Below are 52,325 nucleotides of genomic sequence, written 5' to 3'. Positions count from 1 at the left end.
ATGCCGCGGCCACCGCCGCCGCTGAGCGCCTTGATCATGATGCCGCGGGAGTTGCGCTCGAAGAATTCACGCACCTCGTCGAGATCGGCGTTCGCCGATGTCGACGGCAGGACCGGTACGCCGGAGTCGACCGCCGCAGTGCGGGCGCTGGCCTTGTCGCCGAAAGTCCGGAGAACCTGGGCGTCCGGGCCGACGAAGACGATGCCCGCCTCGGTACACGCCTGCGCGAATTCGGCGTTCTCACTGAGGAACCCGTAACCCGGGTGCACGTGCGTGGCGCCTGTTTCGGCCGCGATCTTCAGCAAAGCCCCCTGATCGAGATACGCGGATGCGCCCGACGCTCCGAGCGGCACCGACTCCGTGGCCGCCGCGACGTGCGGACTGGACGCGTCGTCCTCGGCGTACACCGACACCGTCTCGATCCCGAGTTCACGGGCAGTTCGAATGATCCGCAGCGCAATTTCGCCGCGGTTCGCAATCAGCAGTCTCACTTGTCCCCCTGAGTGCGCTCGAACAGATCGCCCTTGCGCACCTTTCCTGTCGCTGTCATCGGAAGCGCCTCGAGCACTTCCACTTCGGGCACCTTGTACGTGGCCATGTTCTCCTTCGCCCACGAGACGATCTCGTCGGCCACAGTGTCGGAACCCTCGACCATTTGGACAAACGCAAAAGCCACCTGCCCCTTGTCCGGGTCCGGTTTCGGCACCACCGCAGCCTTTTCGATCGCCGGGTGCAGCATGAGCAGCGCTTCCACCTCGGAGGGAAAGACACTCATGCCGTTGGTCTTGATCATTTCCTTGTTCCGCGCCAAATAGTGCAAACCGCCACGCTCACTGAACTTTCCGACGTCACCGGTCTGCAGCCAGCCGTCACGGATGGCGTCGGCGGTGGCCGCCTCGTTGCGGTAGTACGCGGAAAGGATGGATGGGCTGCGCACGATGATCTGCCCGTGCTCGCCGACGGGAACCGGCCTGCCGTCGTGATCGACGATCAGAACGTCGGTGCCGGGCACCGGAATTCCGCAGAACACCGGCTCGCTTTTCAGGTCGTAGTCGCCGTCCTGGAAGCCGAGGGTGATCGTGTCCGCGGTGTGGGTTTCGGTCATGCCGTAGCTCGCTTCGCGCAGAACGCCGCCTGTAGCCTCGCGCCACCGCTGGCGCGTGGCCGGATCGAGTTTGAGAACGAACGAAACTGCCATGACGTTCTGGAGTGTCGAGAGATTTCGCTCCGCGAATCCGGGCGTGTCCATCAGTTCGACGTAATTGTCGACAGTTCCGACCAGCGAGGTCACGCCGTACGCCTCGACAGCGTCGAGCGTGGTCTCCGCATCCCAACGATTCAGCAGGACCACGGTTCCGCCGTTGACGAGCGGAACCAGGATGCCGAAGTCCTCACCTGCGATCCAGAAGATCGGCAGAAACACCAGGGACACCGGCGGATTGGCACCCACCTGGGCACCGCCCGCAAGCGTCGCGGTGGCCGCGGTGTAAACCATGTGGCGCTGAGTGTGCTCACAGCCCTTGGGCATTCCCGTCGTTCCGCCCGTGTAGTTCAGGGCGGCGAGGGAATCGAGTTCGGTGGCGACAGGAGTCGCCCGCTCACTGGTGATGATCGACTGCCAGTCGCTCAGGCGCGGATCGTCGACCTCGAAGGGCAGTTCGACGGTCGGGATCGCCGTCAGCATGTCCGACACTGCAGTCTTCGCGACGTGTTCGAGTGGAGTCTGTGAGCGAACCTTCTTCACCAACTTCGAGAAGGTGTTCTGCGTCAGTAGGACCTTGACGCCGGCATCGTTGAGTTCGTGAATCAATTCATGTTCACGGAAGAGTGGATTGATCGGCACGTGAACCGCACCGACCTTGAGAATGCCGAGCATCGCGATATGGAACTGAGGGCAATTGACCAGGTGAACGCCGACGCGATCGCCGCGTTCGACTCCGAGTGAAAGCAGCCATCCGGCAAAACGATCCGAAAGCTCGTCGTATTCGGAATACGTGATGACCCGGCCGTAGAAGACGATGGCAGGAGTATCCGGCCGCTCGACCGCCCAATGCCGCAAGTAATCGACAAGTCCCCCACCTTCGAGCGGATACTCGACGGCGCGGGGAATGCCGGCGGGCCAATGCGCTTGTTGCAGCGCAGAGATCTCCGCCAGAGCCGCTTCGAGCATGTCTTGTTCTGCCACCGATCACTCCATTCGTAAAAGAAATCTATTTCGACTCTTCGAACCCGATCAACCGCTCGGACATCGTCGTCATATCTGCAATGAACTGGTTCTGCTCTTCGACACTCGCCTTACTCAGACGTGCTCCACCGGCCATCTGTGCGTCCGAGATCATCTGAACGAGCACCGGGGGCGAAACACAGGGATCTACGTCGTGAACCTGTCGAATCCGTTCGACAAAGCGGACGTAGCGGCTCACGAGCTTTTCGCGAACCGCCGACCAACTGCGCTCGACCTCGGAATCCACCCGCGCCCGATGCTCGATCACCGCGAGCAGGTCACCGTAGGTGTACACGGCCGTGATGAACGCCGACGTGGTCGTTCGGAGAACTTCGCGTAGGTCCTCGGCCGCCGGGCCCTCCATGTGCTGAGCGTCGAGGAAGCGTCGGCACATCATCTCGGCGACGGCGCGGAAGACCTCGTCCTTCGACGAGAAGTACGCGTAGAAGGTCGCCCGGGACACATCAGCCCTGGTCGTGATCGTCTCGACCGTCACGGCGTCGTATCCGAGTTCGCCGAAGCAGAGGGCAGCGGTGCTGAGCAGTCCGGCACGGCGTGGACCGTCGCCGAGTTTGCGGGCTGTCCGCGCTCGCTCCTGCGTTTCGCTGGTGGTCACCGTCACAGTGTGTGTTGACGTTGACGTCAATGTCAAGAATCGCGGGCCCGACGCCCCACTTCGGCTTTTTGTTCGGGTCACCCTTTCACACCCCGCATATCGGGTGTAAGACTCTGCCTCTAATGTTTTTCGCCTTTCCCAGAAGGAGTCAATTCCGTGCCGGAAGAATCCGCCTCGCCCTCCTATTCCACAATCAAGGAAACAGTTGCAGCTTTGATGCCGGCACTGGAGTCGGAACTCGTCGAACTTGTTCGTATTCCGTCGATAGCAACAGAAGGTTTCCCCAGCGAGCCCCTGTTCGAGGCTCACGACCTGATCGTTTCTCTATTGGAGAAGTCCGGAGTCACGAAGATAGAGAAACTCGAAATAACAGGTAAAACTGCGCCGGTCATCATTGCAACAGTTCCCGGTCCAGAGGGAGCCCCGACCGTATTGATGTATTCGCATTACGACGTCGTTCCCGCCGACGACGTCGAACTCTGGGATTCACCGCCTTTCGAACCGAGCAAGCGTGACGGCGCGATTTACGGCCGCGGTACGGCAGATTCGAAGGCAAACGTCATCGGCATGATCGGCGCGCTTCGCGTCTTCGACGGAAAGCCGCCGGTGACGGTCAAGCTCGTCATCGAAGGCCAGGAAGAATTCGGCAGCCCCTTCGACAACTATCCGCCGGAAGCCCCCGAATTGTTTGCGGCCGACGCAATGGTCATCGCCGACGTCGGGAGCGTTCGACCCGGATCACCGACCCTGACCGTCGCACTGCGCGGATCGGCCCAGGTGATCGTCGAACTCACCACTCTCGGAGCCGACAAGCACAACGGCCTCTACGGCGGCGCCGCACCGGACGCCCGCCTCGCGCTCATCCGCGCACTGGCGTCGCTGCACGACGACAACGGTGACGTGGCGATCGACGGCCTCCTGCGCGAACCGTGGACCGGCAGTTCATACACCGAGGACGAGTTCCGCACCCTCGCCGAGATCCAAGACGGGCTTCCGCTGCTCGGAACCGGCGGCATCGGCGAACGCATCTGGTCGGGCCCGGCCATCACCGTGACGGGAATCGACGCTCCCCCTGTGGACGGTGCGGTCAACGCCGTCGCAAGCACTGCCCGCGCCGTGATCAATCTGCGCGTACACCCGCGCCAACCTGCCATCGAGGCGCAGGCTGCTCTGGTCCGACACCTGGAAGCCCTGCGCCCCTTCGGTTTACAACTGACTGTCACCGCGGGAGAAACCGGCGACGGGTTTGCGGCAGCCGAAGGTGGACCGGCCTTCGACGCGGCATTGTCTGCATTATCGCAGTCGTGGGGTGAGCCGGCCGGGCTGATGGCAGGCGGCGGCTCGATCCCCCTCGTGATGGCCTTGGATACAGCAGTGCCCACCGCCGAGAAGCTGTTGTTCGGCGCCACCGACGGTTACGCGAACATCCACGGCCCCAACGAACGCGTCCTGCTCGACGAGCTCGAGAAGGCCGTCGTCGCCAAAGCACTGTTCTTCCAGGAGTACGCACACACCTTCGAGGGGAAGAAATGAGCACCGAGACCGACACGGGGTCCGCACCTACTCCGGCCAAGAAGAAGTTCGAGTTCCCCGGCGCGGTCACGATGCTCGCGATCGTCACCATTCTGGTCTGGGTTGCGGCACTGTTCATTCCGGCCGGACGCTTCGGCGTCGACGTGGACGGCTCACCCGTTCCCGGCAGCTTCGAGACCGTCACGTCTCCGCTCTCGTTCTGGGAACGAATCCAGCAACTGATCCTCTCCCCCGTGAACGGCCTCTACGGCGTCCAGGATTCGATCACCGGGTTCGTCGACACCGACAACATCGGACGGCTCTTCGGTTCGGTCGGCGTAGTCCTCTTCATCATGGCGCTCGGTGCGTTCATCTCGGTCAGCTTTGCCACCCGCAGCCTGGAAACCGCTGTCTCCCAACTCGCTACCAAGCTCAGCGACAAGGGCTGGTTGCTCATCACCGTCATCATGGTGCTGTTCTCGCTGCTCGGTTCGACAATGGGCTTCTCGGTCGAGACGTTCGGCTTCTACGCCCTGCTCATACCGCTGATGACGGCACTGGGTTACGACCGCATGGTCGCGGCCACCATGATCATCCTCGGCGCTCTGGTCGGAAACATGGCGTCGACCGTCAATCCGTTCTCGATCGGCGTCGCCTCCGGTGAGGCAGGCGTCTCCATCGGTGACGGCATCGTGCTGCGCGTGATCCTGTGGATCGTATTGACCGCTGTGGCAGTGGCATTCGTTCTCCGCTACGCCGCAAAGGTGAAGAAGGATCCGTCCAAGTCGCTTGTCGGTTTCGACATCGCGGACGACGAAGACGAAGAGCCGGCCGAGCCGGTGGACATCGACGGCAAGCTCACCGGAACTCAGAAGCTGGTACTGCTCATCACCGGACTCACCTTCGGACTGATGATCTTCTCCGTCATCCCGTGGTCGAGCATCTTCGGCGCCACCACCGGTCCGGCCGAGTACGACGCGTACCACGTCACGGCAACCGAGCCCTACTGGTTCGAGTTGAACTGGTGGTTCCCGCAATTGGCGATGCTGTTCATCCTCGCCGCCGTTCTCGTCGGCATAGTCGCGAAGATGGGTGAGAAGAAGATCGTCTCCCTGATCACGCGTGGAGCCGGCGACATGGTCGGACCGGCGATCGTCATCCTGCTCGCTCGCGGCGTCTCGGTGATCATGACCAACACCGAAACCCTCGACACCATCCTCAACGCGATGGAGCAATTGGTCAGCGGCGCTTCGGCGGGGGTCTTCGCGATCCTGGTGATGCTCGTCAACATCCCGCTGGCGTTCCTGATCCCGTCCAGTTCCGGTCACGCCACCCTGGCGATGCCGCTGCTCGCGCCGCTGGGCGACTTTGCCGGAGTCAGCCGAGCACTCGTCATCACCGCCTTCCAGATGGGCCACGGCCTGATGCTGATGGTTGCCCCGACCAACGTCGTCGTTGTCGGCGGGTTGGCCATGGCGAAGGTCGGCTACGACAAGTTCCTGCGCTTCGTCTGGCCACTGCTACTGATCAACTTCGTGATCGTTGTCGTGGTGATCGGCGCAGCAGCGGTATTCGAGTAGTTCAGGCGTGGTGGGCCTCGCGTGCCGCCGTCTCCAGACGGTCGGTGTACTCGGCCCACCACGCCTCATCACCGGGAGCCAGATTGTTGTCGCCCGCCTTCATCCCAGCGGCGCCGTCGATCAGCTCCCGCACGATGTCCGCGTGGCCGGCGTGCCGATGGATCTCGGTGACAACGTGAACGAGTATCCGGTGCAGTGTGACGTCGCGACGATCCTCCGGCCAGTGCTTCACGAAGCCGGGGGCGTCCAGATCGTGCTCCTCTATCGTGGCGTCGGCGAAAGCCCAGGTGCGGCGATAGGTTTCGACGATGTCGGCAGTGGACTCGTCGGCGCGGGCCCACATGTCGACGTTGAGTTCCTCCGAACGCAACCACGCGGGGAGATCGGGAACCCTACGGCCGAACGTCGGACCGAAATACCCGAGCTCGACGCCGATCATGTGTTTGACCAGTCCCAACAAGTTGGTCCCTGTCCGGGTCATCGGACGCCGAATGTCATACTCCGACAGCCCGTCGAGCTTCCAGACGAGCGCATCACGTGCTGCCTGCAGGTACCGCTGGAGATCTTCCTTTTCCGAGTTGGTGGTCATGAAACCAACCTAAACCGAGTGGAGCAGACATTGACAGCGGTCGAGGATCTGACCGAGGTTGCCTCCCGGGCCGTCGCCGCCGAGCGTGACGCCCGGTCGGTGCGCTGGCACAACCCGGCAGCCGTCCGCACGACGCCGTCGCCGCGGTGACCACCGCACGGATAGCCTTGCGCGCCGCCCACCTTGCGGTTCTCGAAGCACGCGTCGCCGCGCTCGATGCCGGTGACACCGATACCGTCGCCGCCGCGATCCGTGGTTACGTCCCGCTGAACTCGGGCAACCCCGTCGTCCGGCACGTGCAGGATCTCGGCTCCCGGATCCGTGAGGAAGCCCGGCACGTGGTGAGTGGTAAGCCTCGGTCGATCGCTTTTCGGCTGGGGCTGAGCCTCGGAATGGGCTTGGCGTACCTGGCATTCATTCGCCTCTTCCAGTGGGACACCAAGGAAGATCGACTGCCTTACCTTGCGCTGTATGCACTCTCGGGTGTGGTCGGAAGCGTCGTGTGCACCAATGCGCTCAGCTTCGACGCCGGCCGCGTGCGCGCTGCGTTGTCCGGTGGAACGAGGCTCTGGCACGTGCTCGTCGCGAAAAACGCGGTGATGCTGCTCCTCGTCGGCAGCGCCGGGTTCCTGCTCAGCGCCGTCCTCGCGTGGCGCTCCGGAAGCAGTGCTGACCTGGTGAAGGCGTGCGGCCAGGTGCTGACCATGATCCTGCTCTGGTTGGGGGTCGCGAACGTGATGTCGGTGAGCTTGCCGCTGCGGGCAGAACCGATGACGGCGCGGCGCCACGACGGCACGTGGAAGCAGTTCCTGCTGTCCTTCGTCATCTCGTACGGTGTCGGACTGATCGTCAATCTGATGCTCTACTGGCGCGTCTGGGCAAAGACGACGCTGCTCGAGCAGATGGGCGGTCCGTGGATTCCGGTCCTGCTGCTCCTCGCGAGCGCGGCCGCGACGTGGCTGTTGCTGACCGTGCTGGCCGTACTCCTGGCCGAGCAACCGCGCTTCCGTCGCGCCTTGCACCGGGAGATGGTGGTCTACCGCGAAGAAACCAACCACTTGCAGGCGACCATTCAGCACAATTCCGGCTAATGTAGCCGTGCGTGGCTGATCCGGGCACGTCGCGAGTACACGCAGTGTCGAGGAAGGCGTGACCCATCATGTCCGTAAAGCCTGGCGCGGCCGCCACAACGGCCGCCGTGAGCACCGCCTCCTGGCTACCACTCATCGTGGTGGTCCTCACCCAGATTCAGGCGTCGTTCGCCGTCAACGCCCTGACCGTCTCGATGGCCGGCATCACCACCGATCTCGACACGCCCGCAACAAGTGTCGGCACCGCGATCACCGCGGGCACCTTCGCCATGGCTGCCTTCATTCTGTTGGGGGCCAAGATCGGCGCCCGTTACGGAACGCGTCTGGTCTTCCAGATTGCCGTCGCGATTCACGGCCTAGCAATGGCCGCGGTCGCCCTGAGTCAGAGCCCGGCAATGCTGTTCGTGGCGCAAGCTGCATCCGGCGCCGTGATCGCCCTCATCGCTCCCGCATTGACGGTCTTCATCGCCACGAACTTCAGTGGCGATCAGCAGGCAAAGGCCATCGGTTACCTGGCAGCAGCAATCCCGGCGGCCGGTGTGCTGGCGCTGCTCATCGCCGGTTCCTTCGCGACGACGATCGGGTGGCGATACTCGTTCGCCCTCGTCGTGGCTCTCGCGGTGGTCAACCTGATCCTGAGCTTCCGGGTCAAACCTGTTCCCCCGCAGAAGGACATCACCATCGACTGGGCCGGCGCCGCCATTGCTGCCGTTGCCGTCATCCTGCTCAGCTTCGGTTTCAGCGGCCTGAACTCGTGGGGCGTCATCCTGGCCACCGACGCTGCGCCGTTCTCGGTCATCGGTGTTTCACCCGCGGCCATCCTGATCGTCCTCGGCACCATCTGCGCGCAGGGATTCTTCCAGTGGACGCGAAGCCGCAAGGCGCAGAACAAGCCTCAGCTCTTCAACCTCGACGTCCTCAAGACCGGCGCCGAGCGCGCCACCACGATTTGCATGGCGACGATGATGTTCGTGGGAACCGCGGCCAACTTCCTCATTCCGCTGTACATGCAGATCATCCAGGGCCGCAGCAGCTTGCAGACGTCGTTCTCGATCATCCCGTACACACTTTCGATCTTCATCGCGAGCACCGTCGTCGCGCGTCTGTACAAGACGTACTCCCCGCGTCTGATCGCACGAGCCGGGTTCGTCGTCGTTGCCGCTGGACTCATCTTGTTGGCCTTCACCATTCGTGGCGACTGGCATCAGATCTTTGTCGTCATCGGACTGATCACCCTCGGCCTCGGGCAGGGCGCCATCGTTGCGCTGGTGTTCAACACCCTCCTCACCGCAGCCCCCAAGGAACTGGCCGGCGACGTCGGTGCCTGGCGGGGACTGGTACACAACATGTCCGGCAGCGTCGGCATCGCGGTGGCCAGCGTCTTCGCCGTCGGAATCCTCGGTTCCCTCGTCAGCTCGCAGCTGATCGACAACCCCACCATCCCGGCATCACTCAAGGTCGAGTCCGGGATCAATCTCGACCAGGTCAACTTCGTCCCCAACGATCAACTCGTCGTGACGCTCGAAAACACCTCGGCGACACAAGCACAGATCGACGAAGCCATCCGGATCAACACCGAAGCGCGCTTGCGCGCCCTGCGAACCTCGCTACTCGTCCTCGCCGGACTCTCCCTGCTCGCCATCATTCCGGCCGGCCGCATGCCCAACGAAGTACCTGCTCTGGAAGAACCGCAACCCACGAAGGGCAAGAAGTAACCGATGTCCAACCAAGACCAATTCGGTCCGATCGAATACGTAGCCGTCGAGTTTCCCGGCGGTGCACCGACCTCCGCGGGATTCGAGCAGCTGCTCGCTCTCGTCGACTCCGGAGTGATCCGCATCCTCGACCTCGAGTTCGTCACCAAAGCCGCCGACGGAACGGTATCCGTCGTACCCGCGTCCACCTTCGAACTCGCAGATTTCGATTTGGCGCAGTTCGACGGCGCTGCCTCCGGACTGCTCGACGCCGGCGACATCGCCGCCGTTGGTGACGAGTTGGCCACCGGTAGTGTTGCCGCCGTGCTCGTTTACGAGGAACTGGCCATACTGCCGGTGATCGACGCGTGGACCCGCAGCGGCGCAAAGATTGTCACCGAAGGCCACCTGAGCTTGGACGAACTTGCCACCGCACTCGACAACACCGCACCAGGCAATACGGAGAAGGACGCATGAGTTTCTTGAGGCGAGCCGGCCGAGTAGCCGTCGCAAGCTCCATTCACGGCAATGTTCAGCGCCGTCAGCGGACCCGTTGGGCCGCCGAAGATCAGGCTCGCGCAGCGCAGTCCCAGCCGGTGCCGCCGATTCCCGATCTACCACCCCTGCCACCGCAGGCAGCTCCGGCAGCATCGATGGACTTGAAGCTCGAACAGCTCACCAAGCTGGGCGAACTCAAGAATGCGGGAGTATTGACCGAGGCCGAGTTCGAGACCCAGAAGGCACGTATTCTCGCCTGACCTAGCTGCGCCTCCCGAGTGCAAAAGCCATGACGGGAAGCTGCGTAGTCGCGAGATTCAACAAAGATGCCACTCGCGCATCCGTGAATCCTGCGATGGCGCAGCCCGCAAGTCCCATCGCCTCGGTCACGAGGTACAGATTCTGAACCAGCACACCGGCATCCACGTGCATCGTGCGGTAGTGCCGCATCGCGTACTTCTCGAGCGGCGCTTCCACGTCGGCGACCACAAACAAAAGAACCGGGAACACGTCGACGAACTCGGGTTGGAGCAGGCTCGCTCGAAGGTGCTCTCGCACGTCGCCTGGCCGGACAGCTTCGGCACGGCCTCGGGCATATCGGTATACCCCGGCTCCGAGCTCGTCTCCGGGTCGGCTGAGAACAAACGACAGCGTCAGTTCGCGCATCCCGCCCGCCGTCGGGCTGCTGACAAGGCTGTGGTGCAACACGTTTGACAGCTCGCCTGCTCGGAGTGCCGTCTGTGCGGGGTCGTAGCGGCTCCGTCGTGCCTGCAAGACGTCCGCGAACCCGCAGGCCGGCAGTGGCGTCGCGGCCGGCAGTTCCACGGATTCACACGTCACCGGCGGCAGTGCGTGCTCGTCGAACGGTAGCTCCGACGGACTCACCGTCCGGTCCAACACTGCATGCAGCGATACGACGGCCTCGATTCGCTCGAGTGCGGTCACGAACCCGGGTGCAGCAGGCGAGACACCTCGCCGGCCCCGTCGATCGAGACCAACTCGCCGGCGAACCACGCCTCCGGAACGGCAAAGATCGCATTCGATGTCGCGGCGGGGGTTCCGGCAAATGCCGTCCGCGCAGCATCCAGGGTGGATTCCCGAGCCGACTCGGTGGAGTAGACGACGAGGACAGCCTTCGGCGACTTCGCGAGCACCGATTCCGTGGCTACCTGGCCGAAGTACTTTCCGTCGGGAAGGTCGTTCTCGAAAAGATTGCTTCCCCCGGCGGCCTCGAGCACACTGCTGTAGAGGCCCCTGGCCAGAGCATAGGACTGTCCCTCCGAAACCTGAACCATCACAGTGGGAACCGGCTCCTGCCCGGCGACAGATGCCTCGGTTGCTGCGAGGGACTTCTTGCCGTCGGCCAGGAGGGTTGCTGCCGCGTCACTAGTTCCGGTCAAGGCGCCGAGACCGTCGAGGTCGGACCAGACGTCGTCGATCCGCCCCTCGGTGACAGCCTTGTGGCAGTAGCCGCTGTTCACGAAGATCGGGATGCCGAGGTCACGCAATTCGTCCATGGTCTGCAATCGGTCACCGTCGAACCAGTATTCCCCGTCGGAGACGATCAGATCCGGACGGGCGTCGAGCAATGCTTCTTTCGCGGGAACTCCGGTGCTCAGTACCGGCACGGCCGCGAACTGATCAGCGAGTTCGGGGCTGGGAGGAGAGAGGTCGGTATTCGATTGTCCGACAATGCGGTCGGCGGCGCCGAGCTGAATGAGAAGTTCCGTCATCGACGGATACAGCGAGACAATCCGCTCCGCCGTCTTGGGCACCGTGACCTCGCGATCACAATTGGTGACGGTGATCTTCTCGGACGACGACGCCGCCGAATCCGCCGTGGAGTTTCCGCATGCGGTCAGTACTGCGGTGGCGGTAACGGCCGAGCACAACAGCGCGGCAGTACGTATCGAGGATTTCAAGACACTGCTTCTTTCGTGTGTAGGAGCGGAGGGGCGAACGAGAGCAGGGGGCGCCCGGTCAACGGATGAGTGCCGAGATGCACCTGAACCCCGAATACTTCGGACAGCAGGTCCTCAGTGAGGACCTCGGCCGTTGGTCCTGTCGCGACAACTACCCCGCCGGAGAGCAGACAGACGTAGTCGCAATACGCTGCGGCCAAGGCGAGTTCATGGATCGCGACAATCGTCGTGGTACCGAGTTCGGCGACCAATTCCATCAATTCGAGTTGAGCGCGGATGTCGAGGTGGTTGGTGGGCTCGTCCAGGACCAGCACCGACGGTTGTTGAGCGATCGCCCGGGCCAACATCACACGCTGCTTTTCTCCGCCGGACAGTTCGGCGAAGAGACGTGATCCAAAGCCCTGCATGCCGGTTCGCACCAGTGCTGCGCTGACGATGTCTCGGTCGATCTCACCGAGTCGAGAGAACGCGCTGTGATGCGGCGTCCGACCCGTTGCAACCACCTCGCGGACGCTGAACGAGAAATCGGATGAATGCTCTTGCCCCACAACACTGATGATGCGTGCTGCCGATCGAGGCGAGAGATCGTCCCAAACATTCACCTCGTCCACCTTCACGATTCCGCTTCGCGGCTTCATCGAGCGATACAACGCGCGAAGGAGGGAGGACTTTCCACTGCCGTTCGGTCCGACGAGTCCGACCACGCTTCCCTCGGGCGCTTCGAGGTCTACACCCGAAACCACGAGGCGTCCGCCCCGAACGACGTGAATTCCGCTGGCCGACAATCTCATGACTGCGCACCGCCGTCCCGTCGAAGCAACCAGAGAAAGAACGGGGCACCCAATCCGGCGGTGATGATCCCGAGTGGTAATTCGTTGGGCGCATCCAACATCCGAGCCGCAAGATCGACGATCACCAGGAAGGTGGCACCAACCAACGCGGTCGCGGGGAGCAGCTTGCCGTGATCGGAACCGACCAGAAGTCGTACGGCGTGCGGCACGAGCAGCCCCACGAAACCGATTCCCCCGGCAACGGATACAACAACCGCGGTCAGCAACGACGCGATCACCAGTAGTAGCAACCTGGTACGGTGCACGTCCACGCCGACCGATTGCGCGCTCTCGTCTCCCATGGCCAACGCGTTGAGTTGGCGCGATTGTGTCAACAGAATTGCCGCACAGACGGTGATCACCGCGGCGGGCACACCGAGATCCGACCAACTGGCCCCGCTCACCGAGCCCAGCAACCAGAAGAGCACTCCCGAAAGCTGACTCGGATCGGCGCGCAACTGCACAAAACTTGTTGCAGCCGAGAGCAGATAGCCGATGGCAACTCCGGCCAGGACCATGCGCAGCGGGACGAGCATTCCCTCTCGCCGACCCAGTACGAGAACCGCGATCAGGGAGACCATGGCCCCCAGGAAGGCTGCCACCGGAACACCGATCGACAGGCTGGTTCCGATGCCGGTCGTCATGATCAGTACTGCACCGAAGGATGCTCCGGAACCCACGCCCAGAATGTACGGATCGGCAATCGGGTTGCGCACCAACGCTTGCAGCACGGCGCCGGCCAACGACAATCCGGCGCCCGCCAATGCCGCAATCAGAATGCGCGGTACCCGCAATCCCCACACGATCCGATCGAGCAACGGGTCGACCGGCGGACCGCCGACGTGTGCGTACAACACCGCGAACACGTCGGCAAAGGACACCGACGCGGCACCCGACCACACCGCGACGGTGGAGACCGCGACAAGCACAACCGCCGTGGCCAACAGAAACGGGACGTACCCGCGCTCGCCGACGGGATGTGGACGCGACGGCACTCGTGGTGCTGCCTCGCTGGTCAGCGTCATCGCACTCCTGAGTCGGTGGGGTTCGCAGTCATGAACAGGTGGATCTAACCATAACGACAGTCGTTTTCATTAATAGTCACATGCTCATTTGTGCGGATAAGGGTCGGTCCGCAGCGCGCTCGCCCACGCGAAGAGCGCCCCGACCAGCGCAAAGATGCACGCAACGAGGTAGGCGGTGCCGATGTCCCAGCGTCCTGCGATTGCCCCGGCAATCAAGGCGCCGACCGGCGAACCACCCCAGGCGACCATCCTCGCCGTGGTGTTCACGCGCCCCTGCAGACGATCCGGAGTCAGGCGCTGACGTGCACCGATGCCATTGAGGATGGTGACGGTCGCACAGCCGGAGTAGACGACGAGCGCCGTGATCGCGGCGCCGGCGTTGCCGGTTGTCGCAACGACGAACAGCACCACCGGGGCGATGGTCAGCGCCCCGACAGTGATCGCCCCGACCGGCCACTGCGCCGGTAGGCGTGGAAGCACGAGCGCCCCGACCACTCCACCCACGGAGACGGCCGTCCACACGGCGCCGATCATCGCACTCGACGTCGAAATCCCAAGCCTCTCGGATGCGTACACCACCAGGAGCGCCGTAACCGCACCCTGCGTCAGGGAATTGACGAATCCGACGCCGGTCAAGGCTCGCAGAAGCGGCGACCGCCAGAGGAAGCTGAGGCCCTCGCGTATGTCACGCGCAATTCCGGTTCCCGACTTCTTCGGCGCCGCAGGAGTAATCGAAAACGAGGCTCCGATCGAGGCCATGGCCAGCCCGGCCAGTACGTAAGCCAGTGCATCAGCACCCAATGCGTAGGCCGGGCCGATCGAGGCCACAAGCACGCCGGCTATCGCTGGAAAGACAACATCGATCAGCGTGCTGGACGTCCACAGCGCGCTGTTGGCCGCCGGTATCCTCTGCCGACCGACCAGAGCAGGCAGCGCTCCGAAAGCAGCGGCGTCGAACCACACGAAACACGTTCCGATGCACATCGATACGCCGACCGCATGCCACGCCGTCAATACGCCTAGTGCCTGCGCTGCCGGAATACTCGCCAAAGCAAGTGCAGCAACGGCCTGCGCACACAGGATGACCGTCCGCCGGTTGACTCGGTCTGCCACGGCGCCGGCGAACAAGCCGAACACGAGATACGGCAGAACCGTCCCCGCAGCCGCGAGCGAGGTGAGAAACGGAGACCGGCTGATGTCGAACACCAGGATCGGCATGGCCACTCCGGTGACCGCCGCACCGGCTACGGCAATCGTACGAGCCGTGAAGAACAATCGAAACGATCTGTCCCGAAAGACATGTGGTTGCGCTTCGACGGATCCCGTCGTCGGGGTCTCGCTCATGTATGCACTCTCTTGTACCTGTTGCTCTCCGTGGCGATCTTTCGTACGGTGGCATCGTAATGGAAATGGTTTCCATTACGGAAGGGATGACAATGAGCAACATTTCGTTCGACAGCGTCTCCAACTCGGCTCCGGCCAATGCACTCCAGGGCGTCGGCACCAACGCTCTCGTCGACAACCCGTTCACCTTCGAGCCGGTTGCCGAGGCAACGTCCGCACACGCCCTGCAGGGTGTGGGCACCAACGCCCTCGTCGACAACCCGTTCAGCTTCCAGAGCTGAAACCTCCCCTGATCCAGACTGTTTCGACAGTCTGATCTGCCGATGACCCCGCCCGCATCCGACTCGTCGGGTGCGGGCACCGACAAGGAGATCCGTGTACGCCCTCGCCGACGGACACCAGCTGTATCCGACCCCGGACGGCACTTGGCATTACCTGACACCGGACGAGAACGCGGTCACGATCGGCGCGCCGGCCGAAGACCTCGCGGAACTCGACAACTTTCTCAGGCGCTCTGGTTCGGTGCTCGGCCCGGGAGCTATCGAGATCGCCGACGCCCTCGTCTCTCGCGGCGTGCTGGTTGTTCCGGGTCAAGCGCCGGAGATTCCGCGCCCACAGCGTGTGCTGATGGACGGGATCGGGCCCGTTGCCGATGCTTGCATCGCCCTGCTCTCCAAGGCTCTTCCGCATCTCGAGGTCGTATCCACTACTGCGCCAATCGAAGACGACGTTGCGTCGTCGGACCTCGTACTGTCGGTTGCCGGGGCTCCTCCTCACGACGAGTGGTCGGAACTCGATACCTGGTGCCCACGAAACCAAACACCGTGGCAAACCGTCCACGCGGAGCTGGGTGAGATCTGCATCGGACCCTTCTTCGACGGTATCGGCAGCGCAAGCTACCGGGACGTCTGCGGTCGACGGCTTGCCGCGTCGCGCGTCCCGGATCATCTGCAGGCACTGTGGAATCACCTCGCCGGCAGCGAACCTCGCCCGCTCGAACTTGAACCCACCGCAGCCGCAATGGCCAGTGCGCTTGCATGTTCGGACGTCGTGGCTGGTGTACATGGCGCACCGCCATCACACCTTCACCACCAGATCCGGATGAATCCGCGAACCCTCATGATGACTCGCCATCCCGTGCTACCACTGCCCGGCGGCGTTCTCGAACCCGCGCCGACGCTCCGGTGATCTCACTCGGCGTGAAGATCCCGGCAGCAGACGGTTCTTCGTTGGCTACGGATGTGCTTCTCCCACCGGATTCTTCACCGCGGGGACTGATCGTGATCCGCACCCCGTACGGGCGTGGATGGCATCTGGCGGAGGGGATCGAATGGCGATTGCGAGGAATTGCATTCATCTCGCAGGACGTACGCGGACGGCACGATTCCACCGGATCTTGGGAACCCTACGTCCACGAGCGCGAGGACAGCGCCGCCCTGGCCGAGTGGCTGCAGGATCAGCCGTGGACACCGGAGTGCGTCATCGCAAGCGGGGCTTCGTATGCGGCCGGAACCGCCTGGGCATTTGCTGCCGAGACCAACAGCGCCGATCGGTCATTTCGTGTGGACGGCGTCGTCTCCAAGGTGCCGACCATCGGAAGCGACCGCGTCAAACGTGATCCCTCGGGGATACTTCTCCTCGCCGAGCATCTGGCGTGGTGGGGCGAGCACGGAGATTCGTCTTCCTCTCGTGAGGGTTTCATCCCTGCCCTGATGCGCTCGGATTCGTCTTTGCTGGAACATCTCCCGGTGCAGTCGATGATCGAGGAGGTTGGTCTGACCTCCGATTCACCGGGCTGGTTGACGGCGATCCTTCGCGCTCGTAAACGCGAAGACTTCGGTGGCGATGATCTGGTGTCCGCGGACGAACTCTCCGAACTCGACATCGCCGGGCTGCACATCGGCGGTTGGGACGATGCGATGATTCGGGAGACACTGCGGCACTTCACGTCCGTTGGGCGCGGGCCGCAGAGTTTGATCGTGGGCCCCTGGGCGCACGACCTCCGCCCTGGAATGGTCGGCGAGACAAGTTTCGGCCGCCTTCAGGTCGAGTGGATGGAATCGATATTCTCGGCGCGGCCCGTGACCATCAATCGGGTATTCGACCGGGGTGCAGGCGATTGGTCGAGCGAACCGTATGTCACGGGTGCGAATCGCGTTCGTCTCGAACCAGATCGGAAGGATGCGGCCTACACCTTCCTGTATGACGCCTCAAGGGCCCGAAACGACTGTGTTTTCTGGACTTTCGATATCAAGCACGACTCCGTACTCTCCGGAACACCATCGGTGGAGCTGAAAGTGCACTCGCCCGAGGGCGAAGCCGATTGGATCGTCGAGCTGAGCGTCGTAGATGCCGCTGGAGTCACCAGGTCGATCGCACGGGGCGCGGGCGTCAGCGTGCAGCCGACGATGGTGACAATCGATCTGGATCCCGTGTTGCACACTGTGCGCGCGGGTGATGTCTTGACGCTGCGGATCGCCGGCTCGGACTTCCCACGACTCGCACGCAATCTCGGAGACGGTGATCGCTATCGAGGAACACGCAGTACCGCACTGCACCAATCATTTTCCGGGTCGTTGACCCTGCCGATACTCGGAGGAACTGACGGTGGATGACTTGCTGGTCGACGCCCGGAGCGGCGTGCTGACCTCACTGGAACCACACATTCGCTCGGACATGCCGACAGGCTGGGTCGGTTGGGCCGCGAGGGTGGCCGACACCAGAAACTTCGGCGGCAGCGGTTCACTGTTTCGCGCGGACCCTTACGGATTCGGGGCTTCGATACGCGACGATGCAGCAGCTCGCGGGGCGGCGACCGGTGAGGCCGTCGAAAGATATTGCGGCAACGTGGTCCCCGAAGATCTGGTCCGCAGCAGTGCATCAGCGCTGGAACTGGCCGGCTCACGGGTCGTCGATCCCGCTGAATTTGCGTTGTACAGCGAGGATCAGTACCGCCTTCCCGGATTCCCCTTTGTTCCCTTCACCTCTGATCTGAACATTCGCTGGGCATTGGGTCACACCATGGACGAAAAGGTGCCCACCTACGTGCCTGCGGCCCTGACTTATCTCGGGTACTACACAGGCACCCGTCGCTGCGAGCCACCGATCGCGTCGTTGCAGTACGCCGGAATCGCAGCGGGACGCTCACGCGACGAGGCCGAGATGTCAGCTCTGCTGGAACTTCTCGAACGCGATGCCACCGCGCTGTGGTGGTGCGGGGACCGGTCACAGCCGGCGATCGAGCTTTCCGACTGGGAGCGGTTGCCTGCGCACCGCCAACTCGGGGATCTGGAGAGCCAGACCCGGAGCGTTCGAGTGCTGCTGCTTCCCTCCCCCTTCGGCATTCCCGTCGCCGCAGCGTGGATCCGCGATGACCGACGTGGACTGGTCGCGCTGGGCACAGCTTGTCGACCGACGGTGGAGGCGGCAGTCTCGAAGGCGCTTGTCGAGGCGTATGCCGTACTTGCCATCACGATCGACCTCGCCGACCCCGACGGGCCGACCTGGCGCAGCGTGGCGGACGGAACGCTGCCGGCGCACCTGTACAAACCCTTTCGGGCCGACCGTCGTTACCGGGACGAGTTCGATCCGCAATGGAAAGACATCGTCGATCTGCCGACCGTCGCCCAACTTTATCTCGATCCCGTGATGGCCCTGGCCGCAGAGGAACATCTCTTCGACTACACCGAAACACTCTCGGTATCAGAGATTCCCGACGAAGCGCCGTTGGATCTGGCTTCTCTCGTAGCGCTTCTGATGTCACGGGGACACCAGCCGATTTCCGTCGATCTCACCACCGGCGACATCTCGATTGCCGGGTTGCACGTCGTCCGCATCCTGACTCCGGGCCTGTACAACAACGCCCCGGCAGCCTTTCCCCTTCTTGGAGGTAGCAGATTGACCAGCGCATCGACCACCCATCTGCATCTGCCGGTCCCCCTCGCATGACATCTTCGCTCGTCGACCGCCGAACTGGGATCATTCGAGAGCTGGTCGACGCCGTTGTTCCCCAGCACTTTCCGCCCGAGTTCAAGCTGATTCACTCGTATGTCAGTGATTCAGCACGCTTTTCACCCTGGTCCAGTGACTCGGCCGGCGCCGGATATTGCTTCGATCTGGGTGACCGTGCGCGGCCTACCGCAGCTGCGATAGGCGAAGCGGTGGAACGATATTGCGGCAACATCGTCGCCAAACCGATCGTCCGCGGGTCGGCCGATGCCTTGATCGGAGCAAGCATCGACCTGTCACAACTCGCGCGTTTCGACGCCGCCCAGTGCGCGCGGCCACAGTTCCCGTTCGTCGAACCAACCGACGATCTGGAGATGGACTGGACTCGCGGAGCCGACCTGATCATGGGTTCGGATATCTGGGTACCGGCCGAACTCGTCTGGGGTTCGTATCCTCATTTCGTCGCCCGGACGGGTCCGGCGATCTCTCCGGTAGCTCAGGCGGGTCTCGCCGCCGGACCCTCGGTGAAGTTCGCAATCGACAATGCCTTGCGCGAGATAGTCGAACGAGACGCGATGACGCTGTCCTGGACCGGGCGGCGTGGTGTTCGGGTCGTCACCGGCATTCCCGAGGTGCTTCGGCGACTGGGGAATCACGGCACCCTCTCGACCAGGTGGTTGTCATTCGACAGCGATTTCGGGATCCCGGTGCTCGGCGCCCTCATCCACGACGGACTCACCGGATACTCGACCATCGGTACCGCCTGCCACGAAGACGCCCAGACCGCTGCGTTCAAGTCACTCGGCGAAGCGCTTCAGCTGCAGCTGCTTTCCGCCGACTACGACAACCCGCAGAGCGGCATCGGTCGAGCCGCGGCCTCCCCGACCAGTCCGCTTGCGCCTTGGCGAGCTGACCGAAGCTATGCAGGCGCCTACCGATCGGATTTTGCCGACGTCATGGACTACGGATGCCACTTGCAACTTCACCTGGACCCGGAGATCCAAGCACGATTCGAGAGTGAGCTGGTCGGTGCCGTCGTCGGCGAGGTGGGACTCGACTCTCTGACATCAGCCGCCGGCACCGAAAGCGCTCTGACGGCAGCCGGTTTCCGGCCGGCATGGGTCGATCTCACCACAACTGATGTTCTCCACGCCGGCCTGCACGTCGTCCGCGTCGTCGTACCCGGTTGTCTCACCAATGCGGCCGCCGGATTGCCGTTTCTCGGCTCGCCCCGACTAGTGGACAGTCTTGCCGGACGATCGGCTCGCACCATCCCATTGCCGCACTGACAGTTCGGGAACCGCCGCTTGCAACGACTCGGTGGTTTCCACCGCGTGGAACCACGTCGGCTTCGAGATTGCGGCATCCCGAATCACCTGCACGGCGCGCGCGGCGATAGCTGCCGTCGCGACCGACTGGCTACGCCCCGAAACCCACAGCGCCGGGCCGGTATCCGCTCGGGCCATCGCTACCCAACGATCCGAGCCCCACAGCTTCTTCGGCACGACCTTCTGTAGCGCGGGTGCCCACGTCATGGCCGCAAGTCCGAGCGTCGCGGTGGACGTGTCCAATCGCAGGTACGTCCTGACCGGAACACCGAGGTCTCGCGTCAACGCATGCTGGTCCGAAAAGTCGGCCCGCACAGCAGGACCGGTGCGGTAGCCGGTCACATCGGCCGGTATTCGAAACGTCTTCATCCCGGTGTAGTTGCGGACCGATCGTCCGTCGGGATCAGGAAACCTCGTGCCCAACATCCCGTACGTCCACGCCGTTGCGGCCGGCCCGTGTAGTTCTCCACCGCCGAGGCCGATCAGGATGTCGACGGGTCCGTCGCCGAGTCGATGCGCCTCGGTTGCAAGGACACTGGTCAATCCCGGCGCTAACCCGACGCCCATCAGAACGGGTCCGTCGACCGCTTCCAATTCTTCGCAGTAGTTCGAGGTTGCCGTGACGTCGACGAATGCCGCCCCACCGCGTACCGCTTCGTCGGCCAGGCGAACATCCTCGAAACCCGACGCATTCACCACGACATCGAAGTCTCGAACCACAGTCGAATACGCGCCTGGTTCTTTAAGATCAACGACGACGTCCGCGCGGGCAGGGTCACGGCCGGCGGAGTACGCGGAGATTTCGGGGACCTTCGCGAGTTGTTTCATCAGGGGAATCCCGACGGCACCGTAGCCACCGAGTACAAGAACCTTCGTCATTACTTCGCCTCCCGAGTCGCTAGAGTTCGACTCTAGAGTTAGACTCTAATCATGACTGAGGTTCTTCGGGAAGACACGTCGGCGCGGCGCAAGATCATCGAGGCAGCGCGTGAGGTTTTTGTCGATCCCGGCTACGCGGCCGCCACGATCAAGCAGCTTGCCGCGGCGGCGGGCGTGTCGGTGCAGAGTGTCTATTTCGTGTTCGGCAACAAGCCGAGCGTGCTGTCAGCACTACTCGACGTGGCCGTTGCGGGCGACGAGGAAAGGACGGCAACTCTCGACCGTCCGTGGGTGGCGGCAGCACTCGGCGCCCCACATCCACTCGGGCAACTCCGGATTCAGGTTCACCACGGACGGCTCATTCTGGAACGCACCGCAGACATCCTGCTGGCACTGCGGGCCGCCGCTTCCGCCGACGAGGACGCCGCCCGTCTGTGGCAAATCAACCGCACTCAGAGACGCACGGTGCAGGAACATCTGATGGTCGGCATCGTCGAAAAAGCGCCAACCGTCGACCTCGAAACAGCCGTGAACGTCGCACTCACGCTGCTCAGTCCCGAGACCTACACAGACCTCGTGGTCGGCGCGGGTTGGACCGGCCAACAGTACGAAGAATGGGTGGTCAACACCCTTGCCGCCACCCTCGGCCTGGACCGAACCGTCAAATCCCGGAAGTAGCTGGGATTACTTGGTGGGCTTGTCGTCGATGTGCCGTGGGTTGTTCCACAGACGCTCCGTCAGATCGTGGAGGACGGCAAGGGTGATCGTGTCGTCGTCCCGTCGGAGCAGAGACTGGCTGACCGTCGCGCGCACCAACGTGGAGTCGGAGTGCACGAACTCCTTGACCGAGCCCGGCTCGGAACTCAGTTCACGATGGGCCTGCTCTGCACTGACGTCGTCGGCATCCTTGTCGTAGAGGATGTCCTGCAAACGCAACGCCGAGACGGCCTTCTTGGGATATCCCAGCATGTCAGCGAAAGACGGGTTGGCAAAAACGATGCTGCCATCGCGGTGAACGGCCATGACCGGCACCGGAAGCCTGTCGAGGAGAATCAGGGCAGGCATCTGCTCCAGATCCGCAATCGGCGATTGTGGCGGCTGCGCAACGTTGCGGCGGCGTTCCATAACACGTCCTCTCAAGTTGCCCGAGTCGACAACAGTCTAACTGCCCAGCAAATCGCGGGTTGACTTCCCGCCCGGATGCAGTGACGAATGCCCGAATCGTGCCCGCCTGAGTCACGCCGCGAGCGCCTCCTGATCCTCCGCCAAGGAACCGTCAACAACACGATAGACAGTATCCATCCGAGACAGGTGACTTCGGTCGTGTGTCACGAGAAGGGTTGCCGCCTCGCGTTCCCGCACCACCCCGATGATCAGATCCATGACAGCGGCACCGCGCTCCTGATCGAGCGCACTCGTGGGCTCGTCGACCACGAGAAGCTGCGGATCGTTCATCAATGCTCGCGCGAGATTGACGCGCTGTCGCTGCCCGCCCGACAGCTGGGACGGCCGTTTTCCGCTCTGATCCGCGAGCCCGACAGCGTCCAGCAAATCCATCGCTTTTGATTTCACGGCCTTGCGACGGGCCCGTGACGTGAACACGGACTGCCCCAGATGCGCCATCACCTCGAGCTGCTCCAGTGCAGTCAGCGAAGACACCAGGTTCGACTGTTGGAAGACGATGCCGATCGACGAGCGTCGCAGCTCCGACGCCGCCCGCCGACTCAGCGCAGCGATGTCGGTGCTGCCTTCCGGCGTCCGGAGATAGACGTGCCCGGAATCCGGACGGATCAGCGTCGACGCCACCGCCAACAGGCTGGACTTGCCCGAACCCGAGGGCCCGGTGATCGCGGCGATCTCGCCGCGGTGCAGTCGCAGAGACACGTCGTCCAGCGCCGTCACCCGCGATTGCCCATCGGGAAACGTCAGATCGACGTTCTGGATGTCGAGAACTGTGGTGCCGGTTGTCATGGTCATCGTGCGCTCCCCAATGCTGTGAGTGGATCGGTGGTCGAGAGGAATCGAAGTGCAAAGGCCGCGCCGAGCAGACCGAGCCCGATCAATGCCACGGCAGGTACGACGGTGGTGGATGCGTCCAGGACAAACGGCATGGCGTCACCGATCAGCGATCCGGCCACGGCCGTCAGCCCGATTCCGACGGTGACACCGGCAATCAGAACGATGAGCGCCTGACCCAGTGCGTCGCGCACCAGCGAACCGGTAGTCGCACCGAGCGCTTTCAGCGTCGCGATGTCCGGAGTTCGCTGGATCGTCCACACCGTGAAGAACGCACCGATCACCAAGGCTGAGATCGCGAACAACATGAGCGTCATCAACGTCAACGACCCGTTCTCCGACTTGTACGAACCGATCGCGTCGAGCGAACCGCTGACCGTCGTCGACGTCGTCGCAGCCGCCTTGTCCGTTGCGGAAGCGTCGGAGGCTCCGGTGACAGCCAGTACTGTCGCAACTCCGCCGCGTGGATTGGCCGCCTGCCAGTCGTCGAGCGTCATCCAGACGACGGGCGAATGGCTGTACCAGTCGTCACCGCGAACGGCGCTGACGGTGAACTGCTTCGTACCGACACTCACCTGATCGCCGGCGCCCGCCCCCAGATCGCGGGCGGCACCTTCGCTCAACACCACCGTGCCTGACGCCGACGGCGTCACGTCACCGAAACCGCCATCAGCGCCGAACAGGGCCACCGACTTCTGATTTCCGTCGGCCAATCCCGCTTTCCCGCGACCGATTCCGATGGGATCGACGTCCTTTGACGTGGAGGTCCAAGCGTTGACCTGGTCCTGCGTGAGCGCCGACTCGTCGAACGACGCCCCGGCTCCGGTGTCGGCGAACACCACCGTGTCGGCATTCATGGCCTCGATGGCCGACACGTTCTGATGGCGAAGTCCTGCAGTCAACCCGCTGAGAAAACTGACCAGAAGTGCAACCAACAGAACCACGACGGAGATCAGCGCGAAACGACCTCGCGCTGCCCGTAAGTCCCTCATTGCGACAAACACTGTGAATTCCTTTCCTGTGCTTGCCTCTACGCTCTCGCGGATGCAGACTCTTTCCATCGCACCTCGGATCGACATTCCAGCGCTCGAAAGAACCATCCCGGTTTACAACTTTTGATGGATGAACCAGGCCCGAACCTCGCTAAGCTGGGCGAGATGCACCGATCTCCGCTCACGCCTGTCTTCGCCGGCCTACAACTGGGCCTGCATGTCCTTGTCATGGCGCTGGCCGGTGTGGTGTTTCTTCGAGCGCTGATCGACGAATCCGACCTGACCGCAACAATCATCGCGTTGGCCGTGATCTTTGTTGCCGTCTATCTTTTCGGGGTCGCCAAAAGGCTGCGCGGCAACGCTGCCCGCTGGTGGCTGGCCGTGCTGACCCTCGTCTGGATCGCGACGATGGCGGTATCCGCCGACGCCGCCTACCTCGCGTTCGGACTCTTCTTCCTCTATCTCCATATTCTGCGACGCCCCTGGAGTCTTCTCGCCGTCACCGCGGCAACGGCTGTCGCCGTGGTCGGCACCGGCCTGCATCGTGGATGGACGATTGCCGGCGCCGTCGGCCCGATCATCGGCGCTGCCGTAGCGGTTGCAATCGGCCTCGGATATCAAGCGCTGTACCGCGAGGCAGCCGAGCGCGGTCGTCTCATCGACGAGTTGATGAATACTCGTGAAGAATTGGCGTCGACGTCTCGCGATGCCGGAAAATTCGCGGAACGTGAAAGACTCGCCGCCGAGATTCACGACACCGTGGCCCAGGGACTTTCGAGCATCCAGATGCTCCTTCACGCTGCCGAACGCGCCGATCCGGACAGCCCGGCCATCCGTCAGATCAGCCTCGCACGGGAAACTGCCGCGGACAGTCTTGCCGAAACCCGCCAACTCATAGCCGAATTGACGCCCGCGGCCTTGGACGGTCAGTCGCTCGCCGACGCGCTTCGTCGAATCTGCGAACGCGCGAGCAGTCCTGAACTGGAAGCGCGCTCCGTCGTCGAAGGCGAGGCAGTGCGGCTGCCGATGCCCCTCGAAGCAACATTGGTGCGCATCGCTCAGGGCGCGGTGTCCAATGTTCTCCGCCATGCCGATGCAACCAGAATGGCTGTGACACTGACCTATTCCGACGACACCGTCAGCCTCGACGTGGTCGACAACGGTCGCGGCTTCGACGTGGCAGTTCTCGAACGTGGCCCGGCGGAATCTTTCGGCCTCAATGCAATTCGCCGGCGCGTCGAACTGCAGGGCGGGATCTTCTCCATCGAGTCCGAGCCGGGACACACGGCCGTCGCAGTGACGTTTCCTCTCGAAGTCGGCGAACCGTGATCCGCCTGCTGCTCGCCGACGATCACGCGATCGTGCGCGCCGGGCTACGAGCGCTGCTCGAAAGCGAAGCCGACATCGAGGTAGTCGGCGAAGCGGGCACCGCCGAGGAAGCCATAGCCTTCTGCGCCACCACGCCGGTCGACCTCGTGCTCATGGACCTGCGATTCGGCCCCGGGAAGACGGGCGTCGACGCCACCCGCGCGGTGTGCGCGCTTCCGAATCCGCCGCACGTACTCGTCGTGACCAACTACGACACGGATGCAGACATCTTGAGCGCTGTCGAGGCCGGGGCCAGCGGGTACCTACTCAAGGACACACCACCGGTCGAGTTGCTGTCAGCCGTCCGCGCCGCTGCGAGCGGGGACAGCGTTCTCTCCCCCGCCATCGCGTCGAAGCTCATGACTCGGGTACGCAAACCCGAAACCAGCCTCAGCCCAAGGGAAATCGAAGTTCTGAAGTTGGTGGCGGCGGGTCGCTCCAACCGAGAGATCGGCAAAGAACTGTTCCTGAGCGAGACCACGGTCAAATCGCACCTGGTCCACATCTTCGGCAAGTTGGGAGTGAAGTCGCGGACGTCGGCGGTAGCTCGTGCGCGTGAGTTGGGTTCAATCTGACATTTGCCCGAATTGTCGAAAGTAGCTGGACAGCAGCAATTTTCGCCTGCGATTCTCTTGTGTTCGAAATTTTGTTCGATTAAACTTTGAGCATGGACAGTCGGGATGCGTGGCAGTTGGATGGTGAGGGCCTCAAGGGGGAGGTTCTGGATCTGGTGCGTGTCCGGCACGAGTTGCAGTCGCGGATGGTGTTGTTGATCGTGGAGATGTTTTCCCGTGAGGTTTTCGGGGGGAAGGGTTTTCGGGTGATCGCGCAGTGGTTGCATGGTTCGACGAATCTGGAGATCGGTGAGTGCAGTCTGCTGGTCGGGTTGGCGCGGTTGCTTCTGCTCGAGCCTGTTGTGGGCGATGCGTTTCACCGCGGGGATGTTGATGCGTTGAAAGCCCGTCAGGTGGCGTCGTTTTGTCAGCATCCGCCGAAGAACATGACGCCGGCGGATGTGGACAAGGCCCGCGGGATTCTGCTTGGCCTGGCGTCGAAGAACATTGCCGATTGTGATGCGGTGCGGGCGGCGATCCGGCGGATCGAGAAGCAGTACGGCAAACGCGAGGACGGCGTTCCGGTCGGCGAGGATTCCGAGCGTAACGAGTTCTACGCGTCGAAAGGTTTGTACGGGCGGGTCACTGTGAAGGGTGACTTGGATGCTGTGAATGGGGCCCGTCTGATCACGTTGCTGTCGAGCCTGTCGGCGCCGACGCCGGAGAAGGACGGCGTGAAGGACACCCGTACTCCGGCGCTACGGCGGGCGGATGGGTTCTGCGAGTTGTTGCGACGGTATGAGCGGGCGGGGTTGGGTCCGATCGAGGGCGGAGTGAAACCGCACATCACGGTGACTGCGTCGGCGAAAGACATGACGGACCTCAAAGCCTTGAAGGATCTACTGCCGTCGACTCAGGAACTGGGGTTCGCGTGGGCGGATTGGGTAGGTCCGATCAGTATCGATACTGCCCGGATGTTGGCGTGCGACTGCACGGTCACGCGAATTTTGTTGGATGAGAATGGTGTTCCGCTCGACTGCGGTAAGGAAGCGAGAACGGCGACGGTGCCGCAGCGGCGGGCGTTGGCGGTTCGTGATGGTGGGGGTGCGTTTCCGGGGTGCGGGACACCGTCGGGGTGGTGCGATGCCCATCATATTGTTCACTGGAACGATGGTGGCCCAACGGATCTCGACAATCTGATCTTGTTGTGCGGTCATCACCACCGGACGATGCACCACACGGAGTGGCGGGTGGAGATCGGTCCCGACCGAAAAACAGTGTTCTACCCACCCATGTCGATCGATCCGTATCAACAGCCGATCGGCGGGAACAGCCCACCGACAGCGGCGTGAACCGACATAACTGAAAAGGCCAGCGTGTGCACCGGGGAAGAATCATGCCCCGGGGCATACGCTGGCCTTTTCGGCTGCGCTCGATGTCCGTCTTGCGACAGCATCTGTCTCCACTTCGACACGCCGGACCCATAGGGTCGAGGCATGTCTTTCTGCGAACCCGCCCGCGTTGTCACCGTCACGTCCCTGACCCCGCACATGCGGCGAATCAGCATCGAGGCAGAAGGCGACTGGCACTGGCCGACCGGCGGACAAGGCGACGAGCGCATCGACCTCGCGTTCCCGAAACCCGGTGAAAAAGAAGCAGAATACGACTACTTCAACAATCCCGACTACGGCAAGGCCGATCTCGGAACCGAGCCACCGTGGCGGCACTACACCGTGCGCAAGGTGCACGACGGCGGCCGACGTCTGGACATCGACTTCGTCGTGCACCCTGGCGGTATTGCAGCGGATTGGGCCCTGCGGGCCGAACCAGGTCACCTACTAGGCGTCTTCTGGTCGGACAGTTCGCGGTCCCACTACCAAGCACCGGCGGGTCCTCGCTGGCAGCTGCTGGTCGCAGACGCCACGGGTCTCCCCGGACTGGGCAGGATTGTCGAAGAACTTCGTGAAGGCGATGTCGCACAGGCGATCATCGAGGTCGAAACCGAAGAGGATCGACAGGAATTTGTCACTCGCGGCGACGTCACGTACACGTGGCTCGTGGGGAGTGGCCTCGGAAAGGCGCCGAGCGCGCTGTTCGAAGCTGTGGAGAAGGTCGAGTTTCCCGAATCCGAAACGGCCGACGTCTACGCGTGGGTGGCGTGCGAAAGCGCAACCAGCCGTCGTATTCGCAAGCACCTGAGGGAAGTTCGAGGAATTGCTCGCGACAAGCACAATGTTGTCGGGTACTGGCGAGAGGGCGCCGACGGCCACGTTTCCGGCATGAACAGCGAGGAAGTCACCGTCGGCGCCTGAGCGCCGTGATCACTCTGCCGGCAGCGTGTCGGTAGATTCTGTGTGAGCCTGCTGCGCGTCAGCCGACTTTTCCGCCAGCATCTCGAACAGTGCTCGCCGTGCCTCGGCGAGAATTGCCTCGGCCTTGGCTACCTGCTCAGCGGTCCCACCTGCGGCTACCGCGACAGCGGCACCTCGGAGTAGGCCCATCGCGGGACGGAGCGCTGCGCCGGCTTCACCGAAACCCGGCCGACCGTGTCCGCGCTGGTCAAGTCGACCGCGCCGGCCTTCGGGGCGTCCTTCTGCTCGGTCTTCGAAGCGACCCTCGGGTCGCTCGCCCTCGAATCCTCGACGGAAACCGTGTCCACGATGCGGGCCTCGGCGGCCATGCTCGCGACGTTCTTGCATTTCTGGGTTGTTGTGTGGGGCGTACATGTTGTCCTCCTGGACTGTCTGTGTTTGTTTGACGTATCGACGATATATCGACAATAGATCGAACGCAAGGGTTCGTAGAATAATTCCCGCACCCTCGTCCGGATACGCTGAAGCCGTGAACACGGATCTACAAGCCCAGGCCGCGGACGTCCTACGCCGCCTCGCACTCGACGAATCCCTGAAAGAACGCACCATGGCGGACGCCGCGACGGCAGCACTCGCACGGAAAGTCGCCGCTCGCTACATCGGCGGCGAAACCATCGACGACGCTTTCGACCGACTCCCCTCGATCTTCGCGCGAGGACACAAGGCGAGCATCGAATACACCGGGGAAAGCGTCCGGGATCCCGAACTCGCGAACGCCGAAACCGATGTGTTCGTGGAATTGGCGGAACGGATCGGAACGTCGGGCGTCGACAGCACCGTGTCGTTCGACCTCTCGCACATCGGCTTGGTCATCGATCCGGAGCAGTGCTTTCGCAATGTCGTGCGCCTGGCCGAGACCACGGAACGCGCAGGTGCCGAGCTGATCATCTCTGCCGAGGCGTCCGACCGCACCGACCTGGTCCTCGACATGCACGCGCGACTGGCCGAGCGGTTCACTCACGTGGGGATCACCATTCAGGCCCGACTGCACCGCACGGCAAAGGATCTCGCCGCTCTGCTGAACCGACCCGGTCGCATCCGTCTCGTGAAGGGCGCCTTCCTCGAAGCCGAGTCCGTCGCCTACCCACGCGGTAGTGCCGAACTGCGCAGCGCGTATCTCGACTACGCAGCCCGGATCGTCAACTCGGGTCACCAGGTCTCCATCGCGACACATGACCGCGACATCCTCGAAGCACTACGCGCCGAGCATGATTCGAAGCTCAGAGGCGAGCACGTCGAGTTCGAGATGCTGCTCGGCCTCGGCACCGAGCAACTGGACGCACTCCGAGGAGCAGGCTTCACCACACGCGAATACGTCATCTTCGGAACACAGTGGTGGCTGTACGTACTCAATCGCATCGCCGAAGAACCGGAGCGTGTCTACACCGCGCTCATCGACGCTGCGCTCATCAGCACTGCAAACTAGATCTCCAACAACAGAAGTGGGGCCGCACTCGAATCGAGTGCAGCCCCACTTGTGTCAGTTTCTAGCTCTCCAGAAACGCCTTGATGCGCGCCAGGGTGGTTTCCATTCCGGTCTGCATCAGCTGATCTCGACCCCGACCGAGTAGGCCGCTACCCGACATCATGCGCACGTAAAGCGCTGGCGTCGCATAGATCTCACGAGTCTCGGTAAGCACGGTGCCCGTTCCCGAAGGCTCGAGCACAAAGGTCCACCGCGCTTTCGGCTCGTCCGATTCGAAGGAGAACCTCCGGCAGTCGACCACGTCGACCACCGTGCAGTGCGTGCTCCACCGAATCAGACCATGCTTGTTGGTGCCCTTGAACTTTGCACCCACAGTGCCCGGAGTTCCGGAAGTCCATGTTCCACCGGTGTTTTCAGGACTGAAGCGACCCATACCTTCGATGTCGCTGACAACCTTCCACACCGATACCGGCGTTGCCTCGATGTACGCGCTGGCGGTTTCCACCCGTTACCGGCCCGGAACCCAGGACATGATCTTGATGGCGTGAGGCATGAGCTTTGCCCACACCTTGGCCGGAAGTCCGCGCGGTCCACCGAGATTCATGACGCGAGTGGTGGCAACGGTCTGCGGTTCGGTGTACTTGATCAGCCCCTCGGCGCCGTGACGACGACCGACGCCCGAGACACCCATGCCACCCATCGGTGCTGCGGTGCTGCCCCAGGTGGGTGCGTAACCCTCGTCGACGTTGACAGTGCCGGCGTGGATGCGCGCTGCGATGGCTTCGCCGGCAGCCTTGCTTCCCGCCCACACACTGGCGTTGAGGCCGTACTCGGTGTCGTTGGCCGCAGCGATGGCCTCTTCGACGTCCTTGACGGGGTAAATCGAGACGAGCGGCCCGAAGGTCTCGTCGCGGTAGCACTCGGCGTCTTCGGGAACCCCGGTGAGCAGGGTGGGCTCGTAGAACAGCGGTCCGATGTCCGGCCGAGCCTTGCCACCGGCAATGACGGTGGCGCCCTTGACCACTGCGTCGTCGACATGAGCGGAGATTGCCTTGACCTGCGCCTCGGAGACGAGGCTGCCCATCTCGATTCCGAATTCGTATCCGGCGGCGAGGTTCATCTTCTTGACGCGGTCACCGAACATACGGATGAACTCGGGTGCGATGGACTCTTCGACGTAGATGCGCTCGATGGAGATGCACAGCTGACCGGAGTTGGAGAAGCACGCACGCACAGCGGCGTCGGTGACCTCGCGCAGGTCTGCGCCGGCGGCGACGATCATCGGGTTCTTGCCACCGAGTTCGGCGGAGAAGCCGATCAGTCGACGGCCTGCCTGCTCGGCGAGGAGCTGACCGGTCGCGGTGGAACCGGTGAACATGAGGTAGTCGGTGTTCTCGACCAGGGCGGTGCCGACGACGGAGCCCGGCCCGGGAACCACGGCGAAGAGGTCGCGAGGCAGACCCGCCTTGTAGAGCAGTTCGACGCAGGCGAGCGCGCAGTACGGCGTCTGGCTGTCCGGCTTGAGGACAACGGCGTTACCGGCGAGCAGCGCGGCGATGGCGTCGGACACGGCCAGCGTCATCGGGTAGTTCCACGGCGAGATGACGCCGACGACACCCTTGGGCTGGTAGCGGACGACGGTCTTCGTCAGGCCCGGGAGCATGCCGGAGACGCGACGCGGACGCAGCAGCTTCGGAGCCACACGTGCGTAGTGCCGCGACGTCATCGAGATGTCGAGGACTTCTTCCTGAGCTGCGGTACGCGACTTTCCGGTCTCGGCCTGAGCCATGTCCATGAGGGCGTCGCGGTTCTCGAGGATGAGATCGCGGTAGCGGTGGAAGACGGCAGCGCGGTCGAGGACGGAACGCTTGGCCCATTCCTTCTGGGCGACGCGGGCACGGGCGATGGCCGCAAGTGCGTCGTCGGCGGTGCCGACGGGGATGGTCGCCAGCTCCTTGCCGGTGAACACCTCGGTGATGGACTTCGTCGGGCGATCGGCAACATTGTCGATGGCGATCAGATCGGCGAGCCGCGAGAAGGTCGCAGCGGACGGAGCAGGCATTTCAGTACCCCTACTGGTGAGTAGTTCTTGGAGTTACACACAACTTACCCCGTCGGTGGTACCGATCACAGTGCCGAATCAGACAGAGTCAACCAATACTGCCTCTTTCGGACGTTTTGCGATCAACAACGACATGACTGCAGCGATCGCGCAGAGCGCGCCGGCCACCAAGAAGGCAGCGTCGTACGAGCCGATCTGATCACGAACGAGGCCGGCCAAGAAGGCCACCAGACCCGCACCGATCTGGTGCGATGCCAGCACCCAACCGAACACGATGGGAGCGTCGGCGCCGAAGTGTTGACGGCACAGCGCGACGGTCGGCGGAACCGTCGCCACCCAATCGAGCCCGTAGAAGATGACAAACGCGATCATCGGCGGATTCACGGTGTTGGCGAGCAACAACGGCAGGAAGAGCAGCGAGATTCCGCGGAACAGGTAGTAGATGCCGAGAAGTTTTCGCGAGTCCATGCGGTCGGTGAACCAACCCGAAGCGATGGTGCCGACCATGTCGAGGATTCCGATCAACGCCAACAGTGACGCGGCCGTGGTGATCGGCATTCCGTGATCGTGCGACGCCGGGACGAAGTGCGTGCCGATCAGGCCGTTGGTGCTCGCGCCACAGATCGCGAAGGTACCGGCGAGAAGCCAGAACACCTTGGTCTTCGACGCCATCACCAGCACCGAGATCGCCCGGCCTCCGGCGCCGCCGCGCTGGTAGACAGGCTTGGCGGGTGGGGCGTAATCGGCGGGCGCGCCGTACGGCGTCGTACCCACGTCTGACGGATAGTTACGCAGGAACAGCAGAACGAACGGCACAACGGCCAGTGCGGCAAACGAAACTGTGAAGGCGACGCTCTTCCAGTCGTACGTTTCGGCGATCTTCGCCAGGACCGGGAGGAACACCAGCTGACCGGCAGCACCACCGGCCGTCAGGATGCCGGTCACGAGACCACGCTTCTCGACGAACCAGCGATCGACGACGGTGGCGACAAACGCCAGCGCCATCGAACCGGTACCGAGACCGACGAAGACACCCCACAGCAGAATGAGCTGCCAACTCGAGGTCATGAAGATGGTGAGACCACTGCCGAGCGAGATGAGCGCCAACGCCGAGGTGACGACCGCCCGGATACCGAACCTCTCCATCAGGGCAGCAGCGAACGGCGAGGTCAACCCGTACAGAATCAGGTTGACCGAGACGGCCGCCGAGATGCTGGCGCGCGACCACCCGAAATCTTCGTGCAGCGGATCGATCAGCACCGATGGGGCAGCGCGGAAGCTCGCCGCACCGACCAACGCCAGGAATGCCACGATCGCGACGGACCAGGCGCGGTGAAAGCGCGGCGGGCTCACCTGCTGTTGGCCTGATTCGGGGAGAGCGGTCTCAGAAGTCACAGAGAGAATTCTGCAGTTCGGATTCGATCGAGAACAGTGGCCAGATTGCCAATATATGAAAGAATCAAGCCATGTCTGGTCCGCATCGCGTCGTCGTACTGGCTCTGAATGGAGTCATCCCCTTCGAACTCGGCATCCCGGCGCGCATCTTCGGACGTGCCCTCGACGTCGAGGATCGGCCGCTGTACGAGATCCTGACGTGCACCGTCGACGGCAATCCCGTGCAGACCGACGCAGACTTCAGCATCTCGGTCGACCACGGGAGCGAGTTGCTCGCCACCGCCGACACCGTCGTCATCCCCGCGTCGTACGAGTTGGGTCCGGCCTACGAAGACGGCTACCTCTCCCCCGAGTTGGCCGCAGCTTTCCAACACATCCGGCCGGGCACTCGGCTGGTCTCGATCTGCACCGGGTCGTACATCCTCGCCGCGGCGGGTCTGCTCGACGGACTCCGCGCCACGACGCACTGGCGCAACACCGACCATTTCCAGCGTGTCTATCCCAAGGTGAACGTGGATCCGGACGTGCTGTTCGTCGACGAAGGCCACATCCTGACCTCGGCCGGGGTGGCGTCGGGAGTCGACCTCTGCCTGCATATCGTCAGGCGTGACCACGGCATGGAAGTGGCGAACACCGTCGCGAGGCGTTGCGTCGTACCGCCGTGGCGCGACGGTGGCCAAGCTCAGTACATCCGACGCCCCCTGGCCGACAAGCCTTCGGAATCGACTGCCGACGCTCGGCACTGGGCCCTCGAACATCTCGACGACCCGATCACCCTGGCGGACCTGGCGACGCGCGCCAACATGAGCGTCCGCACGTTCAGCCGTCGATTCCGCGACGAAGTCGGAACCACACCGAACCGCTGGTTGACCAGCAGACGCGTCGATCGGGCGCGGGAACTATTGGAGGAATCCGATCTGTCGATCGATGCGATTGCCGCTCGAACCGGCTTCGGGACTGCGACATCCATGCGTCAACACATGAACGAGGCCCTCGGCGTTTCACCGAGCGCCTACCGACGCACGTTCAAGGCACCGGTGTAAGCGGCAGTACCAGGCACTATCCTGGATGCCATGGCCGAACAGACTCGCCCGAACTTTCCTCAGTACTGCGGATACCTCCTGGGGAAGACGCTCCCCGACCGGTATCAAGACTGGGTTCGGAACGATCTGGTCGGCCCGGGCGCCCAGGCCCGCTACATCATCCGCTTCACCGTGCCGGCGACGCTGATTCTTCTGCTGTTCCTCTTGATCCCGGGACCGATCTGGATTCCCTTGGCCATGATGGCCTTGTTGCTCATCCCGCTCGCGTACTTCGTCGTGGCGCTCGGGACCATCTACCGCCGTCACCGCCTGCTGAGCCACGGACTCGATCCCGAACTGCTCGACGAGAAGGCCCAGCGCCGTGCCGATCGCACTCGCGAGGACTACGAGAAGCGGCACGGTCGCTGAGCACCCCTCAGCGGAACATCGTCACTGCGGCCTTGGCGAGGACCTTCGGATCCTTCTCGTAGTGATGCATCTTGGTGAGCTTGTCTTCCGGAATCCCCAGGAACTTGTAGACGGCTACCTGAGCGCAGCGCACCGAGTACTGCTCGGTGAACACCATGTCGAACGGCAGCTCCGCGAACTGACTGATGAACGCCAGGTTCTTGGAGTGCTTCGGCACCACCAGCGGCCGGTCGCCGACGGCGCGCCGATTGAACAGCGCACTGGCGTAAGGCATATGGCTGGGTATCGAATTCACGACGCTGTCCATAATCTCTTGTCGACGCGCGGCGAGCGCACCGCTCTCGTCGAGCGCCTCGAGGTGTCCGAGCGTCTCTTCCAGCATTTCCCGCCCGGTCATCTCGATGAACGGCTTCTTCACGTAGTCGCCGTCCTTGCGCGGGAACAGACAGTAACCCCAGAAGACTCCTTCGTTCTCCTTCTGCGCGTGGTAGTGCGGCTGATGGTGGACCACGATCGACAGAAGCACGTTCGAGTCCACAAATGTGTTGAGCGCATTTCCGGGGAGCTGCTTGGTGATTCGGGAAATCTCGTTGATGAGCTCGTGTGACGAAGTGGTGACGGTGAAGCTGGTCCACTCACTCTGCGCCCGGTCCCCGAAGAACTTGTCGGGATTCCCGAGATCGTAGAAATGCTCGGTGGCCTGCTTCCACAGCAGCGCACTCGGTGCGTATCTCATGTCTTCGACGATCGGCGTGTCGAGATCGCCGATCGAAGAACTGTCGGTGATGCTGCCGTTGGTGTCGAAGACGAAATCGCCCTCCGCCACGTCGATTCGGCCCTTCTCACCGGTGCGGACGTTTTCGTAATCGAGTCCCGTCACGATGATCTCGTCTCGTAGCGGGGTGTCCTTGAACACGAACTCCGTGATCTTCAGTTCGTTGACGAACTTCACGCCCTTGCCTTCGAGGAAGGCCCGCATCGGCAAGATGATGCTCTCGTACTGGTTGTACGGGGATCTGGTGACACCGGCAAGAGTTTGAATCCGACTGAACTCGAGAATCATTCGGTTCATGTACCGGCGCAGCTCCATCGCCGAACTCACCCGCTTGAAAGCAAATGTGGTCTCCCACATGTACCAGAAGTTGGTGGTGAAGAAGTGCGGAGTGTCCTCGAACCACTGCTCGATACTGATGTCGTCGAGTTTTGCCTCGTCCGACTCCGGCATCGTCATCAGCTTCGTCAACAAGTACCGATCCTTGTTGTCGAATTGCATGTGCTTGTAGTCGTTTTCACCCTTGTTGCGAATGCCGTCGCGATCGATCAATCGTGCGACGTCGTGCGTTGGATGCGCGTGGTCGAAATCGAGAATGTCATCCGTCACCGATTTTCCCGGGTTGTCCAGCGACGGAACCACACTCAGCACGTCCCAGAGGTTCTCATAGGTCTCCTCGTTGAGCATGCGACCGCCACGATTGATGAAGCCCGCGTCGTTGCCCAGCTCGCGATGACCGTACTGGTGCTGGAAGGTAGCGGCAGATTCGCCGTCGTTCGCTCCATGCATGTCCAGCCCCATGATGGTGATGTCCTCACCGCTCCACTCACCGTCTCGAATCAAATAGACGGCAGCCGAGAGGTTTCCGATGCCGGCACCGATCATGTAGGCCTTGTGAGACAGCTTGGAAGACATTGGGTTTCGTTCCTTACTCGAGTCGCGGTACGGATACCTTCCAAGCATGGACCCCTTTGCCCGCTGGCGCATCACCCGAACCGGATGACGTCCGTCACGGTCGCTGAAGGCGCACCAGATCCAGTGCAAAACGCGCGTAGTCGCGTGCAATTTCCTCGGGCGTTTGTGGTCCGCTCGGCCGATACCATTGCGCGACAGAGACACACATCACGACGATTGCACGCGCGGCCTGTCGCGGCCGATCCGTCCCGAACACACCGGCAGCGATTCCGTCGTCGACCTGCTTCGTCATCAACCATTGCTGGTAGTTGCGTGATTCCGTGATGCGCAACCTGTTCTCGGCTGTGAGACTGCGCATTTCGCTGGCACCGAGAAATCCTTGATCACGCCGATAGATATGGAACAAGGTCACACATTCGACGAGGAAAGCCAGCCTTTCGGAGGGACTTTCGCCCTCGTCGATTGCCGCCAACGATCTCGTGTTGAGTTCATCCATGGTGAGGTCGAGAATTTCGGCCAACATCTGCTGCTTGCTGGAATAGTGGTGGTACAGACCTGGAACACTCATCTGCGCACGTTTGGCGATCTCACGCATCGCAGCGCCGTGATATCCGGTCTTCACCATCTCCGCGAGCGCGGCCGCCAACACCGGATCGAACGGACTCGGGCCGAACCTTCGCCACTCGTTCGGCCGAGAATGTGCGTCCTGGTCGGCGTCGTCGCCTCCCCATCGCGGCTGTTCCGGCGGACGCACTATCGCAGCCGGGAGCAGAGCGTCGAAACGCACTCCGAGAATCCCGCCGATTGCCGCCAACCGGTCGACGCTGACTCTGGTCTTTCCGGTCTCGACAGCGCTGAGGGTAGCCGGGCTGACATCGAGACGCCTGGCCAATTCACGCAGCGAGAGCCCGCTGTGACGCCGCGCTTGCCGGATCGACGCTCCGATCAGGGCGGCATTCTCGAATTCGGTCACAGTGTTCAGTATTCCCGAACATTGGATTTCCAACAATGCGATGACCACGGCAATCGGTGAACCTGTTGACTACTGATTATCGGCCTGAACATGATGTGGATCACAAAGACCCAGGTCCGCCCGAGCGATCGTTCGGTGTCGGTAGCGAGAGGATCGAATCACCATGACCGAGGCGCCATATCTTGGAGAACTCCTGCGCGACGCACCCAGCAACTGGGGCAAGTGGGGAGAGTCCGACGAGGTCGGTTCACTGAACTACCTCGACGCCGGACAGGTGCTTCGTGGCGTCGGAACCATCAAGCAGGGTTCCGTGTTCACACTCCAACGTCTAATCGGCGATCCCAAGGGTGATCCGGTCTGGCCGGGCCGGAGCCCCGCCGAGCGCACACAGATCTTCGACGAGAGCAGCTGGGACGGCGACGACGCACCCAACTTCCCCGGCGGCCTGCATTACGCGGACGACAAGATCGACGCGTTCCTGCAGGGCTCGACGCAGTACGACGCACTCGGCCATGTCTGGTACGACGGCGCCCTGTGGAACGGATACTCGGCTGATACCACTGTCGGCGGCCTGGAGAAGGCCAGCGTCGAACCGATTGCCGACCGTGGCGTCGTCGGACGCGCAGTACTTCTCGACATGGCGAAGTTCCGCGGCAAGGAAAACCTCGACAAGGCCGAAACATTCACGCACCATGATCTTTTGGCCTGTGCCGAAGCGCAGGGCGTCACCATCGAGAAGCGTGACATCCTCGTCATCCGCACCAACTTCCTCAAGCTGTTCTTCGACCAGGGCGAAGCCTTCTACGAGGGCTTCTGCGAGCCCGGCTTGATCTACAGCCCCGAACTCGTGCAGTGGTTCCAGGACATGGAGATCCCCAACCTTGTCACTGACACCATTGCCAACGAGGTCACCACCGACCCCGAAAACGGTGTGGCACTGGTTCTCCACAACGCATTGATGCGCAACCTCGGAGTGGTGTTCACCGAGATCTGCGATCTGGAGAAGTTGGCCGCGGACTGCGCGGCCGACGGCCAGTACACGTTCCTGTACGTCGCCGCGCCACTCAAGGTCGCAAAGGCCAGCGGCTCTCCCGTGAATCCGGTTGCCATCAAATGACATACGAAGATCGCCCTTGGTTGGCGTTGTACCGCAACGACGTTCCCCCCGACATCGACGTCGAGCACCCCACGATGCTCGAAATGTTGGCAGCGGCGGTCCGCTCTGATCCGGACGCCACGGCTGTGAAGTACTTCGACGGTCAACTCAGTTTCGCCGAACTGGATCAGCAGAGTGACGCCCTGGCCCGAGCACTCCGAGCCGGTGGACTGGTGAAGGGTGACCGCGTCGCTCTGTTCCTCCAGAACGTTCCGCAGTTCGTGCTTGCGCTCGCCGGAATCTGGAAAGCCGGCGGCGTCGCAGTCTCGATCAATCCCATGAGCCGTGAACGAGAACTGGGATACCAACTCGAAGATTCCGGAGCAGCGGTTCTGATCGCTCTCGAGGGGCTCTACGAGTCCGTCGGCCGCAATGTCGTCTCCGACTCGCCGGTCAGGCGAGTTATCACCACCTCGGAACTCGAGTACCAAAGTCGCAACGATCCGAGGATTTTCGACGGAATTGTCAAGAAGGATCTCGGTACCGACGATCTCGCGACGCTGATCGACGAACATCGTCTCGGCGATCCGATCACCACTGACGCTGCACCGGAAGACATTGCGGTACTGACGTATACGTCGGGAACCACAGGTCCGCCGAAGGGAGCGATGACCTCTCACGCGAATATGACCTTCAACGCCCAGGTGTACCGGGACTGGTTGGGGCTCACCCCGAAAGACACGGTTCTCGGAGTTGCACCGCTCTTCCACATCACGGGGTTGATCGGTCACATCGCGGTGTCCGTCCTGGCGAGAATGCCGCTGGTGCTTGCCTATCGCTTCCAGCCCGAGGTGATGCTCGACGCGATTCGTGAGCACCAACCGACATTCACAGTCGGCGCCATCACTGCGTTCACCGCACTGCTCAACACTCCGGGTTGCGCGCCGGAAGACTTCTCCTCCATGCGGTTGCTGTATTCCGGCGGCGCACCCATCTCGCCGACTGCCGCCGAGGCCGTCCGCGCCATGACCGGTGCTGCGCTGCACAACATCTACGGGCTGACCGAGACCACGTCGCCGACCCATGCCGTTCCCGTTGGTGCGGATACGCCGGTCGACCCCACATCCGGAGCACTGTCTGTCGGCGTTCCCGTACCCAACACCGTGGTCCGCATCGAAGACGAGGGCGGTGCGGTCCTGCCGATCGGAGAGATCGGCGAACTGGTCGTCCGAGGTCCACAGGTGGTGCGCGGTTACTGGAACAAGCCGGAGGAGAGTGCGTCGGCCATTCGCGACGGGTGGTTCCACACCGGCGACGTCGGTTTCATGGACGAAGCCGGCTGGTTCTACGTCGTCGACCGTAAGAAGGACATGATCATCGCGTCCGGCTACAAGGTGTGGCCACGCGAAGTCGAGGACGTTCTTGCCGAGCACCCCGCAGTCCGTGAGGCGGCAGTCGTCGGGATCGCCGACGAATACCGCGGTGAGACGGTGAAGGCGTTTGTCAGCCTCGTCGCGGGGGCGTCCGTCACCCCGGAAGATCTGATCGATCACTGCAAGCAGCGGATGGCGGCGTACAAGTACCCACGCTCCGTGGTGCTGGTGGAGGAACTGCCCAAGACCGTCACCGGCAAGATACTGCGACGGGAACTGCGCACGATCTCTTGATCGCGGGGCAGCGGGCGGACTTCGCGGTCCGCCTGCTGTCTGATCGCGCACAGTTTCCGGTCGACCGCGCCATTGGGGTAATGGAACAGTAATATGTGCTGAGTACCCACGGACAAACGGGAGACATCAGTGAGCAAGTTCGGACGTAAGAAGCAGCCCACGCCCAAGAGCTACCAGTGGCTGGCCATGACCCTCATCGCTTTGTCGCTCTCCGTGTCGATCGGGATTGCCGCCAAACCCTCCTGAGCTCTGCGAATCCGAAACTTGTAACCCCGCGTCCATCTGCACATGGGCAAATAGGTGCAATTCGGACGCTTAGCTGTTCTAACTTTCCTTCCGTCGTGTCACCTCGGCACCGACGGAGAGGATCAACTCACCATGCGAAGCTCACGCTTCGGCGTGCTGGCCGCTGCCGGCGCTGTCGGACTAGTGCTTGTCACCAGCAGCGTCCAGTCCATCGCCACGGCGTCACCGTTCGGTTCGCTCGACGCCGGTTCGAGCTCCGGTTCGACAGAGATACCAACCGTCAGCGACGGCGGCTTCACGTCCAAGACGCCCTACACTCCCGGCCAGCGCATCGCCGACTATCAGGCGCCGCCGACGGGATACTCCCCCGTGTACACGGAAAGTGTTGCGCGCCATGGTTCCAGAGCACTGTCGAGCCTGAAGTACGACGACCTGAGCCTGCAGCTGTGGGAAATCGCCGAAGCCGAGAACGCATTGACTCCCGTCGGCAAGGAATTCGGCCCGGCCCTCCGTGATCTCATGGCCGCCAACAAGAAGCTGGGGTACGGCAACCTCAGCGGACGCGGGATCACCGAACACAGACAGCTCGGCGCGCGGGTCACTGAACGCCTCCCCCAACTGTTCGACGCCATCGCAGCGCAACAGGGCACCATCACCTTGACCTCGTCGGGTGTGGACCGTGCCGTGGACAGCGCCGAGAACTTCGCGCAAGGGCTGACCGGTGCGTTTCCAGCCGTCGCCGGCGATGTTGCACCGGTGACCACGGATGCCGACCTTCTCTACTTCCACGACTCGGATGCAAACGCCGACTACAAGGACTACGAAGAGTCCGATCCTCGACTGAAAGCCGTCGACGACCAGATCGCCGATCTTCCCCGCACCCGCGAGGTCTCGCGGCACATGATGCTCAGGCTCTACTCGGAGGACTTCGTGAACCGGCTGAGTGCGGGCGAGTTCTCACTCGTCGACCGTGGCAAGGGTTCCAGCACGATCGACAACGAAGTCGACGCCGCGTACATGCTGTACAACACGTACATCATCACTCCGGGCATGGCCGAAGAAGGCAAGTGGAATTTCGAGCGGTTCATCGAACCTGCTGACGCGCAGTGGCTCGCATACACGAACGATGCCGAGGACTTCTACGCCAAGGGCCCGGGCTTCACCGGTGAAGACGTCACCTACCGGATGGCAACTGTCCTGCGCGACGAGTTCCTGCGCGGCCTGCAGAAACATACCGGCGACGACGCCGTCCCGGGAGCGGATTTCCGGTTTGCACACGCAGAAACGATCATCCCCTTCGCAGCACTCTTGAAACTGCCGGGAAGCACCGTCTCGCAGGCGGAGGGCGACCTCTACACCTATGCGAACAACCCCTGGCGCGGATCACAGGTCAGCCCGATGGCTGCGAACGTGCAGTGGGACGTCTACGCCGGACCGGAGGGTAAGCGTCTGGTCCGAATGCTCTACAACGAGCGCGAGACGGCCTTTGCTGCCCCGTGCGCTCCGGTGAGCGCCGGAAGTTTCTTCTACACGCCGGACGAACTGGCCCGCTGCCTGCCGGAGATTTCACCGGCAGCCTGAGGTCCGGCAACTCGGGATCCAGCCAGCGGTCGACGAGGGCGCGCCCATACCTGGTGCAATGCCAGCATGCGCGCCTTCTCGTCGTCTTCCATCAACAAGGCATCGCAGATCCTCACGATGACCGGAGCCGAAACACCAACGGACGTACCCTGTTCCAGCCGCTGATAGTGATTGAAACTGATGTCGGCAATCTGCGCGACATCGCGCCGACTGAGGCCGTGCATTCGGCGAGCACCCTCGCAGCGCATGCCGACCTTTTCGGGCGCAAGACTGTTTCGTTTTTCGACGAGCATCTGGCTCATCAACTGACGCGCGCTCGACCCGTTCACGTCGCCACCTTTTCCATCCCTGAAATATGCTTTCACCTAACATGTTTCAGAATATGGGATGGGACGGACGCGGCGGTATCTCCGAGATGACAGATAATCACGCGATACCGCCAACCCTGTGCCCGTCCAGGCTGTGACGATGAGGCTTCAAAGATCAGGCTATGAACCTGCCGATCGTCGGATTCGACTGGCAAATGGGACTACTGCCCCAGTTGATCGAACCGAACGCCGTCGCAACGACATTGCCGACGCCGGTGTTCACCGTCGCGGACAGGTACGGATAGGTACCGACCAGGTCGACGATTCCGGACTTGCCCGTGTCGGTGTTGACCCAAGCAACAGTCACCTGACCCGCCGCCGGGATGGGTGCAGCGGCCGGGAACGAATCGAAGCGAATGTCACCCTTGGCGATGGGCGGATTGGATTCTGGCCCGGACTGGCCGGTGAGCCCGGTCAACGAGGCCAGCGACCCCTGATTCGGACACCCGATAGTGACGGCGGCGCCGCCGAAAGGGTGGGGCGGATCAGCCGAGGCGACTCCGGCGAACATGACGCTCGCGGCAATCGGTAGTCCGATGGCCGCAAAAACCCCGGCCGTGCGTGTGACGCTCATAGCTGCTCCTCGGGTCGACAACACTTTCCGGATACCCCTGGTACAACGCCCGAAACGAAGGAAAGACGACTATTCACACCCCCCTAGACAACGCGTGTTGTCAGAACTACAGTCGGTGGTGCAGCTCACACCTATCTCTGCCGCGTGCAGACCAGTCCCAGGGAGTGTTCAGATGAAGCGCTACGACCTCCGCAGTCGCACGGATCAACTCGATCCCGAAACCGATTACGAAGAGATGTCGCGCATTCTCGCGGCGCAAGAGTTTCCCTGGGACATCAATCAGGCGCTCAGCTTCGCACTGTTTCGTACGTACGCTGTCCCCTCGATCGGCAAGCTCCTCTTCTCCACAGGCGAGTTCACCGACAAGGTTCAGAAGCGCTACGACGACACCAGCCTGATCCTCGACGCCATCCTCGAGCACGGCCTCAGCAGCACCGAAGGCCGCAAGAGCGTGCGTCGAATGAATCAGATGCACGGCTCGTACGACATCTCCAACGACGACATGCTCTACGTTCTGGCCACCTTCGTCGTCACGCCGGTCAGATGGCTCGACGAGTACGGCTGGCGGAAGATGACCGACAACGAGATCGTCGGGTCGACGAACTACTACCGCCACCTGGGTCGGTACATGAACATCAAAGACACTCCTGACACCTACGAGGGCTTCGTTAAACTTCTCGACGACTATGAGCGCGAACACTTTTCATTCGATCCCGGCGCCCGAGCCGTCGCTGATTCCACCCTCGACCTGATGTGCACCTTCCCGCCCAACAACCTGGCGCCGAAGGCTCTGGTCAAGGGATTCGCCTTCGCTCTCATGGACGATCACCTACTCGACGCCTTCCACTACAAGCACCCGAGCACCGCGATGCGCGTCGTCTCGCGCGGTGCGCTGAAGGTCCGCGCGCGCCTGCTGCGGTTCTTCCCCGTGCGTACGAAGCGGAAATTCGCCCGCGAGCTGCCCAACATCCGCAGCTACCCGAACGGTTACAAGGTCGAAGACCTCGGCACCTTCCCCACGGGATGCCCGGTCAAGCACCTGCAGGCAGACCAGCAGGCCCAAGCGTAAGCACCTGGGATACTTGCACGGTGGCGCAACTCTGGATGCTCGAGGATCTCGAACCGTGGCGCGACACCCCCATGCCTGGCGATACTTGCGAACCGACGACCTATTGGGCCAGTCCCGAAATGTTGGACCTTCCCGCCGAGGTCTGCTGCGAAATCGATGCACGCATCGCGACCGTGACAATCGACGGCCGCACTGAGCACATAGCCCATCTCAGAAACGGATTTACGACACTGATCGGCGACGATGTCGGAGCCGTCGGCAAGACGCGGTTGAGAGGCTGCCTGGTGTGGGATCGCTACCTCTGGACTCGATACCGCACTCAGCCCACCGGGCGCGTGCGGGTGAAAGAGCGGCCCGGCCACCTCGTTCAACACGAAACACTCTTGACGACAATTCATCCCGGTCTCTTCAACGTCGTCTTCGACGGGCCGACGGTGTACTGCGAGACGAGTTGGGTACCTACCGATTTCGGCGTCCGCTGGAACACGCTGGTAGTCGAACTCGAGACTTGGAAGTGATCGGGCGTCAGTGCCAATACGGCGGATCGATATCCGGGTCGTCGAGCACGGCGTCGATCCGCGAATCAGCCACAATTCGAATGATGGCCTCCTCGGGGGCCGCAATGGTCGCGAAATGTGGATCGACATCATTGGTTATGCACCAGGAATGATCAGCCGGCCAGATGAAGGCCGGATCAGGGGAAGAACCCCACGGCCAACGAGCTGAGTTTTCCACGCTCCAATCGGCGTAGTCGGCAAGCGTTCCACGAAAGAGCCAGTAGTCACGATTGGGGATCTCGAACCGCGGAACGTCATCACCGACTGCCGACCCCCACCCGGTCCACATGCAGAAATAGCACTCGTCGGGTGTGGTTGTGTAACTGGACAACACATCCAGGGCGAAGCCGATCAGCACTTTCTCTTCCGGCCCGGTTTGATCGAAGTCGACATCATTGGATTTCTGACCGGGAAAGCTCGGATCGGGGATGAACCGTAAGCGCGCATACTTCGGAAATCCGATCGGGCCGCGCCCCGCCAACTGATACCAAGGAAGATCCTGATCGACCAGCCAATCGGTAGCCGCCAGATCTGTGCACAATGTCAGGCCCGTGCTGGGCTGATCCGTAATTCTCATGCCTGGGAAAGGGAAGAGCCTCGACCCGCGCGACGCAGGGTGATCAATTCATGGTTCGTCTCGGCGTCGTGTCGACGCCCCTCTTCTTCGAACTCCATCAGCGCATAGAACCTGCGGGCGCGATCGTTGAGCGTGTAGACCTCCAGTGTCACCTCGCCGTGCATGGTTGTGGCGTGTTCGACCAACGCCCGCCCGACGCCCAACCCTTGTGACGCCGGCGCGACGAACAGTCCCCCGATTTCGGAGCCGATCATTCCCAACAGTCCAACGACAGCGGAGTTGTGCTCAGCGACCCAATTGTCGGCCTGAATCAGATAGACCTCTCGCATCTTCTGCTCGCGTTCGCCCGTCCCCTCACCCGCAAGGAACGGATGGGCTTCACGGGCAGCGCGCGACCACAGGTCGACGACCACATCCTCATCCGAGGATACGTAGCGGCGAATGATCAGATCCTGGTTCACAATCCGACCATACCCTCAGGCGTCAGCGCACTGACCGGGCCGAAAGTGTTCAATTTTCGGATCCACGCAGGACGACCCCGACGTAAATCAGTGGAACAATTCCATTCGTTGCCGCTCCGCAGTTACCGCGTTGTGCAAGGGTTGTCCGATGACTGACGGTGATCCGACAACTGAGCGTGGAGGTCCGGCATCCTGGTGGAAGGTGACAGCGATTGTCACCGCAGTGCTTGTCACTCTCACATGCGGCGTCATCGTGTGGTCCTTCATGCCGCCGGTTGCGTACTTTCCGTTCTTTGCGCTCGCAGCCTCAGTACTGCTCGGTTTGGGCGGAGTGTGGTTGATACTCAGCCTGATTGGCTGGATGAAGTACAAAACTCTGCGTTTGAGCACGATCGCGCCGGTGATCGTGCTCGTCACCGGTGCGCTCGTGACCTTGTCCGTCCCTTCGCATGTTGCGTTTGCATTGTCGAAAGATTCGCTCGAAGCAGTGGCCGCGGATTGCCAGAAGTCGTTGGAAAACCGAACAATTGGCGTCTACCGGGTCCTGCAGGTCTGGCCCGTCGGCAACGGGTGTCGCTTCCACATCGAGGGCGGTCTGATCGATTCGATCGGATTGGCGTACTTACCCGACGGCGCACCATATCTCGGCAAGCCCCGCCGCGACGGCGAGATCGGATACCAGGAGTTCGACGGCGACTGATACTCGTTCGTTCAAGCGTTTTAGCGGCCCGCAACTAGTCGACGAGCTTGGCCTTCAGAAGTGCGATCGTGTCCGCAGTGAGTCCGAGACCTTCGGTGAGATAACCGTCGACGGTTCCGTAATCGCTGGCTATCTGCGCGAGTCCAGCTTCCAGGTACGAAGCGTCGACACCTAGGGCCGGTTCGAGATTGGTCGCTACCTGCGGGCTCAGGGCCTGAGAGATCTGCGCAAGGATCTTCTCGTTGGTCGCCTGAAGGTAGGTGTTGCTCAACAGATAGTCGTCCATGATCGTCTGGGCGGGGACACCGGCGATGGACTGCAGCAACATCGCGGTCCAACCCGTGCGGTCCTTGCCTGAGGTGCAATGGAACAACTGCACCCCGTCACTCGCAGCGATGTCCGAGAGGACCTGCTTGAAGCCGGCACGGCGAACGGGATCGGTGACAAAACTGCGGTTGGTGTCGACCAAGAACTGCTTGGCCTCCTCCGGCGACTTGATCGTCGTCGCGAGCTGGGTGAGATCCTTGAACTCGATGGGGATGTTCGTGTACGTCACACCGTCCGGGAGTTTGTCCGCGCCACCGATGAACGGGTTGGAGATCTCGGTTGCGCCGCGCAGGTCATAGGCGTCGGCAAGCCCGAGGCCGGTGAGTGTCGTCTTGTCTGCGTCGGTGGTAGCGGTCAGCGCATTGGACCGGTAGATGACGCCGCGCTTGAGGTGTGAGCCGTCGACGGTGGCGTATCCCCTACCGTCGTTGCCGGCAACGTCGCGAAAGTTGGCCACGGAGGCCAAATTCGGTGTCGGCGCGAGGACAGGATCGAGCGAGCCGAGATCGACCGCTCCAAGCGAGCCTGTGTTGAGAGAGCCCAGGTCGAGCGGGATTGCCGTGGCGGGAGCAGCAAACATCAGACCACCTGTAACAACTAATGCGGCGGCCTTTGCAGTGCGAGCGAACAACATTCGTGTGCGTGTGGACATGTGGCAGTGCCTTTCTCTGCAGTTTGGGATTTGTGGTGTGGTGATCTGGAGTTACGGAGCGACATCACCGATGCCGGTAAATCCGTATCGCTGGTGAGGTCCGATGACTGCTACCTCGAACAGGCCTGTCCCGGTGCGGGTTACGCCGTCCTCGACGAGGGTGAACCGAGCCAGGTTGTCGACCGGGCACAGCATCTTCTTCCACGATTCGATGTCCGAAACCTTTTCCCGCAGGCCTTGAACCACCAGTTCGCCCTGCCACATCCCGTGGCGCCAATCCTGCTCGAGTCCGTAGCCCGTGCCGACACCGATGTAGTTGGGCAGTATCGGTTCGCAGGTGATCTCCAGGATGTGGTCGGATTCGCCTGGTGCACCGGGGCGCCGGAAGTACAGAGTTCCGCTCTTCACCTCGCGAGTACCGGAAATGAACGTGAGCTGGTGGTCCGGTCGACCCAACCACTCCGGCTCGCGCGAGCGGTCCGCCCAGACGCGAGTCGCATCTTCGAGGATTCGGCGTCCCTGCTGATCTTCTTGAACGATCGTGACGATGGTGAAGTCGCCGAATTGCATGATCGAGTAAATCCAGAAGAAGTTCTGACTGCCGGCTATCGCCGGATCTGCCTTGCGTCCAGGCGGTTCCGCTTCGCCGACCGGTCGCACACCCCAGGACCGATCGCGATTACCCCGCCACGTCTCCGGGGTGACCGGGATGACGTCGCCGTCGACGGTCAGGGATCCGGACCATGTTCCGGTCTGCACGAATCGTTGCGTGTCGAAGGTGACTCGTTCGAGCTGGCGATGGAAATGTCTGGCCTCGAGATTGGCGGGGCCGTCGGACTCGAAGGTGAGGTCGAAGCTCAGGTCCGGCGCTTCGGGACTCGGGTCCAACACCACACGTAGGCGGTGCAGACCCTCGATGATTTCGATTCGCAGCGGGCCTACTGACAGGTCCATACGATCGTCACCCAAGGCTCGGGATGCCCGGAAGACAATATGGTCTTCGCCGCGCCGAAGAACCGCAAAGCCGTCGCATACACCAAGATTGGGGTACTGACCGAGACCGATGATGAGAAACAGCGGCTCGGTGTCGCCGTCGACGCCGGCATGGCAGTTGAAGTAGTAGCGGTCGTAGAAGTTTCGATCCGAGGTGCCCACGTGGCGGATGGTCTCGGCGATCTGATGTACCGGGTAGTCGTCGAGCGGGGACAGTGTCATCGTGCATCTCCTGTTGTGAGCGGGGATGTTGCGAGCGACTCCCAATAGGTGCCGTCGAGCATGGCTTCGAGTGTTTTGTGGTGCAGGATCATCTCGTCCGGGTTGTCGGGGAATTCGGCCTGACCGAAAGCCACTGCGCGGCTTTGGACTCGGAACATGATCACCGCGTGCCGCAGCGCGGCGTAAAGGATGTAGAAATCTAGATCCGCAACCTGGTGGCCGGAAAGCGAGCCGTAGGCCTCTGCCACGTCCTCGCGACGAAGGAAGTCCGGCATTCCGGGGAGTCCGGCCATGGCAGCGAGATCCTCGAAGAACCTGTGCTGGAAGATCATCCAGCCGAGGTCCAGCTCACGCGGCCCCAGTGTGGCCATCTCCCAATCGAGGACCGCCGCCGGCTCGAAGTCGCGGTAGATGACATTTCCGATCCGCGAGTCACCCCAGCAGAGCACTGCGGAACCGGAATCGACGGGAAAGTTCGCTTCGATCCAGTCGAAACCGCGCTCGATCAAAGGAGATCCTGGTCCGTCGGCTGTTGCCCACTCGTAATAGCGCCGCTGGTCCTCGAGGTGCGCGCGAAGTGCTTCTGCCCCAGTCGGTTCGGCACCATCGCGGCACAACTCGGGGAGTGCGAGGTGCGGATCGGCCATAGCGTGTAGCTCGGCGAGCACCCGGACCGATGACTGCTGGAGTCGAGAACAGTCGTCGGCCGAAGCTTCCGAGAGCCAGGATCCGAACGTGTACGGCATGACATCGGGCGGGATTTCGCCCTCACGCCGTTCCATCACGAAGAACTCGCCGCCGAGCGCGTCCGGGTTGCTCTCGGACCAGTACACCCGCGGGATCGGCACCGACGTGTGAGCGGCGACGGCGCTCATGACCCGAAACTGCTGGTCCAGGTTGTAAGACGGAAAGATCGGTACCGCACTGTCCCGCGGGGCGATACGGGCGACCAAGCGATGCTCGGCTCGAATCCCGTCCTCGATCCACGTCGCATCGAAAAGCACAGTTTCGTTGGACATGCCGTTCGCGGCCGGCACCTCGACCGAGGTCACGGAAGGTTTCGAACCTCGCCACAGCACGGTCGCGAGCCAGCCTTCGAGGCTGCGCCGCATCTCCGCCGGGTCGTTGCGGGATTCGCCGGGCCTGGCAAATTCGGCGTAGTCGGGATCTTCGCCGGAGGTTTCTGTTTCGGTTCGAAGGTTCATCACCACTCCTCGTGGTTCGGTGGCGCCGATGCGCACGTGCCGATTGTCGATACAATATGTATCGACTAAAGCCGTGACAGAATGTAACGGCCATCACAGCGATACCGCAAGGGATTTGCCCAAAATGTCCAAAGATTCCGAAACTCAGCACCGCCTGGGCCCGCAGCGAAACCCTGCAATCGACGACGCAGTACTGGACGCGACCAGGCAACTGTTGGAAGAAAAGGGGTACGCGGGCACGTCCATCGACGCCATAGCCACGCGTGCGGGAGTAGGACGTCCAGCCATCTACCGCCGGTGGCCGTCGAAGGCACACATCGTCAACGACGCGATCTACCCCGTACTCGACGTCGAACAGGGCGCGGACATCGACACCGAACTCGGCACCGAGGGCACGATCACGGATCAGATCCGCGCGCTGGTGCACGGCGCGGTTGCTCTGTTCGCAGCTCCCGCCACACGAGCCGCTGCTCCCGGATTGATGAGCGAAGTGCGAACAAACGCGGAATTACGCGACGTTCTCGTGGTGCGGCAACTGGCCGGAGTCCGCGTCGAGCTGAACCGTCGACTCGAGGCGGCGAGAGAGCGCGGCGACATCCGAAGCGGCGTCGACGCCGACGCTCTTCTCGACATCATGGCGGGCGCGGCCATCTTCGCGCTGTCGGTTCGTGACGTCTCGGACCCGGGACCGTTTGCCGATTCTCTTGCCGACATAGTGCTGAACGGCATACTCCCCGACGACAACTAGGCGCCAACCCCGCCGACTATCCTGTGGGCATGACCGAGCCTGTAGCGACCGCTGACCTTGCCGACGAGATCGGACCCGACATCCGTAGCTGCGACACGCAGTTCACCCAGTTCGGTGGACGTGAAGTGTTTGCCGGCCCCATCACCACCATCAAGTGCTTCCAGGACAACCTGCTCGTGAAGCAGACCCTCAGCGAACCGGGCAACGGCGGAGTCCTCGTCGTCGACGGTGACGCGAGCATCCACACCGCCCTGGTCGGCGACATCATTGCCGGCCGCGGCGTCGACAACGGCTGGGCCGGCGTCATCGTCAACGGAGCCGTCCGCGACTCCGCGATCCTGCGCACCCTCGACATCGGCGTCAAGGCTTTGGGCACCAACCCGCGCAAGAGCACGCAAACCGGTTCGGGCGAGAAGAACGTGCCGATCGAAATCGGCGGAGTCACCTTCAACCCCGGCGAGATCGTCTACAGCGACCAGGACGGCGTCGTCGTTCGCGAGAGCTAGTCAGAAGTCGCGGGATCAGGCGGGGGCTTCCACTTTGGCGGCCATCCCGCCGATCTCGACGACATCGCCGTCACGAAGCTGGCGGCCCCGACGATCTTCGACCTCACCGTTGACCGAAACCATGCCGTCGGCGATCACTTCCTTCGCCTCCGCGCCCGATTCGATGAGGTTCGCGAGCTTGAGAAACTGACCGAGCCGAATCATTTCGTCGCGGATGGGTACTGCTGGAATGTTGTCGGTCATGTCAATCATCTTCCTCCTCCCACAAAACTGGACACGACAGACCACACTTAGCGTGAGGATCTGATCGACCGGTAGGAGAGGAAGCTCGATGGCACCATTGACCGAGGTATCGGACACCACTGCAGAGTTGGTGGAATCGCCACCCGAAAATCCGCGCCAGGCGCGTCGATTCCGCAAAGGGCGGTTCAGCCAGGTTCCCCATATCTCGGGACTGATCCTCGGAGTCTTCTCCGTACTGGTGTTCCTGTGGAGCATCTCGCCGGTACTGCGGCACATCCTCCGCGTCCCACGCGAATACATCGACAGCTACTACTTCGACGCACCGGATACGAGCCTGTCGTGGGCGCTCGTCGTCGCCCTGCTCGCCGCCGCCCTCGCGAGCCGCAAGCGCATCGCCTGGTGGCTGTTGACGATCTACCTGTCACTGATCACCCTCACCAACATCGCCTCCGCGATCGTCGACAAGAACCCGAACAACGCCGTGGCAGTTGTCGTTTTGCTTGTCGTGATCGGAATCCTCATCGCGGCGAGGCCCGAGTTCTACACACGCGTACGCCGCGGCGCCGGCTGGAAAGCACTCGGCGTGCTGATCGGCGGCATGGCTGTCGCGACCGTGATCGGTTGGGGCCTTGTCGAACTCTTCCCAGGTGACCTGCCGCAGAACCAGCGATTCCTGTGGGCCCTGAACCGCGTCACCGCGGCGGCTTCGGTCGACAACGAGGTGTTCGACGGCCACCCGCGCGTCTTCGTCAACACGGTCCTCGGTCTGCTCGGCGCCATCGCGCTCCTCGCCGCCGTCATGACGCTCTTCCGCGCGCAACGCTCCAACAACGCGCTCACCGGAAACGACGAGTCCGCGATCCGCGGGTTGATCCAGAACTTCGGTGCCGACGACTCTCTCGCTTACTTCGCCCCCCGCCGCGACAAGGCGGTCATCTTCGCGCCGAGCGGCAAGGCCGCGATCACGTACCGCGTCGAGATCGGCGTCTGCCTCGCCAGTGGTGATCCCATCGGTGATCCCGAAGCGTGGCCGCACGCCATCGAAGCGTGGCAGGGGCTCGCATCGCAGTACGGCTGGGCGACGGCCGTCATGGGCGCCAGCGAAACCGGGGCGACGGCGTACAAGAAGGCGGGCCTGAGCGTCCTGCAGCTCGGCG

56 protein-coding genes are annotated in these 52,325 nt (G+C 62.4%); 29 read left to right on the top strand and 27 right to left on the bottom strand.

Translation table 11 applies throughout. From position 1 onward, the window contains the following. The 3 genes from YH3_RS36525 to YH3_RS02470 form a co-directional block, all read right to left on the bottom strand. On the bottom strand, positions 1 to 491 hold a 491-nt coding region (locus YH3_RS36525), incomplete at its 3' end, for a biotin carboxylase N-terminal domain-containing protein (RefSeq protein WP_371594800.1). After that, entirely contained in the window at positions 488 to 2,170 is a 1,683-nt protein-coding gene (locus YH3_RS02475; protein ID WP_064443457.1) for an AMP-binding protein, read from the bottom strand. The genes YH3_RS02475 and YH3_RS36525, both read right to left, overlap by 4 nt. Before the next feature lie 40 nt (positions 2,171 to 2,210). Then, positions 2,211 to 2,846, bottom strand: a complete 636-nt coding sequence (locus YH3_RS02470; protein WP_064442937.1) for a TetR/AcrR family transcriptional regulator — start codon at positions 2,844 to 2,846, stop codon at positions 2,211 to 2,213. 150 nt (positions 2,847 to 2,996) lie between these two features. Here YH3_RS02470 and YH3_RS02465 point away from each other — a divergent pair, with 150 nt between their 5' ends. After that, positions 2,997 to 4,373: a M20/M25/M40 family metallo-hydrolase gene (locus YH3_RS02465; protein ID WP_030535870.1), complete on the top strand. Its 1,377-nt coding sequence runs from the start codon at positions 2,997 to 2,999 to the stop codon at positions 4,371 to 4,373. Further along, positions 4,370 to 5,932: a YfcC family protein gene (locus YH3_RS02460; protein ID WP_058038092.1), complete on the top strand. Its 1,563-nt coding sequence runs from the start codon at positions 4,370 to 4,372 to the stop codon at positions 5,930 to 5,932. Before YH3_RS02465 ends, YH3_RS02460 begins: the two co-directional genes overlap by 4 nt. Before the next feature lies 1 nt (position 5,933). Here the strand turns inward: YH3_RS02460 and YH3_RS02455 are convergent, their stop codons facing one another. Then, complete coding sequence (locus tag YH3_RS02455; protein WP_003944177.1) at positions 5,934 to 6,521, bottom strand: DinB family protein; 588 nt, start codon at positions 6,519 to 6,521, stop codon at positions 5,934 to 5,936. Positions 6,522 to 6,539: 18 nt separating this feature from the next. Between YH3_RS02455 and YH3_RS37100 the strand changes: the two genes are divergently transcribed. The 5 genes from YH3_RS37100 to YH3_RS02435 all read left to right on the top strand — a co-directional run bounded on the left by YH3_RS37100 (position 6,540) and on the right by YH3_RS02435 (position 10,064). Further along, positions 6,540 to 6,671: a hypothetical protein gene (locus YH3_RS37100; protein WP_274522669.1), complete on the top strand. Its 132-nt coding sequence runs from the start codon at positions 6,540 to 6,542 to the stop codon at positions 6,669 to 6,671. After that, a complete protein-coding gene (locus tag YH3_RS02450) occupies positions 6,668 to 7,612 on the top strand; it encodes a hypothetical protein (protein ID WP_238592508.1) in 945 nt (314 codons plus the stop codon). Before YH3_RS37100 ends, YH3_RS02450 begins: the two co-directional genes overlap by 4 nt. 68 nt (positions 7,613 to 7,680) lie before the next feature. Continuing rightward, positions 7,681 to 9,327, top strand: coding sequence for an MFS transporter (locus YH3_RS02445; protein WP_003943582.1), 1,647 nt, complete (start codon positions 7,681 to 7,683; stop codon positions 9,325 to 9,327). Positions 9,328 to 9,330: 3 nt separating this feature from the next. Beyond that, positions 9,331 to 9,783, top strand: coding sequence for a DUF6325 family protein (locus YH3_RS02440; RefSeq protein WP_064442936.1), 453 nt, complete (start codon positions 9,331 to 9,333; stop codon positions 9,781 to 9,783). After that, positions 9,780 to 10,064 carry an SHOCT domain-containing protein gene (locus YH3_RS02435; protein WP_064442935.1) on the top strand — a complete coding sequence of 95 codons (285 nt, stop codon included), beginning with the start codon at positions 9,780 to 9,782 and terminating at the stop codon, positions 10,062 to 10,064. The genes YH3_RS02440 and YH3_RS02435 overlap by 4 nt, the downstream gene beginning before the upstream one ends. A 1-nt stretch (position 10,065) precedes the next feature. On the opposite strand, the gene YH3_RS02430 is transcribed toward YH3_RS02435, so the two are convergent. From YH3_RS02430 to YH3_RS02410, 5 genes are all read right to left on the bottom strand, one after another. Next, entirely contained in the window at positions 10,066 to 10,749 is a 684-nt protein-coding gene (locus YH3_RS02430; RefSeq protein WP_064442934.1) for a SagB family peptide dehydrogenase, read from the bottom strand. Next, positions 10,746 to 11,726 (bottom strand): ABC transporter substrate-binding protein, encoded by a 981-nt coding sequence (locus YH3_RS02425; RefSeq protein ID WP_064442933.1) that lies wholly within the window; start codon positions 11,724 to 11,726, stop codon positions 10,746 to 10,748. The genes YH3_RS02430 and YH3_RS02425 overlap by 4 nt, the downstream gene beginning before the upstream one ends. Beyond that, positions 11,723 to 12,517 carry an ABC transporter ATP-binding protein gene (locus YH3_RS02420; RefSeq protein ID WP_064442932.1) on the bottom strand — a complete coding sequence of 265 codons (795 nt, stop codon included), beginning with the start codon at positions 12,515 to 12,517 and terminating at the stop codon, positions 11,723 to 11,725. Before YH3_RS02420 ends, YH3_RS02425 begins: the two co-directional genes overlap by 4 nt. Beyond that, on the bottom strand, positions 12,514 to 13,581 hold the full coding sequence (locus tag YH3_RS02415; protein WP_064442931.1) for an iron ABC transporter permease: 1,068 nt from the start codon (positions 13,579 to 13,581) through the stop codon (positions 12,514 to 12,516). The genes YH3_RS02420 and YH3_RS02415 overlap by 4 nt, the downstream gene beginning before the upstream one ends. 84 nt (positions 13,582 to 13,665) lie before the next feature. Further along, positions 13,666 to 14,925 carry an MFS transporter gene (locus YH3_RS02410; RefSeq protein WP_064442930.1) on the bottom strand — a complete coding sequence of 420 codons (1,260 nt, stop codon included), beginning with the start codon at positions 14,923 to 14,925 and terminating at the stop codon, positions 13,666 to 13,668. 92 nt (positions 14,926 to 15,017) lie between these two features. Between YH3_RS02410 and YH3_RS02405 the strand changes: the two genes are divergently transcribed. From YH3_RS02405 to YH3_RS02385, 5 genes are all read left to right on the top strand, one after another. Then, entirely contained in the window at positions 15,018 to 15,206 is a 189-nt protein-coding gene (locus tag YH3_RS02405; protein WP_003943543.1) for a streptamidine-related RiPP repeat protein, read from the top strand. A 94-nt stretch (positions 15,207 to 15,300) separates the two neighbouring features. Then, complete coding sequence (locus YH3_RS02400; RefSeq protein ID WP_064442929.1) at positions 15,301 to 16,113, top strand: hypothetical protein; 813 nt, start codon at positions 15,301 to 15,303, stop codon at positions 16,111 to 16,113. An 11-nt stretch (positions 16,114 to 16,124) separates the two neighbouring features. Continuing rightward, positions 16,125 to 17,540, top strand: a complete 1,416-nt coding sequence (locus tag YH3_RS02395; RefSeq protein ID WP_238592507.1) for a CocE/NonD family hydrolase — start codon at positions 16,125 to 16,127, stop codon at positions 17,538 to 17,540. Further along, entirely contained in the window at positions 17,533 to 18,873 is a 1,341-nt protein-coding gene (locus YH3_RS02390; RefSeq protein ID WP_042453284.1) for a YcaO-like family protein, read from the top strand. The genes YH3_RS02395 and YH3_RS02390 overlap by 8 nt, the downstream gene beginning before the upstream one ends. Next, entirely contained in the window at positions 18,870 to 20,162 is a 1,293-nt protein-coding gene (locus YH3_RS02385) for a YcaO-like family protein (RefSeq protein WP_064442927.1), read from the top strand. The genes YH3_RS02390 and YH3_RS02385 overlap by 4 nt, the downstream gene beginning before the upstream one ends. On the opposite strand, the gene YH3_RS02380 is transcribed toward YH3_RS02385, so the two are convergent. Next, positions 20,109 to 21,080, bottom strand: a complete 972-nt coding sequence (locus YH3_RS02380) for a sugar nucleotide-binding protein (RefSeq protein WP_064442926.1) — start codon at positions 21,078 to 21,080, stop codon at positions 20,109 to 20,111. The genes YH3_RS02385 and YH3_RS02380 overlap by 54 nt on opposite strands. A 51-nt stretch (positions 21,081 to 21,131) precedes the next feature. On the opposite strand from YH3_RS02380, the gene YH3_RS02375 reads away from it, so the two are divergent. Beyond that, complete coding sequence (locus YH3_RS02375) at positions 21,132 to 21,758, top strand: TetR/AcrR family transcriptional regulator (RefSeq protein WP_064442925.1); 627 nt, start codon at positions 21,132 to 21,134, stop codon at positions 21,756 to 21,758. Between the two features lie 6 nt (positions 21,759 to 21,764). Here YH3_RS02375 and YH3_RS02370 read toward each other — a convergent pair whose 3' ends face one another. The 3 genes from YH3_RS02370 to YH3_RS02360 all read right to left on the bottom strand — a co-directional run bounded on the left by YH3_RS02370 (position 21,765) and on the right by YH3_RS02360 (position 24,100). Beyond that, positions 21,765 to 22,205 (bottom strand): PAS domain S-box protein, encoded by a 441-nt coding sequence (locus YH3_RS02370; RefSeq protein WP_003943598.1) that lies wholly within the window; start codon positions 22,203 to 22,205, stop codon positions 21,765 to 21,767. Between the two features lie 111 nt (positions 22,206 to 22,316). Further along, a complete protein-coding gene (locus tag YH3_RS02365) occupies positions 22,317 to 23,057 on the bottom strand; it encodes an ABC transporter ATP-binding protein (RefSeq protein WP_003943539.1) in 741 nt (246 codons plus the stop codon). Further along, the gene (locus YH3_RS02360; protein WP_030535886.1) at positions 23,054 to 24,100 is read right to left on the bottom strand and encodes an ABC transporter permease; all 1,047 of its coding nucleotides are present in this window, start codon (positions 24,098 to 24,100) and stop codon (positions 23,054 to 23,056) included. The genes YH3_RS02365 and YH3_RS02360 overlap by 4 nt, the downstream gene beginning before the upstream one ends. 114 nt (positions 24,101 to 24,214) lie before the next feature. On the opposite strand from YH3_RS02360, the gene YH3_RS02355 reads away from it, so the two are divergent. The 4 genes from YH3_RS02355 (at position 24,215) to YH3_RS02340 (ending at position 28,322) form a co-directional block, all read left to right on the top strand. Then, complete coding sequence (locus YH3_RS02355) at positions 24,215 to 25,417, top strand: sensor histidine kinase (protein WP_042453291.1); 1,203 nt, start codon at positions 24,215 to 24,217, stop codon at positions 25,415 to 25,417. Continuing rightward, positions 25,414 to 26,031: a response regulator transcription factor gene (locus YH3_RS02350; RefSeq protein WP_003943536.1), complete on the top strand. Its 618-nt coding sequence runs from the start codon at positions 25,414 to 25,416 to the stop codon at positions 26,029 to 26,031. Before YH3_RS02355 ends, YH3_RS02350 begins: the two co-directional genes overlap by 4 nt. Positions 26,032 to 26,123: 92 nt before the next feature. Next, entirely contained in the window at positions 26,124 to 27,362 is a 1,239-nt protein-coding gene (locus tag YH3_RS02345) for an HNH endonuclease signature motif containing protein (RefSeq protein ID WP_064442924.1), read from the top strand. A gap of 144 nt (positions 27,363 to 27,506) precedes the next feature. After that, the gene (locus tag YH3_RS02340; RefSeq protein ID WP_064442923.1) at positions 27,507 to 28,322 is read left to right on the top strand and encodes a siderophore-interacting protein; all 816 of its coding nucleotides are present in this window, start codon (positions 27,507 to 27,509) and stop codon (positions 28,320 to 28,322) included. A 9-nt stretch (positions 28,323 to 28,331) separates the two neighbouring features. Here YH3_RS02340 and YH3_RS36520 read toward each other — a convergent pair whose 3' ends face one another. Beyond that, complete coding sequence (locus YH3_RS36520; RefSeq protein ID WP_231782786.1) at positions 28,332 to 28,736, bottom strand: hypothetical protein; 405 nt, start codon at positions 28,734 to 28,736, stop codon at positions 28,332 to 28,334. Positions 28,737 to 28,851: 115 nt separating this feature from the next. Here YH3_RS36520 and YH3_RS02325 point away from each other — a divergent pair, with 115 nt between their 5' ends. After that, positions 28,852 to 29,808 carry a proline dehydrogenase family protein gene (locus tag YH3_RS02325; RefSeq protein ID WP_064442922.1) on the top strand — a complete coding sequence of 319 codons (957 nt, stop codon included), beginning with the start codon at positions 28,852 to 28,854 and terminating at the stop codon, positions 29,806 to 29,808. A 61-nt stretch (positions 29,809 to 29,869) separates the two neighbouring features. On the opposite strand, the gene YH3_RS02320 is transcribed toward YH3_RS02325, so the two are convergent. From YH3_RS02320 to YH3_RS02310, 3 genes are all read right to left on the bottom strand, one after another. After that, on the bottom strand, positions 29,870 to 30,313 hold the full coding sequence (locus tag YH3_RS02320) for an SRPBCC family protein (protein ID WP_003943564.1): 444 nt from the start codon (positions 30,311 to 30,313) through the stop codon (positions 29,870 to 29,872). 3 nt (positions 30,314 to 30,316) lie between these two features. Continuing rightward, complete coding sequence (locus tag YH3_RS02315) at positions 30,317 to 31,870, bottom strand: succinic semialdehyde dehydrogenase (RefSeq protein WP_003943578.1); 1,554 nt, start codon at positions 31,868 to 31,870, stop codon at positions 30,317 to 30,319. Positions 31,871 to 31,948: 78 nt separating this feature from the next. Further along, the gene (locus YH3_RS02310) at positions 31,949 to 33,265 is read right to left on the bottom strand and encodes an MFS transporter (RefSeq protein WP_030536659.1); all 1,317 of its coding nucleotides are present in this window, start codon (positions 33,263 to 33,265) and stop codon (positions 31,949 to 31,951) included. A 71-nt stretch (positions 33,266 to 33,336) separates the two neighbouring features. On the opposite strand from YH3_RS02310, the gene YH3_RS02305 reads away from it, so the two are divergent. After that, positions 33,337 to 34,308 (top strand): GlxA family transcriptional regulator, encoded by a 972-nt coding sequence (locus tag YH3_RS02305; protein WP_007735863.1) that lies wholly within the window; start codon positions 33,337 to 33,339, stop codon positions 34,306 to 34,308. 30 nt (positions 34,309 to 34,338) lie between these two features. Continuing rightward, a complete protein-coding gene (locus YH3_RS02300; protein ID WP_003943558.1) occupies positions 34,339 to 34,716 on the top strand; it encodes a DUF5313 family protein in 378 nt (125 codons plus the stop codon). A gap of 7 nt (positions 34,717 to 34,723) precedes the next feature. Here the strand turns inward: YH3_RS02300 and YH3_RS02295 are convergent, their stop codons facing one another. Together YH3_RS02295 and YH3_RS02290 are read right to left on the bottom strand one after the other, a co-directional pair. Continuing rightward, entirely contained in the window at positions 34,724 to 36,451 is a 1,728-nt protein-coding gene (locus YH3_RS02295) for an oleate hydratase (RefSeq protein ID WP_073512952.1), read from the bottom strand. Between the two features lie 46 nt (positions 36,452 to 36,497). Beyond that, complete coding sequence (locus YH3_RS02290) at positions 36,498 to 37,376, bottom strand: TetR family transcriptional regulator (RefSeq protein ID WP_064443456.1); 879 nt, start codon at positions 37,374 to 37,376, stop codon at positions 36,498 to 36,500. Positions 37,377 to 37,539: 163 nt separating this feature from the next. On the opposite strand from YH3_RS02290, the gene YH3_RS02285 reads away from it, so the two are divergent. From YH3_RS02285 to YH3_RS02275, 3 genes are all read left to right on the top strand, one after another. Then, positions 37,540 to 38,493 carry a cyclase family protein gene (locus tag YH3_RS02285; protein ID WP_007735859.1) on the top strand — a complete coding sequence of 318 codons (954 nt, stop codon included), beginning with the start codon at positions 37,540 to 37,542 and terminating at the stop codon, positions 38,491 to 38,493. After that, complete coding sequence (locus tag YH3_RS02280; protein WP_054780982.1) at positions 38,490 to 40,139, top strand: class I adenylate-forming enzyme family protein; 1,650 nt, start codon at positions 38,490 to 38,492, stop codon at positions 40,137 to 40,139. The genes YH3_RS02285 and YH3_RS02280 overlap by 4 nt, the downstream gene beginning before the upstream one ends. A gap of 378 nt (positions 40,140 to 40,517) precedes the next feature. Then, positions 40,518 to 41,966, top strand: a complete 1,449-nt coding sequence (locus tag YH3_RS02275) for a histidine-type phosphatase (protein ID WP_003943593.1) — start codon at positions 40,518 to 40,520, stop codon at positions 41,964 to 41,966. Here YH3_RS02275 and YH3_RS02270 read toward each other — a convergent pair. Both YH3_RS02270 and YH3_RS02265 read right to left on the bottom strand, forming a co-directional pair. Beyond that, positions 41,912 to 42,295 (bottom strand): helix-turn-helix domain-containing protein, encoded by a 384-nt coding sequence (locus YH3_RS02270; RefSeq protein WP_125050151.1) that lies wholly within the window; start codon positions 42,293 to 42,295, stop codon positions 41,912 to 41,914. The two genes, YH3_RS02275 and YH3_RS02270, sit on opposite strands and share 55 nt — an antisense overlap. 154 nt (positions 42,296 to 42,449) lie before the next feature. Further along, on the bottom strand, positions 42,450 to 42,908 hold the full coding sequence (locus tag YH3_RS02265; RefSeq protein WP_003943607.1) for a hypothetical protein: 459 nt from the start codon (positions 42,906 to 42,908) through the stop codon (positions 42,450 to 42,452). 172 nt (positions 42,909 to 43,080) lie between these two features. On the opposite strand from YH3_RS02265, the gene YH3_RS02260 reads away from it, so the two are divergent. Further along, positions 43,081 to 43,977 carry an oxygenase MpaB family protein gene (locus YH3_RS02260; protein ID WP_007735854.1) on the top strand — a complete coding sequence of 299 codons (897 nt, stop codon included), beginning with the start codon at positions 43,081 to 43,083 and terminating at the stop codon, positions 43,975 to 43,977. A 20-nt stretch (positions 43,978 to 43,997) separates the two neighbouring features. Beyond that, the gene (locus YH3_RS02255; RefSeq protein ID WP_064442920.1) at positions 43,998 to 44,495 is read left to right on the top strand and encodes a hypothetical protein; all 498 of its coding nucleotides are present in this window, start codon (positions 43,998 to 44,000) and stop codon (positions 44,493 to 44,495) included. 7 nt (positions 44,496 to 44,502) lie between these two features. Here YH3_RS02255 and YH3_RS02250 read toward each other — a convergent pair whose 3' ends face one another. Continuing rightward, positions 44,503 to 45,111, bottom strand: coding sequence for a hypothetical protein (locus tag YH3_RS02250; protein ID WP_003943589.1), 609 nt, complete (start codon positions 45,109 to 45,111; stop codon positions 44,503 to 44,505). Next, the gene (locus YH3_RS02245; RefSeq protein ID WP_064442919.1) at positions 45,108 to 45,572 is read right to left on the bottom strand and encodes a GNAT family N-acetyltransferase; all 465 of its coding nucleotides are present in this window, start codon (positions 45,570 to 45,572) and stop codon (positions 45,108 to 45,110) included. Before YH3_RS02245 ends, YH3_RS02250 begins: the two co-directional genes overlap by 4 nt. 148 nt (positions 45,573 to 45,720) lie before the next feature. On the opposite strand from YH3_RS02245, the gene YH3_RS02240 reads away from it, so the two are divergent. Continuing rightward, complete coding sequence (locus tag YH3_RS02240) at positions 45,721 to 46,272, top strand: hypothetical protein (protein ID WP_064442918.1); 552 nt, start codon at positions 45,721 to 45,723, stop codon at positions 46,270 to 46,272. Between the two features lie 34 nt (positions 46,273 to 46,306). Here the strand turns inward: YH3_RS02240 and YH3_RS02235 are convergent, their stop codons facing one another. The 3 genes from YH3_RS02235 to YH3_RS02225 are packed head-to-tail and all read right to left on the bottom strand — an operon-like array spanning position 46,307 to position 49,671. After that, entirely contained in the window at positions 46,307 to 47,251 is a 945-nt protein-coding gene (locus YH3_RS02235) for a tyrosine-protein phosphatase (protein ID WP_050656381.1), read from the bottom strand. Between the two features lie 51 nt (positions 47,252 to 47,302). Beyond that, complete coding sequence (locus YH3_RS02230; RefSeq protein WP_003943541.1) at positions 47,303 to 48,466, bottom strand: hypothetical protein; 1,164 nt, start codon at positions 48,464 to 48,466, stop codon at positions 47,303 to 47,305. Further along, positions 48,463 to 49,671, bottom strand: a complete 1,209-nt coding sequence (locus YH3_RS02225; RefSeq protein ID WP_050656388.1) for a phosphotransferase family protein — start codon at positions 49,669 to 49,671, stop codon at positions 48,463 to 48,465. Before YH3_RS02225 ends, YH3_RS02230 begins: the two co-directional genes overlap by 4 nt. Positions 49,672 to 49,795: 124 nt before the next feature. On the opposite strand from YH3_RS02225, the gene YH3_RS02220 reads away from it, so the two are divergent. Further along, positions 49,796 to 50,419, top strand: coding sequence for a TetR/AcrR family transcriptional regulator (locus YH3_RS02220; protein WP_003943532.1), 624 nt, complete (start codon positions 49,796 to 49,798; stop codon positions 50,417 to 50,419). A 29-nt stretch (positions 50,420 to 50,448) separates the two neighbouring features. Next, on the top strand, positions 50,449 to 50,925 hold the full coding sequence (rraA, locus tag YH3_RS02215) for a ribonuclease E activity regulator RraA (protein ID WP_003943552.1): 477 nt from the start codon (positions 50,449 to 50,451) through the stop codon (positions 50,923 to 50,925). 15 nt (positions 50,926 to 50,940) lie between these two features. Here rraA and YH3_RS02210 read toward each other — a convergent pair whose 3' ends face one another. Then, the gene (locus YH3_RS02210) at positions 50,941 to 51,168 is read right to left on the bottom strand and encodes an RNA-binding S4 domain-containing protein (protein WP_003943569.1); all 228 of its coding nucleotides are present in this window, start codon (positions 51,166 to 51,168) and stop codon (positions 50,941 to 50,943) included. Between the two features lie 88 nt (positions 51,169 to 51,256). On the opposite strand from YH3_RS02210, the gene YH3_RS36515 reads away from it, so the two are divergent. Beyond that, a partial coding sequence (locus tag YH3_RS36515) for a phosphatidylglycerol lysyltransferase domain-containing protein (protein WP_371594799.1) occupies positions 51,257 to 52,325 on the top strand: 1,069 nt, incomplete at its 3' end.

The organism is Rhodococcus sp. YH3-3 (assembly GCF_001653035.1).
Taxonomy (GTDB): Bacteria; Actinomycetota; Actinomycetes; order Mycobacteriales; family Mycobacteriaceae; genus Rhodococcus_F; species Rhodococcus_F qingshengii.
Note: the sequence above shows the minus strand (reverse complement) of the source record. Positions and strands in the feature narration are given on the sequence as shown.

What these genes read in the sequence shown, in the direction of transcription:
- YH3_RS02240 (WP_064442918.1), top strand. Translation starts at nt 45,721, where the DNA reads ATGACTGACGGTGATCCGACAACTGAGCGTGGAGGTCCGGCATCCTGG.
- YH3_RS02370 (WP_003943598.1), bottom strand. Translation starts at nt 22,205, where the DNA reads ATGGAACGCCGCCGCAACGTTGCGCAGCCGCCACAATCGCCGATTGCG.
- YH3_RS02355 (WP_042453291.1), top strand. Translation starts at nt 24,215, where the DNA reads ATGGATGAACCAGGCCCGAACCTCGCTAAGCTGGGCGAGATGCACCGA.
- YH3_RS02475 (WP_064443457.1), bottom strand. Translation starts at nt 2,170, where the DNA reads ATGCTCGAAGCGGCTCTGGCGGAGATCTCTGCGCTGCAACAAGCGCAT.
- YH3_RS02295 (WP_073512952.1), bottom strand. Translation starts at nt 36,451, where the DNA reads ATGCTTGGAAGGTATCCGTACCGCGACTCGAGTAAGGAACGAAACCCA.
- YH3_RS02300 (WP_003943558.1), top strand. Translation starts at nt 34,339, where the DNA reads ATGGCCGAACAGACTCGCCCGAACTTTCCTCAGTACTGCGGATACCTC.
- YH3_RS02440 (WP_064442936.1), top strand. Translation starts at nt 9,331, where the DNA reads ATGTCCAACCAAGACCAATTCGGTCCGATCGAATACGTAGCCGTCGAG.
- YH3_RS02345 (WP_064442924.1), top strand. Translation starts at nt 26,124, where the DNA reads ATGGACAGTCGGGATGCGTGGCAGTTGGATGGTGAGGGCCTCAAGGGG.
- YH3_RS02455 (WP_003944177.1), bottom strand. Translation starts at nt 6,521, where the DNA reads ATGACCACCAACTCGGAAAAGGAAGATCTCCAGCGGTACCTGCAGGCA.
- YH3_RS02235 (WP_050656381.1), bottom strand. Translation starts at nt 47,251, where the DNA reads ATGTCCACACGCACACGAATGTTGTTCGCTCGCACTGCAAAGGCCGCC.
- YH3_RS02260 (WP_007735854.1), top strand. Translation starts at nt 43,081, where the DNA reads ATGAAGCGCTACGACCTCCGCAGTCGCACGGATCAACTCGATCCCGAA.
- YH3_RS02275 (WP_003943593.1), top strand. Translation starts at nt 40,518, where the DNA reads ATGCGAAGCTCACGCTTCGGCGTGCTGGCCGCTGCCGGCGCTGTCGGA.
- YH3_RS02435 (WP_064442935.1), top strand. Translation starts at nt 9,780, where the DNA reads ATGAGTTTCTTGAGGCGAGCCGGCCGAGTAGCCGTCGCAAGCTCCATT.
- YH3_RS02285 (WP_007735859.1), top strand. Translation starts at nt 37,540, where the DNA reads ATGACCGAGGCGCCATATCTTGGAGAACTCCTGCGCGACGCACCCAGC.
- YH3_RS02405 (WP_003943543.1), top strand. Translation starts at nt 15,018, where the DNA reads ATGAGCAACATTTCGTTCGACAGCGTCTCCAACTCGGCTCCGGCCAAT.
- YH3_RS02375 (WP_064442925.1), top strand. Translation starts at nt 21,132, where the DNA reads ATGACTGAGGTTCTTCGGGAAGACACGTCGGCGCGGCGCAAGATCATC.
- YH3_RS02265 (WP_003943607.1), bottom strand. Translation starts at nt 42,908, where the DNA reads ATGAGCGTCACACGCACGGCCGGGGTTTTTGCGGCCATCGGACTACCG.
- YH3_RS02230 (WP_003943541.1), bottom strand. Translation starts at nt 48,466, where the DNA reads ATGACACTGTCCCCGCTCGACGACTACCCGGTACATCAGATCGCCGAG.
- YH3_RS02410 (WP_064442930.1), bottom strand. Translation starts at nt 14,925, where the DNA reads ATGAGCGAGACCCCGACGACGGGATCCGTCGAAGCGCAACCACATGTC.
- YH3_RS02315 (WP_003943578.1), bottom strand. Translation starts at nt 31,870, where the DNA reads ATGCCTGCTCCGTCCGCTGCGACCTTCTCGCGGCTCGCCGATCTGATC.
- YH3_RS02340 (WP_064442923.1), top strand. Translation starts at nt 27,507, where the DNA reads ATGTCTTTCTGCGAACCCGCCCGCGTTGTCACCGTCACGTCCCTGACC.
- rraA (WP_003943552.1), top strand. Translation starts at nt 50,449, where the DNA reads ATGACCGAGCCTGTAGCGACCGCTGACCTTGCCGACGAGATCGGACCC.
- YH3_RS02220 (WP_003943532.1), top strand. Translation starts at nt 49,796, where the DNA reads ATGTCCAAAGATTCCGAAACTCAGCACCGCCTGGGCCCGCAGCGAAAC.
- YH3_RS36520 (WP_231782786.1), bottom strand. Translation starts at nt 28,736, where the DNA reads ATGTACGCCCCACACAACAACCCAGAAATGCAAGAACGTCGCGAGCAT.
- YH3_RS02385 (WP_064442927.1), top strand. Translation starts at nt 18,870, where the DNA reads ATGACATCTTCGCTCGTCGACCGCCGAACTGGGATCATTCGAGAGCTG.
- YH3_RS02365 (WP_003943539.1), bottom strand. Translation starts at nt 23,057, where the DNA reads ATGACCATGACAACCGGCACCACAGTTCTCGACATCCAGAACGTCGAT.
- YH3_RS02225 (WP_050656388.1), bottom strand. Translation starts at nt 49,671, where the DNA reads ATGAACCTTCGAACCGAAACAGAAACCTCCGGCGAAGATCCCGACTAC.
- YH3_RS02420 (WP_064442932.1), bottom strand. Translation starts at nt 12,517, where the DNA reads ATGAGATTGTCGGCCAGCGGAATTCACGTCGTTCGGGGCGGACGCCTC.
- YH3_RS02415 (WP_064442931.1), bottom strand. Translation starts at nt 13,581, where the DNA reads ATGACGCTGACCAGCGAGGCAGCACCACGAGTGCCGTCGCGTCCACAT.
- YH3_RS02280 (WP_054780982.1), top strand. Translation starts at nt 38,490, where the DNA reads ATGACATACGAAGATCGCCCTTGGTTGGCGTTGTACCGCAACGACGTT.
- YH3_RS02445 (WP_003943582.1), top strand. Translation starts at nt 7,681, where the DNA reads ATGTCCGTAAAGCCTGGCGCGGCCGCCACAACGGCCGCCGTGAGCACC.
- YH3_RS02460 (WP_058038092.1), top strand. Translation starts at nt 4,370, where the DNA reads ATGAGCACCGAGACCGACACGGGGTCCGCACCTACTCCGGCCAAGAAG.
- YH3_RS02210 (WP_003943569.1), bottom strand. Translation starts at nt 51,168, where the DNA reads ATGACCGACAACATTCCAGCAGTACCCATCCGCGACGAAATGATTCGG.
- YH3_RS02380 (WP_064442926.1), bottom strand. Translation starts at nt 21,080, where the DNA reads ATGACGAAGGTTCTTGTACTCGGTGGCTACGGTGCCGTCGGGATTCCC.
- YH3_RS02250 (WP_003943589.1), bottom strand. Translation starts at nt 45,111, where the DNA reads ATGAGAATTACGGATCAGCCCAGCACGGGCCTGACATTGTGCACAGAT.
- YH3_RS02305 (WP_007735863.1), top strand. Translation starts at nt 33,337, where the DNA reads ATGTCTGGTCCGCATCGCGTCGTCGTACTGGCTCTGAATGGAGTCATC.